At 59.0% G+C, this 57,064-nt stretch carries 65 protein-coding genes and 1 tRNA gene (2 of these 66 cut by a window edge); 35 read left to right on the top strand and 31 right to left on the bottom strand.

Annotated elements, in window-relative coordinates; all coding sequences use genetic code 11:
- Positions 1-1,989: the 3' portion of an AAA family ATPase gene (locus tag IPM54_25335; GenBank protein MBK9263114.1), read on the top strand. Its footprint begins 432 nt before the window's first position; the window shows 1,989 of its 2,421 coding nt (coding positions 433-2,421); its start codon lies beyond the left edge, outside the window; its stop codon occupies positions 1,987-1,989.
- A gap of 65 nt (positions 1,990-2,054) precedes the next feature.
- Positions 2,055-3,221, top strand: coding sequence for a hypothetical protein (locus IPM54_25330; GenBank protein MBK9263113.1), 1,167 nt, complete (start codon positions 2,055-2,057; stop codon positions 3,219-3,221).
- A gap of 2 nt (positions 3,222-3,223) precedes the next feature.
- Here IPM54_25330 and IPM54_25325 read toward each other — a convergent pair whose 3' ends face one another.
- The 3 genes from IPM54_25325 to IPM54_25315 all read right to left on the bottom strand — a co-directional run bounded on the left by IPM54_25325 (position 3,224) and on the right by IPM54_25315 (position 6,253).
- The gene (locus IPM54_25325) at positions 3,224-4,579 is read right to left on the bottom strand and encodes a hypothetical protein (GenBank protein ID MBK9263112.1); all 1,356 of its coding nucleotides are present in this window, start codon (positions 4,577-4,579) and stop codon (positions 3,224-3,226) included.
- 132 nt (positions 4,580-4,711) lie between these two features.
- The gene (locus IPM54_25320) at positions 4,712-5,044 is read right to left on the bottom strand and encodes a helix-turn-helix transcriptional regulator (protein ID MBK9263111.1); all 333 of its coding nucleotides are present in this window, start codon (positions 5,042-5,044) and stop codon (positions 4,712-4,714) included.
- Between the two features lie 171 nt (positions 5,045-5,215).
- A complete protein-coding gene (locus tag IPM54_25315; GenBank protein ID MBK9263110.1) occupies positions 5,216-6,253 on the bottom strand; it encodes a hypothetical protein in 1,038 nt (345 codons plus the stop codon).
- A 190-nt stretch (positions 6,254-6,443) separates the two neighbouring features.
- On the opposite strand from IPM54_25315, the gene IPM54_25310 reads away from it, so the two are divergent.
- Positions 6,444-7,079 (top strand): hypothetical protein, encoded by a 636-nt coding sequence (locus IPM54_25310; GenBank protein MBK9263109.1) that lies wholly within the window; start codon positions 6,444-6,446, stop codon positions 7,077-7,079.
- Positions 7,080-7,113: 34 nt separating this feature from the next.
- Positions 7,114-7,410, top strand: a complete 297-nt coding sequence (locus IPM54_25305) for a hypothetical protein (protein MBK9263108.1) — start codon at positions 7,114-7,116, stop codon at positions 7,408-7,410.
- A 5-nt stretch (positions 7,411-7,415) separates the two neighbouring features.
- Here the strand turns inward: IPM54_25305 and IPM54_25300 are convergent, their stop codons facing one another.
- From IPM54_25300 to IPM54_25285, 4 genes are all read right to left on the bottom strand, one after another.
- Positions 7,416-8,471: a hypothetical protein gene (locus IPM54_25300; GenBank protein ID MBK9263107.1), complete on the bottom strand. Its 1,056-nt coding sequence runs from the start codon at positions 8,469-8,471 to the stop codon at positions 7,416-7,418.
- Between the two features lie 315 nt (positions 8,472-8,786).
- Positions 8,787-9,134, bottom strand: coding sequence for a helix-turn-helix transcriptional regulator (locus tag IPM54_25295; GenBank protein ID MBK9263106.1), 348 nt, complete (start codon positions 9,132-9,134; stop codon positions 8,787-8,789).
- 243 nt (positions 9,135-9,377) lie between these two features.
- Positions 9,378-10,097 carry a hypothetical protein gene (locus IPM54_25290; protein MBK9263105.1) on the bottom strand — a complete coding sequence of 240 codons (720 nt, stop codon included), beginning with the start codon at positions 10,095-10,097 and terminating at the stop codon, positions 9,378-9,380.
- Between the two features lie 179 nt (positions 10,098-10,276).
- The gene (locus tag IPM54_25285; GenBank protein ID MBK9263104.1) at positions 10,277-10,429 is read right to left on the bottom strand and encodes a hypothetical protein; all 153 of its coding nucleotides are present in this window, start codon (positions 10,427-10,429) and stop codon (positions 10,277-10,279) included.
- A 49-nt stretch (positions 10,430-10,478) separates the two neighbouring features.
- On the opposite strand from IPM54_25285, the gene IPM54_25280 reads away from it, so the two are divergent.
- Positions 10,479-10,976 carry a hypothetical protein gene (locus IPM54_25280; protein ID MBK9263103.1) on the top strand — a complete coding sequence of 166 codons (498 nt, stop codon included), beginning with the start codon at positions 10,479-10,481 and terminating at the stop codon, positions 10,974-10,976.
- A gap of 441 nt (positions 10,977-11,417) precedes the next feature.
- Here IPM54_25280 and IPM54_25275 read toward each other — a convergent pair whose 3' ends face one another.
- Positions 11,418-11,969, bottom strand: coding sequence for a hypothetical protein (locus IPM54_25275; GenBank protein MBK9263102.1), 552 nt, complete (start codon positions 11,967-11,969; stop codon positions 11,418-11,420).
- Between the two features lie 349 nt (positions 11,970-12,318).
- Between IPM54_25275 and IPM54_25270 the strand changes: the two genes are divergently transcribed.
- The 3 genes from IPM54_25270 (at position 12,319) to IPM54_25260 (ending at position 14,634) form a co-directional block, all read left to right on the top strand.
- The gene (locus tag IPM54_25270) at positions 12,319-13,101 is read left to right on the top strand and encodes a hypothetical protein (protein ID MBK9263101.1); all 783 of its coding nucleotides are present in this window, start codon (positions 12,319-12,321) and stop codon (positions 13,099-13,101) included.
- 85 nt (positions 13,102-13,186) lie between these two features.
- A complete protein-coding gene (locus tag IPM54_25265) occupies positions 13,187-13,435 on the top strand; it encodes a hypothetical protein (GenBank protein MBK9263100.1) in 249 nt (82 codons plus the stop codon).
- A gap of 14 nt (positions 13,436-13,449) precedes the next feature.
- A complete protein-coding gene (locus IPM54_25260) occupies positions 13,450-14,634 on the top strand; it encodes a site-specific integrase (protein MBK9263099.1) in 1,185 nt (394 codons plus the stop codon).
- On the opposite strand, the gene IPM54_25255 is transcribed toward IPM54_25260, so the two are convergent.
- Positions 14,619-16,334, bottom strand: coding sequence for a PD40 domain-containing protein (locus IPM54_25255; protein ID MBK9263098.1), 1,716 nt, complete (start codon positions 16,332-16,334; stop codon positions 14,619-14,621). The two genes, IPM54_25260 and IPM54_25255, sit on opposite strands and share 16 nt — an antisense overlap.
- A gap of 545 nt (positions 16,335-16,879) precedes the next feature.
- Between IPM54_25255 and IPM54_25250 the strand changes: the two genes are divergently transcribed.
- From IPM54_25250 to IPM54_25210, 9 genes are all read left to right on the top strand, one after another.
- Positions 16,880-18,307 (top strand): sigma 54-interacting transcriptional regulator, encoded by a 1,428-nt coding sequence (locus tag IPM54_25250; GenBank protein MBK9263097.1) that lies wholly within the window; start codon positions 16,880-16,882, stop codon positions 18,305-18,307.
- A gap of 30 nt (positions 18,308-18,337) precedes the next feature.
- On the top strand, positions 18,338-19,957 hold the full coding sequence (locus IPM54_25245; GenBank protein ID MBK9263096.1) for a serine/threonine protein kinase: 1,620 nt from the start codon (positions 18,338-18,340) through the stop codon (positions 19,955-19,957).
- 117 nt (positions 19,958-20,074) lie between these two features.
- Positions 20,075-21,010 (top strand): tetratricopeptide repeat protein, encoded by a 936-nt coding sequence (locus IPM54_25240; GenBank protein MBK9263095.1) that lies wholly within the window; start codon positions 20,075-20,077, stop codon positions 21,008-21,010.
- A gap of 76 nt (positions 21,011-21,086) precedes the next feature.
- Entirely contained in the window at positions 21,087-21,311 is a 225-nt protein-coding gene (locus tag IPM54_25235) for a hypothetical protein (GenBank protein MBK9263094.1), read from the top strand.
- Positions 21,312-22,206: 895 nt separating this feature from the next.
- Entirely contained in the window at positions 22,207-23,115 is a 909-nt protein-coding gene (locus IPM54_25230; GenBank protein MBK9263093.1) for an SUMF1/EgtB/PvdO family nonheme iron enzyme, read from the top strand.
- 343 nt (positions 23,116-23,458) lie between these two features.
- The gene (locus IPM54_25225; protein MBK9263092.1) at positions 23,459-24,808 is read left to right on the top strand and encodes a sigma 54-interacting transcriptional regulator; all 1,350 of its coding nucleotides are present in this window, start codon (positions 23,459-23,461) and stop codon (positions 24,806-24,808) included.
- Positions 24,809-25,130: 322 nt separating this feature from the next.
- Entirely contained in the window at positions 25,131-26,066 is a 936-nt protein-coding gene (locus tag IPM54_25220) for a hypothetical protein (protein ID MBK9263091.1), read from the top strand.
- Positions 26,067-26,085: 19 nt separating this feature from the next.
- Complete coding sequence (locus tag IPM54_25215) at positions 26,086-27,126, top strand: hypothetical protein (GenBank protein ID MBK9263090.1); 1,041 nt, start codon at positions 26,086-26,088, stop codon at positions 27,124-27,126.
- Positions 27,127-27,332: 206 nt separating this feature from the next.
- Complete coding sequence (locus IPM54_25210; protein MBK9263089.1) at positions 27,333-28,487, top strand: site-specific integrase; 1,155 nt, start codon at positions 27,333-27,335, stop codon at positions 28,485-28,487.
- A 277-nt stretch (positions 28,488-28,764) separates the two neighbouring features.
- Here the strand turns inward: IPM54_25210 and IPM54_25205 are convergent.
- Positions 28,765-28,820: transfer RNA gene (locus tag IPM54_25205), tRNA-OTHER, on the bottom strand.
- Positions 28,821-29,016: 196 nt separating this feature from the next.
- Here IPM54_25205 and IPM54_25200 point away from each other — a divergent pair.
- The 11 genes from IPM54_25200 (at position 29,017) to IPM54_25150 (ending at position 35,077) form a co-directional block, all read left to right on the top strand.
- Complete coding sequence (locus IPM54_25200; protein MBK9263088.1) at positions 29,017-29,352, top strand: hypothetical protein; 336 nt, start codon at positions 29,017-29,019, stop codon at positions 29,350-29,352.
- Between the two features lie 500 nt (positions 29,353-29,852).
- Positions 29,853-30,308 (top strand): pentapeptide repeat-containing protein, encoded by a 456-nt coding sequence (locus IPM54_25195; GenBank protein MBK9263087.1) that lies wholly within the window; start codon positions 29,853-29,855, stop codon positions 30,306-30,308.
- On the top strand, positions 30,305-30,874 hold the full coding sequence (locus IPM54_25190) for a helix-turn-helix domain-containing protein (protein ID MBK9263086.1): 570 nt from the start codon (positions 30,305-30,307) through the stop codon (positions 30,872-30,874). The genes IPM54_25195 and IPM54_25190 overlap by 4 nt, the downstream gene beginning before the upstream one ends.
- Positions 30,875-30,981: 107 nt before the next feature.
- The gene (locus IPM54_25185) at positions 30,982-32,514 is read left to right on the top strand and encodes a ParB N-terminal domain-containing protein (protein MBK9263085.1); all 1,533 of its coding nucleotides are present in this window, start codon (positions 30,982-30,984) and stop codon (positions 32,512-32,514) included.
- A 56-nt stretch (positions 32,515-32,570) separates the two neighbouring features.
- Positions 32,571-32,948, top strand: coding sequence for a hypothetical protein (locus tag IPM54_25180; GenBank protein ID MBK9263084.1), 378 nt, complete (start codon positions 32,571-32,573; stop codon positions 32,946-32,948).
- Between the two features lie 46 nt (positions 32,949-32,994).
- Positions 32,995-33,324 (top strand): hypothetical protein, encoded by a 330-nt coding sequence (locus IPM54_25175; protein ID MBK9263083.1) that lies wholly within the window; start codon positions 32,995-32,997, stop codon positions 33,322-33,324.
- A gap of 12 nt (positions 33,325-33,336) precedes the next feature.
- Positions 33,337-33,516, top strand: coding sequence for a hypothetical protein (locus IPM54_25170; GenBank protein MBK9263082.1), 180 nt, complete (start codon positions 33,337-33,339; stop codon positions 33,514-33,516).
- Positions 33,513-33,701 carry a hypothetical protein gene (locus IPM54_25165; GenBank protein ID MBK9263081.1) on the top strand — a complete coding sequence of 63 codons (189 nt, stop codon included), beginning with the start codon at positions 33,513-33,515 and terminating at the stop codon, positions 33,699-33,701. Before IPM54_25170 ends, IPM54_25165 begins: the two co-directional genes overlap by 4 nt.
- Before the next feature lie 3 nt (positions 33,702-33,704).
- Complete coding sequence (locus IPM54_25160; protein ID MBK9263080.1) at positions 33,705-34,082, top strand: hypothetical protein; 378 nt, start codon at positions 33,705-33,707, stop codon at positions 34,080-34,082.
- Positions 34,079-34,819, top strand: coding sequence for a hypothetical protein (locus tag IPM54_25155; GenBank protein ID MBK9263079.1), 741 nt, complete (start codon positions 34,079-34,081; stop codon positions 34,817-34,819). Before IPM54_25160 ends, IPM54_25155 begins: the two co-directional genes overlap by 4 nt.
- Before the next feature lie 3 nt (positions 34,820-34,822).
- Positions 34,823-35,077 carry a hypothetical protein gene (locus IPM54_25150; GenBank protein ID MBK9263078.1) on the top strand — a complete coding sequence of 85 codons (255 nt, stop codon included), beginning with the start codon at positions 34,823-34,825 and terminating at the stop codon, positions 35,075-35,077.
- Positions 35,078-35,332: 255 nt separating this feature from the next.
- Here the strand turns inward: IPM54_25150 and IPM54_25145 are convergent, their stop codons facing one another.
- The 3 genes from IPM54_25145 to IPM54_25135 form a co-directional block, all read right to left on the bottom strand.
- Positions 35,333-36,514 (bottom strand): hypothetical protein, encoded by a 1,182-nt coding sequence (locus tag IPM54_25145; GenBank protein MBK9263077.1) that lies wholly within the window; start codon positions 36,512-36,514, stop codon positions 35,333-35,335.
- A gap of 57 nt (positions 36,515-36,571) precedes the next feature.
- Entirely contained in the window at positions 36,572-36,937 is a 366-nt protein-coding gene (locus tag IPM54_25140) for a hypothetical protein (GenBank protein ID MBK9263076.1), read from the bottom strand.
- A 158-nt stretch (positions 36,938-37,095) separates the two neighbouring features.
- On the bottom strand, positions 37,096-37,434 hold the full coding sequence (locus tag IPM54_25135; protein MBK9263075.1) for a hypothetical protein: 339 nt from the start codon (positions 37,432-37,434) through the stop codon (positions 37,096-37,098).
- 217 nt (positions 37,435-37,651) lie between these two features.
- Here IPM54_25135 and IPM54_25130 point away from each other — a divergent pair, with 217 nt between their 5' ends.
- From IPM54_25130 to IPM54_25100, 7 genes are all read left to right on the top strand, one after another.
- A complete protein-coding gene (locus IPM54_25130; GenBank protein MBK9263074.1) occupies positions 37,652-38,224 on the top strand; it encodes a hypothetical protein in 573 nt (190 codons plus the stop codon).
- Between the two features lie 185 nt (positions 38,225-38,409).
- The gene (locus IPM54_25125) at positions 38,410-39,198 is read left to right on the top strand and encodes a hypothetical protein (GenBank protein ID MBK9263073.1); all 789 of its coding nucleotides are present in this window, start codon (positions 38,410-38,412) and stop codon (positions 39,196-39,198) included.
- Positions 39,199-39,274: 76 nt separating this feature from the next.
- Positions 39,275-39,544 carry a hypothetical protein gene (locus tag IPM54_25120; protein MBK9263072.1) on the top strand — a complete coding sequence of 90 codons (270 nt, stop codon included), beginning with the start codon at positions 39,275-39,277 and terminating at the stop codon, positions 39,542-39,544.
- 120 nt (positions 39,545-39,664) lie between these two features.
- Positions 39,665-39,835: a hypothetical protein gene (locus IPM54_25115; GenBank protein MBK9263071.1), complete on the top strand. Its 171-nt coding sequence runs from the start codon at positions 39,665-39,667 to the stop codon at positions 39,833-39,835.
- Entirely contained in the window at positions 39,832-40,260 is a 429-nt protein-coding gene (locus tag IPM54_25110; protein ID MBK9263070.1) for a hypothetical protein, read from the top strand. The genes IPM54_25115 and IPM54_25110 overlap by 4 nt, the downstream gene beginning before the upstream one ends.
- Complete coding sequence (locus IPM54_25105) at positions 40,236-40,673, top strand: hypothetical protein (protein ID MBK9263069.1); 438 nt, start codon at positions 40,236-40,238, stop codon at positions 40,671-40,673. Before IPM54_25110 ends, IPM54_25105 begins: the two co-directional genes overlap by 25 nt.
- Entirely contained in the window at positions 40,670-40,822 is a 153-nt protein-coding gene (locus tag IPM54_25100; GenBank protein ID MBK9263068.1) for a hypothetical protein, read from the top strand. Before IPM54_25105 ends, IPM54_25100 begins: the two co-directional genes overlap by 4 nt.
- On the opposite strand, the gene IPM54_25095 is transcribed toward IPM54_25100, so the two are convergent.
- The 18 genes from IPM54_25095 to IPM54_25010 form a co-directional block, all read right to left on the bottom strand.
- Positions 40,796-41,035, bottom strand: coding sequence for a hypothetical protein (locus tag IPM54_25095; protein MBK9263067.1), 240 nt, complete (start codon positions 41,033-41,035; stop codon positions 40,796-40,798). The genes IPM54_25100 and IPM54_25095 overlap by 27 nt on opposite strands.
- 19 nt (positions 41,036-41,054) lie before the next feature.
- Positions 41,055-41,969 carry a collagen-like protein gene (locus IPM54_25090; GenBank protein ID MBK9263066.1) on the bottom strand — a complete coding sequence of 305 codons (915 nt, stop codon included), beginning with the start codon at positions 41,967-41,969 and terminating at the stop codon, positions 41,055-41,057.
- Entirely contained in the window at positions 41,966-42,343 is a 378-nt protein-coding gene (locus tag IPM54_25085) for a hypothetical protein (GenBank protein MBK9263065.1), read from the bottom strand. The genes IPM54_25090 and IPM54_25085 overlap by 4 nt, the downstream gene beginning before the upstream one ends.
- Positions 42,344-42,346: 3 nt before the next feature.
- Positions 42,347-43,033: a hypothetical protein gene (locus tag IPM54_25080; GenBank protein ID MBK9263064.1), complete on the bottom strand. Its 687-nt coding sequence runs from the start codon at positions 43,031-43,033 to the stop codon at positions 42,347-42,349.
- A 14-nt stretch (positions 43,034-43,047) separates the two neighbouring features.
- Complete coding sequence (locus IPM54_25075) at positions 43,048-43,752, bottom strand: hypothetical protein (GenBank protein MBK9263063.1); 705 nt, start codon at positions 43,750-43,752, stop codon at positions 43,048-43,050.
- A 474-nt stretch (positions 43,753-44,226) separates the two neighbouring features.
- A complete protein-coding gene (locus tag IPM54_25070; GenBank protein ID MBK9263062.1) occupies positions 44,227-45,396 on the bottom strand; it encodes a baseplate J/gp47 family protein in 1,170 nt (389 codons plus the stop codon).
- 7 nt (positions 45,397-45,403) lie between these two features.
- Entirely contained in the window at positions 45,404-45,817 is a 414-nt protein-coding gene (locus tag IPM54_25065; protein MBK9263061.1) for a hypothetical protein, read from the bottom strand.
- Entirely contained in the window at positions 45,804-47,057 is a 1,254-nt protein-coding gene (locus tag IPM54_25060) for a hypothetical protein (protein ID MBK9263060.1), read from the bottom strand. Before IPM54_25060 ends, IPM54_25065 begins: the two co-directional genes overlap by 14 nt.
- Entirely contained in the window at positions 47,054-47,746 is a 693-nt protein-coding gene (locus IPM54_25055; protein MBK9263059.1) for a hypothetical protein, read from the bottom strand. Before IPM54_25055 ends, IPM54_25060 begins: the two co-directional genes overlap by 4 nt.
- A complete protein-coding gene (locus IPM54_25050; protein ID MBK9263058.1) occupies positions 47,743-50,337 on the bottom strand; it encodes a tape measure protein in 2,595 nt (864 codons plus the stop codon). Before IPM54_25050 ends, IPM54_25055 begins: the two co-directional genes overlap by 4 nt.
- A 109-nt stretch (positions 50,338-50,446) precedes the next feature.
- Positions 50,447-51,232, bottom strand: a complete 786-nt coding sequence (locus IPM54_25045; GenBank protein MBK9263057.1) for a hypothetical protein — start codon at positions 51,230-51,232, stop codon at positions 50,447-50,449.
- A gap of 10 nt (positions 51,233-51,242) precedes the next feature.
- Positions 51,243-51,767 (bottom strand): hypothetical protein, encoded by a 525-nt coding sequence (locus tag IPM54_25040; GenBank protein ID MBK9263056.1) that lies wholly within the window; start codon positions 51,765-51,767, stop codon positions 51,243-51,245.
- A 3-nt stretch (positions 51,768-51,770) separates the two neighbouring features.
- Positions 51,771-53,870 (bottom strand): hypothetical protein, encoded by a 2,100-nt coding sequence (locus IPM54_25035; protein ID MBK9263055.1) that lies wholly within the window; start codon positions 53,868-53,870, stop codon positions 51,771-51,773.
- On the bottom strand, positions 53,867-54,415 hold the full coding sequence (locus tag IPM54_25030; protein ID MBK9263054.1) for a hypothetical protein: 549 nt from the start codon (positions 54,413-54,415) through the stop codon (positions 53,867-53,869). The genes IPM54_25035 and IPM54_25030 overlap by 4 nt, the downstream gene beginning before the upstream one ends.
- Positions 54,412-54,690, bottom strand: a complete 279-nt coding sequence (locus IPM54_25025) for a hypothetical protein (GenBank protein ID MBK9263053.1) — start codon at positions 54,688-54,690, stop codon at positions 54,412-54,414. The genes IPM54_25030 and IPM54_25025 overlap by 4 nt, the downstream gene beginning before the upstream one ends.
- A gap of 59 nt (positions 54,691-54,749) precedes the next feature.
- Complete coding sequence (locus tag IPM54_25020) at positions 54,750-55,346, bottom strand: hypothetical protein (protein MBK9263052.1); 597 nt, start codon at positions 55,344-55,346, stop codon at positions 54,750-54,752.
- Between the two features lie 66 nt (positions 55,347-55,412).
- Positions 55,413-56,495, bottom strand: a complete 1,083-nt coding sequence (locus tag IPM54_25015) for a hypothetical protein (protein MBK9263051.1) — start codon at positions 56,493-56,495, stop codon at positions 55,413-55,415.
- On the bottom strand, positions 56,492-57,064 hold the 3' portion of the coding sequence (locus IPM54_25010; protein MBK9263050.1) for a hypothetical protein. The gene runs 273 nt beyond the window's last position; 573 of the gene's 846 nt are visible here — the last part of the coding sequence; the start codon falls outside the window, past its right edge — the gene reads right to left on this strand; the stop codon is at positions 56,492-56,494. The genes IPM54_25015 and IPM54_25010 overlap by 4 nt, the downstream gene beginning before the upstream one ends.

Below are 57,064 nucleotides of genomic sequence, written 5' to 3'. Positions count from 1 at the left end.
GTCATGACGCGTATTGCGTATCCGCTTCAAGCTGCGGTAGAACGGGCGAAATTGCCTCGAACATCGCCCTGGTATGTCGAAGCATTCTCTGTCCAGTTGCCGAGTGGTAATGTTGAACCATCTGCGGGAGAAGGATTCAAGCGGCTCGTACATCTCGCGCTGCTGAAATTGCCATTCTTCGTTCGAGGTGATCAAGGAGGCGTCGTCGGAAAGCCGCCATTCGATATCGAGAAAGTGGCGATCAAAAACTCGACGACTCAGGGGACGAACGGCTTATCCCATACGCCAGTAAAATCGATTCCGTCGCCCGCAAGCCCGCGCAAGGACGGCATTTGGCCGCTGCCGGGTGGAGTACGTCAATATAAACGCACGCTCGAGGCCTTGCTTGAAGAATTGCAAGCCGGGCCCATTTCGGAGATTGCTCTGCATGCAATTTTCACGAATCGGTACGAGGTCACGGGATCGACAGCGCGCAGCGGATACATCAACCTGCTCCTGTATCTCGGCTTTTTACAATTCCGCGATGAGCAGTTTGCACTCACTGCGGACGGTGAAACGTACCTCGTGTCGCGGCAATCCAAGGAGCTCTTCAACCGGCTTCATTCGGTATATACGGGAGTGCTCGACCTTCTCGTCATCATCAAAGCACTTCGACGCGCAGGAACCGCTGCACTTCGCGACTTGCTTCCGGCACTGATTGGCAAGGATTGGAAAACGGCGAACCAGGTTGCGTTTCGTCGAAATTGGCTGCTGTCGCTGGGCGCAACGGACAGACATGACGACGGTGACGAATTGACTGATTTCGGCCGAGAACTGCTCGCCGACCATGCTGATGAAGTTATGACGATTCAAGCGCGGCTCGATGAAATCCTCGCCGAGCGGGGTTTATCGCCTACGATCCAGGAGTCGGAGGGCAATGAGGACGATGGCGATGTGATTGGTGACGATCCGCTGTTGAATAATGTCGCGACGAAACCGGATCAACATACCGCCATTGCACCCTCTGCGTGGGATGACACGAAACTCGACTTGACGCCCGAAGGATGCGCATCGTTCACACAACATCTCGAACTTCCCGATGGTGTCATGGCGCAAGCGTGCGCGGCGCTATCGGCGGGCAAGCACATTCTTTTCGTTGGACCGCCAGGTACGGGAAAAACAGAAATGGCAAAGGCGCTTGCCAAGGCTGCGGCAAGCGATGGTTATTGCGCGGGCTCATTCATGGCGACGGCTTCCGCCGATTGGACGACATTCGATACCGTGGGTGGATATGCCTTGCAGAAGGACAATACGCTCGCTTTCCGGCCCGGCGTTTTTCTTCGGGCGATTGAACGATATCAATGGCTCGTGATCGACGAATTGAACCGAGCCGATGTCGATCGAGCATTCGGCGAATTGATGACCGTACTCTCCGGACATGCCATCGACACGGCATTGCAGCGCGAGGACGGATCCGTCGTATCGATTGGACCCGACAAGACCCATACGTATCGCGTGCCGCCCACATTCCGTGTCCTTGCGACGATGAATACGTGGGACAAGACGTCGCTATTTCGGCTATCCTACGCAGTGCAGCGACGTTTCGCAATCATTCATATCGACGCTCCGAGTGATGAGATCTACGCGCGCCTGCTCCAAAACCATGCGCGCCGAGAAGGCATGAGTCCGCCGCTGCCCGAGGAGGCGGTCGGGCCCATGACTCGGTTATTCAGCGAAAGCGGACTGTTTGCCCATCGCCCGATTGGCCCAGCCATTGCGCTCGACATGATTCATTACATGCGTCGGCGGCAAGCTTCGGGGGATGGTTGTGCGGAAGCCATGGCAATGTATCTGTTACCGCAGCTCGAGGGGTTGCCACAAGAGCCCGCAATCAAGGCCCTTCGCATCTTGCTCGCGACCTTGTCAGGGTGGACGTCGACAGAGGCCATTCAACGATTACGACGACGTTACGAGGAACTCTTTCCGCATTTCCGTTTTGGTGCATCGTGAGCGACGGCAGTTGGGAAATTTTTGTAAGGACCCATTTTCCGGGGTATCTTTTACCCAACTCACGCGTGGAGCCCATTTCTGCCGAAGAAGCCGCCCGGTTCCTCGAACGGATCACAGGTCGCCAGCATGCACTCGAATTGTTGCGGGCAGTGGCTACGCTGGCGCCACGAATCAAGGAATTGCGCGTCTTTGCGACAGAGCTTCTTCCGGATCTCGCGCGCCACTTACCATCCCGAACTGAGATCATCGCACGAGATTGGCGCGGAGCATTTCACGGGCGGCTCGACGTTCAACGCACGCTGGCGCATCGCGCTTCTGGCGATCCTGCACGATTTTCGACCACAACTCGGCAGCGTAGCTTCGCTTTGCCGGAAAATGTGCTCGTGCGAGCCATTGCCGAGCGACTCCTTGGTGTTCTCGTAGATCTTCGGCAAGCGAACGTGCTCGAAGAAGACGGGTGGAGCATTGATGCCCGAGGTTGCGAGGGCGAGCTTCGACGTCTGCTGGCAACGACGGAACTGCGCAATGTACCACTGGAACCAGTGATGGCGGCGCATGAACAAGCCGCTCGAGCAGCGGGGCACCCTGCCTATCATGCGGCGCTCGAATGGCATACGGCACTTCGTACCGGGCTCGACGCGGACGATCCGGACAACATTGCCGCGGTTCTCGCGGCCGGAGCGCTGATGCCATTGAAGAATCACAAGCGATTCGAGGTGGCTGTATTGATCCGTTTGATCCAAGCATTATGGGCGAAGCTGCAGCAAGTCGGCGATGGAGGTTGGGCGTTTTTCCGGTGCATCGTTCGCAAAGATCGCGACGAAGTGGCCTCATTCGAGCACTCCAGCGGAGCGCGCGTTCGTGTGTATTATGATCAGGCGTTGCTCGACGCGGGAGCTTGTGAAGATTCCGCTCGGCATTACCTCGCACAGCATGGCCGAATGCGACCCGATGTGACCGTAGTCGTAGAGAAGGGTGACATGAAGCGCGCGGCGGTCATCGAGATCAAGCACTCCGAACGACCCGATTACATTCTCAGCGGTCTGCACGAGGCAATGCTCTATCGCTGGGAATATGCTGCACAACTGCACGGGTGGCCCAAGGCGATCTTGGTGGCATCGTCGAATGTACCGGGCGCGCCAAGGAAAACTGACGATGTGATTGCAGTCGGGTGGAAAGACTGGGTGCCTGATATTGCGGTAGACGGGCTTTTGGAAGGGGTCTTGGGATAGCTTCAAGCGCCCGCAATCCATTCGTCGATTGGCCGCAAGAGTTTTTCCTTTATGGCATGCTCGTTGGCGAGCTCAACGAGCTCGATGGCAAAATAGCGGTACGCGTATTCGTCATTCGCAACCTTGACCCGATGAATTCCCCCGCTTTTCCTTGCGGAATTCACGGACACCTGTTTCCACGCAGCGCTCCAATCAGGCTCACTGGCACGCGTTCGATGAAGTCCCACTCGAAGCTCGGACCGACACGCTTCCTCAGGCTCGAACTTGGCAGGGTTGGGTTCTCCTTCACCCGAGGCGCCATAGCCAGTATCCGCGATAGCGTGTATGTGTATCTTGTGGTGCATGCCACTTCGCGATCTACGCCAAACACACTCCACCTGATAGGCCGGCGTCAAATCCCATGCCCACGTCTCTGGCCTGAAAAATGGTTTGGTCTTCTGGGGCAGCATCCAAACATTGATGGGGCCCCATGACTCGAATTCCGCCTGCTGCTTCGCAAGAAATTCATGAGCCACGTAGAGCAGATCGTTTACTCGCCGATGGTACGCATGCAGCAATCGATACGCGCGCCGCACGTCCACGAGCGCCGCCGCCAATTCATTTTTCTTGTCATTCATCGCACCCTCCACGCTTGCAGTACGGCCATGGCTCGTTCTGCCTGAAACGACGGACCACTCCGTCGCAGCGTCGCGAACCACGTTTTCCTGCGATATCCCCATGCATTGAGCGCTGCGGCAATGTCGTTCAAAACGGCCGATTGTTCGAGGGTGTGACGACGTGCGAAGCTCGTCGACTGCGTGATGTAGGTCCTCCCATCGCAGCGCGAGCAATCCCGGTGATGCATTCGAGAGTTCACGACGAACATACGCCGCTTGCGCCTTTTGCTCGTGCGTAACGATCCCTCCAACGGCAATGAGCCAGATACGCTTGCCCGAATGCTCGGGCATTGCGCGAACGGCTCGAATTTGCTCGACCCATTGATGTGCGTGTTGCTGCCCGTAATGCTTCGCTTCGAGGACCAGCACAGTATCGCGCCAGGAGACGAGCACATCCGGCTCGACACGTTGCCGGTTCACTCCGTCGGCGCCGGGTCGAAGGCTGGGCCAAAAGGACCATGTCGGAGCGCCCGAAGGGGCATCGACGGGCAACGCTGACCCATCCGCAAGCGCTTTGGTCGCCCGACGAAAAATGTCCCAGGTTAGATTGGGCGGGAGGTACGCAAGCCGCTCGAAGACTGTCGCTGTGAGCGGATCCTCGCGTCGCGTAGGCTCAACATGGGCACTGTTCTCGGCGTCAGCAGCGTCGTCACTCTCGACGATGCCGCGCGGAAGCTTTCGATGCAGCAGAGCTTTGAGCACAGGCGCACGCTACACGATTTTGGCACTTGGCATCCAAAGTTTCCGATGGAGGTTCGTTCCGGGTGTGCGCTCGTGGTGCTCAGCGACATGTGGTTCGAAACGACAAGGCCACCATCCCCAAAGGTCCGCCTCTCAATTCTCCACGAGCGGCCTGACCTTGCGCATGATTTTCCGGACGCAATCGGGCTGCTTGCGCATCATCTCGACGAGGCATCCGATATCGTCGTTTTCGGTGTCGTGGTTCAATAGGTCGAGCGGCGCGACCCCGAGCGCCTTTGCGATGGCCCGAAGCGTATTGGTATTCGTTGCCACTTGCCCCAGCTCGATAGCCATGACGTGAAACGGGTGCACACCCGCCTGCTTTCCAAAATCGCGCAGCGATAATCCTTGCTCCATGCGCAATTTGCGGATTCTCGCGCCCACCCGAACGACCAGCGAATCTTCTTCATATTGTTGACGCAACATACTCCTCCCGTGCTGCGGACACACCGCTCCCGACGCGATCTTTGTAGAGACCGTCAATGCAATCCGAAATGCCGCCTCGAGCGGCCGACATGCCTAATCGAATGAAATTGTCAATTGCGCAAGTGAAATTAACATCGACCGCACGAGCTTTCGATTGCTGGGCCAAATCCATTAGTGTCTTGCCGCTATCGCCTGCTGCGCTTGCGCGCGGAGCGTTTGCACTGACCGTGCATTCGCCGCCTTCCCATTCGTTGCCACGTACCGGTCGAGCAACTCGAGCGCCCGTTCAGGTTTGCCATATCGCAGCGCCGACATGGTCATGGATATCAAATAGTCGGGTGGACCAGCATTCATTGTGAACTTTTTCGGCGCTGTCTGTCGCGGAACCACCAATGGCACCGGCGGCGACGGCAATTTGGTAACCCTCGGCGCCTCCTTTGGACGCGTTCTTCTCGGGCGCAACCGCGACGGATGCTGCTTCCGGCCGCGATACGGTGCCCGCCACAGTCGCAAAATTCGCTCCTCATCTGCTGACGCACGCGAATTCGGCGGCACCAACATGACGGCGGCTGCCATTGCTAAACCTGCGACCATGCGAAGTTGTGCGTGACCCGTAGGCCGAAGAAACTTTCTGAGCCCCCCAATCATTGCGCTTGCATTCTTGGCCAGCGCGAGGACACTCGAAATGGCAAAGAAAACGAGAACTCCACGCACACCGCGATGCTCGAGGCTTTCCAATTTCTCTTGAAGCGTTTCCAACGCTCGCCGCCAATACCCTTTGGTCGTATTCGCCTTCATCCCGAGCCGCGCGGCAACCTCGGGAACTGTCAAGCCATCGAGCACCCTATCGGTAAAAACCTGGCACTGCTCCGATGGTATCTGCGGAAGTACGATTTCGAGCTGCTCGCGTGCCTCGAGCACCCCCGAGATGTCACGCTCCTGCGTCATGCCCAGGAACACTGCATATTCATGCGCACGAGCTGCTCGATCGAACGCGCGACTCTGCTCAGTGAAATAGGCCCGCATCCCAAAATTGACCGCGCTGAAGAAAATTGCATTCCGTTGTTCCGCACATTCCGGAAGCGTATCTCGACGCTTGAATACCGCAATGAATGCTTCCTGCACCACGTCCCATGCATCCATTGCGGGAACGCCGCGTGATACGAGGTACGCATGGAGAGGTTTTACCTGCCGAGCCAATTCCTCCATTTCTTTGCCTTCTGCTCGCTCACGGTTATCCTCTCCGCGTCGCCTCGTCTTGATCGCATCGCGCTGGGGCCTCACCAGTAAAGAGCGAACCCCCCCAAAAACGATCTTCGAAATCGACATGCTCCCTCAAAAAAGTCGCAAACCAGTGTCCAATCGCACACCTGGACGGTCGGTATTGGGCCTCCTGGCTATGGTTACGTGGTTTTTGTTACCAAATCCAGCGCGTGCCGAGGCGCCGCATTACCGAGTCGAACTGTCGGTGCCGCCAAGTTTGCCGGACTGCAAACGCGAGATGGACTTGAATGGGATGCTTCTACCAATGCTCGATGGCCCGTTGCTCGAGCCGCCGGCCGAGCGAGTCATCATGGTGCGCATTGCAAAAACACCAGCGATTTACCGCTTGGACGTGGTCGTCAAGGACCTCGATGGCCAGATGCTCGAGGAGGAGCGGATCGATCTTCCAGCGAATATGAGCTGTTTCGAAGTGCTTTATCGAGGCGCACTCCGCGCGGCAGTCCAGATGAACAAGGGCGTGACGCCCGCGAAAGCGGAGCAAACACAGTGTCCTGCAGCTCCGCCCCCTCCCCCACCGCCACCGCCTCCTCCACCTCCTCCTCCGCAGTGTTCGCCTTGCGAGCTACCTCTCACCCCAGCGGCGAAGCCCCTACTCCATTGGTTTGTTGGAGCCGGCGCACGCGTCGACTTTCGCGTTGCCCCTGCAACCGTCGTCGGCTGCATCTCCTGGCGGCTGGCGATGGTCTCCATCGTGGTCAATCGAGGCCACATGCGGGTACCTTTGCCGGCGGACGCGCGGCCCTGGGCGTGACCGTCGTTCGAGTACACTCGCTTGGTCCTTTGCCGTGGTGCCGTGTTACCGCATCAAAGTGTTCGGGCTGTGCGGCGAGCTCATCTGGGGAAACGCATGGTTCACTCCCCTCAAACCTACCAGACCGCAGGTCGATACGGCGCGGTTCCTAGGTGCTGGAGCCCGCGGATTCTTCGAGCAGAGTCTGTCGGATCGCTGGTCGGTGCGCATGGATGTCGATCTCTTCGCGCCCATCATGCGCGCGCAAATCGAAGACGACAACCTGGCAGAGCGCTGGGACACGTCGGCGGTTTCGGGCAGCGCGAGCGCGTCGGTGCTCGTGTGGTTTTGACCGCGTCAGATCGTCGGTGTGCGACAGCAGAAGGTGCGAGCATCCGCAAGCACCACATCGCCAAGCAACTCGCCACCACTCGGTTCACACGCGCCAGGCTTGTATTCGAGCACGTCGGAACGCTTTCCGGCAAGCGCGACGCCAGGCATGAGGAGGTGACAGTCCGACGCCATGTCGACAGACACGTTGACCTCCAACTCCGTCGTCGAGCAAGCCGCATCGCCGAACAGTTGCACCTTCATCGAGCACGTTGCGCCAGTCGAAGGCAAGCACGAGCACTCGGAGCACGTTCGTTGATCATCGATCATGCCGTACAAGACTTGCTTTGAGTCCCAACCATTGGGGCACAAAACATCTCCTTCGTGCATCACGCACGCGGCAAACGGATCATTCACCGACGGTACGCACCGCTCGCCCGCTGTCGCGCATGCAGGCCATGGATCACCCGAACATGCGAGACCTTCTGTGGTGTACGGTCCGTCCGCCTTCGCCTTCGGAATGTCGATGGGAGGAACAGTGGCGTGTGCCACGCAGGGAGCTTCTTCGATGACCGGCGGCGAGATGTTGATCGACGCGACGCAAGGTTTGCCGCCGCAAAGGATACCTTCTGCAATCGCGGTGTTCGATGCGCACGATCCGTCCCATCCTGCGGGCGGATCGAAGTTTGTCCAGACATCGTTACCGATGCACGCGGACGAACCCACGGTCCATGTCGTCGGAGGTTTGCATGCTCCAACGGGCGCGTCGCACGAACATGCGGGACACGTTGGATCCACGCCAGGCACCGAGCTTCCTTCGAACATCACGTTGGGTGCGAACGTTGGACATTCGGGCAGAACGACCATCGCTCCTGACGCGAGCACGACTGGTTCCCAGCCATCGGGGAGCATGGCGCATGTGCCGTTCGAACACGCCGAAGACGCGCCATCCGCAGCATCTCCAGCGTCTGCGCCATCAAGAAACTCCGCACACCACCAGGGCAGGCCATAATAACGCTGCACGCTCAAGCGGCATTCATCGAGCCTCGTGCCGCCGGGAGTCTCATCGCACCATGCAGGCACGTCGACCCCTCTTTTCCCTTCGACGCAGTCTTCGGGCCACACACAGCGACAGCATTCGCGTATGAGCCCATCCGGACAATCATGCCCAAGGTTGGCGCTACTTACACAGCCATTGACCGCAAACAAGGCAGCACTGAGCGCACTCGCAACAACGGCCCCAAGAATGATTCGACGAACCATAGCGCGGACGAACCTACACGATCACGTCCGCCGAACGCAAGCATCCGCGCCAAACGAAATCCAGTACGCGGGCGAACTCGCGCACTGTCGACAAACCCCTTTTGCGAGAAGGACAAACGATTCGTGGGTAAACGCTCATGCTGTGCCTTTCGAAGCGCGAAGGCCTTTCGAAATCATTTCGGCTGCGAGCTTTTGGAATTCCGCTTTCGGCAGATCACGTTGCTTCTCCAGCAAGCTTGCAAGCGGATGTTCGTCGGGGAACATGCAAAGCACGGCCGGATGGACGCCAAAAACGTCCGCAATGCGATCGAGCATGTCTCTCGTGATGTCTTCGCTTCCTTCGTCGAGCAACGTCATTTCGAGTGGAGAAAGTCCTGCGGCTTTCGCAAGCGCCTCGTCCGAAAGGCCTCGCGCTGCGCTGAGCTCGCGAATCCGCGCCGACACCTTGGCTCCAATCCCTGCCCCGTTCGATTGCTGTTTCATGTTCCGTAGGGTATCAGTGTTTGGCAAGGACATGGAGAATCTTTTCACGAAACGTCGACAAATTCGCTTGAACCGGCGTGTTAGTCGGACGAACCTTCGTGATGGTTTGACGAACCAGCGCATAACAGAAGGACGAACCTCTGCTACGAAACTGATCCACCGATTGGCCATTCGTCCCCGTGCATGCCTCATCAATGGAACCTACGAGGGGCGGCAGCATTCCGATATTCTGAACCTCGCATCCTAAATGGCCGCGCCATTCTCTCGGAGCAGGCCACAATAGTCGCTCTTGCCCTGCCGCGACGCTCTGTAGCCAGCCAAGCCGCTCGCCAGTGCTGCCCTTTGCGTCGCGTTCGCATGTTGCACGGATTTGGCCAATATTCGCGCTTCATGTGGGCACTCGAATTCATGTAGAACCTGCATCGTTTCTCCAGCGAACTCGTCCGGTGAAGCCGTCTCGGCAAGGCAATGCACGTACGCCGGCAGAATCCTCTGCCAATCGAGGCCATATTCCCAAAGGCCGCCCCCATCCACAAAGAATACGAGCTCCTCCTCGCATGCACTTACACGACGAATGAGCGCGAAAAGTTCTTCGTACGCTCCACGTGCCGCCACATACGCCCCGCTTTCAGTTTCGCGCACGCATCGAAAGAAAAGGCGATCCATTTCCGCTAGATAGGCTTCGGTTTTTCCCGATACTTCATCGCAATTTTTCGAGGTGACGAGGAAATCCTCCCAATATTCGCGACGAACGACAGCCGCTTGGAAACGCTGGACCTCTTCCAGGAGCGACGGAGGTTCGTGGGCCGACGACACCGTCAATTTGGACCAATCGACGCAATCACCCACGAGCGCGTGAAGTGCCGACGGCGGAAGTATTTCGATGGCCCGCTCGGCAATCGTCAAGAGCGTACCGCGACGCATTCGACGCAGCTCGGCGCGTAGTTTTTCAAGGTCAACCATGAGACTCGTTCCGTGTCGTGGGTTTGATGCACGCTGCGGGGGGATGATTTCCCTTCCACTACGGTTTGTCAAGGTCTTTGTTTGTCCGCGACGCTCGAGCCATCCTTCCGGCATCGAATTGCAGTTCGTGCTCGCGTCGATGGACAGCGTAACAAACGCTGTCGCCAACAAGTATGCCGCTACACGCGAAGCGGCTTCGCGGCAACAATCCCCAAGTGGCTTTTGAGTTTCGCGCGAAGTTGACCGACCACCGCGCGTAGCTCGATGCCCTTGTCCATGAGCGCATCATCGGACAAAGGAACCTGACCCGGCGAATTATCTTCTGCGCCCAAACGTTGACATGTTATCTTGCCCGACGAACCAGGAAGTAAGCCTGCAAATATGTGGTCCACTGACACGAAGCAATTGGACTCCCGCACGCGCAAGAGCATCATTCATTGGAATGGTGTGCCGCTCTCCACGCGCAGGGCGTATGAGCTGTGCTTATCGAGCGCGCCATTTCGTCAAGCATTCATCGACGATCTTTGCGCCGTGCCATTTGCCGCCTTTTTCTGGGAGACGCCGCCGCTCACTGCCGATACGGCGGAACGCGGGTTCGAGTACGTCGTCACCGACGCGCCAACGCTTGCAATGGCTCTGCCGGAAGTCCAAGCGTTCAGCGAACACTTCGGAAAAGATGCCTCCGGGAGCGAGATTGTTACCTTCGAGAATTTGGGGCGCGACGCAATGCTGGTCGTTCCTTGCCCAATTGCGGAACAGATACGGTATACTCACCTCGGAGCATTCGTTCGCGGCGCTCCGCAAGCGCAAGTGCACACGCTGCTGAGCGCCCTGGGTCGAGCGGTCTGGCCCGTATCAGCGATCGACCCCTTTGGGTGAGCACGGCTGGAATGGGCGTGTATTGGCTACACGTTCGGCTGGATTCCAGACCGAAGTATTATCGGTATGGTCCCTATACATGTTTGCAGTAACGCTCGGGAATCAATGTTTCGTGTATCCGTCATTTGTGTCAATTCGACGAACCTTCTGAGCAGAGTATCCACACGACCATTATCGTGGAAGCTGCACATGTGGTCGACGAAGGCGTCGAGCTGGTGCTCGTGACGCAGCTCGAGCACAGTAACGTCACGCTGCGTCGATCGAGGGTCGATCACGGGCGACGACGTGTCAGAACCGTGCATCACCGCCTCTTGACACATACACGCGATTGTGCAGGGTCCACACAACGCGACGTGCGCGCGAGTTGCACGATTCGCCCAACGGCAGTTGAATTCGTCGAGACGCACGTTTGCCCGAGCAACACACGTTGTTGATGCACGATCATTCCGGTTTTCGCCGCACCGTTTTGAGCACGGCTTCCCCACAATGCTTCTTCAGAACCTGCTCCAGTTGGCCCTTCTCGAAGTTTGCTTGACGGTAACCTTTCAATAACAGCTCGAGTCTGATGTAGATCTCTTCGGGCGATTCAACCTGAATACCGAGCTTCCGAATCGCACGCAAAACGTATTCAGGCACGAACATTCCCCCGGTTTCTTGAACGTAGGCGTCCCTGAGCATCCGCACCGATTTGAGCGGAAGTTTCGTTTGACGTACCACGTCGACTAGGTTCTTACCACGCGCAAAGAGGTCGAAGACCTTCGCTTCCGTCACGTTGCGTGGACCCTCGAGGCTTGGCGGCGATGCTTGCACGAGTTTTTCGATCTCGGCTTCGTCGTAGACCCACTGCACGGCAGGTCCAGCTTTGTTCGTTTTGTGGTCGACACGGTACGCGTCAATGCGGCGTAGCGAGCCCTTTGCCTCCCATCTGCGGAGTTTCGCGATTGAAACTTTGTACTTCTGAGCGGCTTCGCGACGAGTGAGATACGTCTTCATCTAGCCCCCTTTCGTTTGGTTATGACGAACGAACCGGCGAGAGAACCTCACCGAAATCTGCTTCGAAGCGAGAGAATTTGCGGGTTTGCCCATTTCAACGCTGCAAGTGACAACTGCAACGTCGTGTCAAGCCAATCGAGAGGCTAACACTTTCTTCGTTGTGCCGACAGTGCGAGCCTGGCGGCAACACCAACTATGCGAAATCATTCACATCTATAGTGCCACCATTGTGCCGGCGCCATGGGGTCGATGCTGCCGCTGGTGCCTCCGGGCGGCAGCATGGGGATCATTTTGCGCTTGCACGCCACATCGAACGTCGTATGCGTTCTCTACTCACAGCGAGGTGCGCATGGGTTCGTCGCTGGATTCAAAAAAGGTCGATGAGCTGCTCGACAAGTACCGGGCCCTTGCGGAGAAGGAGCAGCGGCGCGTCAACGAGCTCGAGGCGCGCGACGCTCATTTCGTGTCGGAGGTCCGTACGAGCTTGACGGTGACGAGCTCGGCCTTCGGAATGGGCTACCTGCGGGGATACTTGGGGGAGAAAGCGAACATTTGGGGCATTCCGATCGATGCAGGCGTCGCCTGCCTCTTTCACGGAGTCGCGGCGTGCTTGGGCTTTTCTCTCAACAAAACGGCGCAAAAGGTTGGGAAGTTTTTTCACGACCTTGCGAATGGGGCGCTTGCGTCGCGGATGGCAGTGATTGGTGCGGACCTCGGCGAGCAGAAACGAAAAGCAAAGCCCGCTCCCGCGCCACAACCGAATACGGGTGCGGTCGCGTCAGCACAAAGGGCTCCAGAACGCGGCTCCGGACCTATGACGACGGAGGAGCTCGCTGCGATGGCAATGGCGGCCGCGCTGAAGACGCCGCCGACCGTGCCGGGAAGATCACCGGAACCCGCACAGCCGAGTGCGACGCCGACGACGGAGCCATCCGCTTCCGCGACGTCGTCGAGTCGTCCCAAGCCTTATCGGTTCACGCAAAGGGATTCCAATGCCGCGGTTCGGGACAATCTGCAATCGATTGCAACGCCTTCGTTGCCCGACGTGAGCGAATCGATGCAAAAGCTTTCGGAGCAATACTCGCTGGAGAATTTGGCCCCAATCTTGAGATGGGCTGGCATACCGACTTAATCGAATATCGCCGCAATGGCGAGTGATGGCACAGATGAATGCAAGTATTCGTCGTTCGCATGATCGACGAGGAAAGGGGTTTTGCGTGTCGAAAAAGAACACTGACGCAAACCATGAACATGGCCCATGGTTGCCCCTCGAACGTGCCGCCGCGCATCTGAGCATGACCGTCGCCGCATTGCGCAAGGCGCTCGAGCGACGTGCGACACGGGGCTCGGATGGCGCCACGGAAGCGCGCCTCGACGGCGTACGAGCGCGCAAGTTTGGGCGGATCTGGCGCGTGCGTTTTTCCGATGCGTGGGGTTTGCCCGAAGACGAATCTGGAGTAAATTGAAGGGAGACTTTGTCATGGCCATTCGTCGATCGCGCCGGCGCGGAGAACCGTGTTTGTTCATTGATATTCGGTATACGGCCAAAGACGGGCGCTCAATTCGCTTTCGCAAGGATGCACAAGTCCAAACCATGGCGGCAGCCAAAGCGGAAGAAAAGCGCTACCTGAGCAATATTGCGCAATATGGTTCGCCGTACGAGCCCATTGCAGCGAGCGCATCGTCGAATTCGATTGAGGCCGATGATGCCAAATCCTTTGCGGATGTCGTCGACGAATTCCGACAAACGTTCATGGTCGCGAGATTGAAGATTTCGAGCCGAAAGGGATACGATGCGGTTCTCACGGGCAGGCTCGTTCCAAGGTTTGGCGCATTGCCCATCACGCGTGTCGAAGCTCGAGCTGCCGAAGAATTGGACCTCGAATTGGTCAAACGAAAGCTCAAATTGAGCACGCGAAACAATGTGCAAATCGTTTTACGGTCCGTACTGCGGTTTGCCGCGAAAAGGGGTTACATTCCGACGGTGCCCGTGAATATGCCATCGCTCAAGCAAACAGGACAATGCGTGCTCGAGATACCGTCCGACGAGCAAGTGGCTGTGTTACTCGCGCATGCGCGCGAATCGCATCGGTGCGCATTCACGCTGATATCGGACGCCGGCCTTCGCCCGAACGAGGTCCGAGCGCTCCGTCGTCGAGACGTGCAGCTCCGATACGAAAATGGCGAGCCCGTCGGCGGGTTCGTCACCATTCGCCAAGGCTGGTCTCATGGCGAAACGCACACACCGAAGACGGGCCAGCGCGAAGTACCGATTTCGCCGGAACTTGCACGGGTGCTCGCGCGCGAGATGCACGGCGATCGCGATGGCCACGTCGCGGTCACTCATCGCGGCACGCCGTGGGGACAACATGGTTTGGCACAAGCGTTCGAGCGTGTCATGAAGCAGGCGGGCCTGGGAGGGTGGTCCGTGTACTGCCTGCGCCATTACGCGATTACGTCGTGGCTCCGTGCGGGCATCCCCGTGCACGTCGTGCAGCGCATGGCGGGGCATGTGCACCTGTCGACGACGCAGCGGTATGTGCATTCCCTCAAGGCCGACCTCGAGGATGCGGCGCGGAAGATCGCGGCGAGGGGGCGGGGACAGGTGGCTGGGCCACCGAGCAGCTTGCAAGGCACTGCGAGCCAACGCTACTTCGGTGGTTGAATCTGAAAAACATCCCACGCGGGCGTGTGATTGGCTTCGCCTGCCGGTTGTGACGTCACATAAACAGCCGGATACGTTTTCACGATCGACTCCACGCCACTTGCAATCGAAGTGACCACCGCAGAAATGAAAAGCTGCGGCAAGGGACCGCGGCGCGTCGACGAAAACACCAGCCAATAGTAACGGCGATCGCCCACGTCGATCGATTCCGGCGCCCAGCGCGCCCACGAGTTCGTAATGCCGGGACTCGTCACGCCGCTGCAAGACGATGGATCGTTCCCAGCGAGTCGCGTGGGTTCACCACCGTTCGAGGGAACCACGTAAATCTCCGCGAGCGGCTGATTATACGCATTCAGTCCATCAGGCGCTCGATTGAACGCGACGAAAGTATCGTTTGGCGAGAACACCGGGTAGTATTCATGCATTGACGGATCGCTCGCTCCAGCGAGCGGCTTCGCTTGACCTCCCTGCTTGTTGTTGTACGGAACGATATAAACGTCCGTCGGAGCGCTCTTTGGTCGCCCATCCTTGAGGTCATCCGACGACGTGTACGCCACTATCGTTCCGTCATGCGAAAACGCAGGAGTTCCCGCCTGCCGCGAATCGCCTACGCGCGCAAGAAAACCTGTTCCACCCGATTGCGAATGCAGATCGGTCCACGCAATTTCGAATCGGTCGCCCGTCGAAGCATCGGCCAACGAAGTGAGCACAATGGCGTCGTTGGCCGAGTAGTGTGCCTTCGAGAATGTTGGAAGCGTTTGGTTGGTCCTCGCCAAGAGCGCTGCCGCATGCGCCGAAACGACCATAGATGACGGTACACCGCTCGTCCCATCCACGCGCCGACCGCCAACCCAGAATGGCAGTTCCGACGCGCGCAGGGAGAAAAACGCGAGCTGGCCATCCGGCGACGACGTGTGACAACCGACGCACGTCGTTCCATCGTTCATTGCGCCGGGCGTAATGACGGTGGTTACGTCGCTCGCTCCAATGGTAAACCCCTTGAGTGCGCTGCCTCCTGACGTCGTCCAATACACGACGCTCCCCGGCGCAGGCACGAGCGCAATATGCAAGGTGCCGATCGTCCCCACGAAAGGACCATTCACGAGGGTGGCTCCTGAGAATTCTGCGCTCCGAACCGTAACTTCAATGTCGTGACCTGCGCTGCTCAATGCGAGCGCCGTCCACATCTCGGGCGGCATCATATAGCTCGATTGATCCGTATACACGACCAAATCATTGACTTGGTTATCGACACGAAGCCTCAATTCGAAGACATTGTGCCCTGGGCTCGCCTTCCATTCGAATAACGGTGGCGTCCAATTGCTTGGAAACATGGCGTCGATTGGGGGTTCCACCAGGCAAGGTCCAGCGCCTCCCGAAATGTCGGGCCCAAACAGACTCGGCACATCAGGCGGCAACGATGGGGCAACAATCGGCGTGTCGGGAAAATCCTTCCGAGGGCCCATGGTAGCGTCCAGGTACAGCTCGAGATCGCGCTCATCCGACGCGTCTTTGCCAAACCCAGCCGATCCGCCGTTGCTCGTTTCGCCGCCTTGACCACCCTCACCGCACGCACGCGTGCCGCTACATGACGTGCCCTCTTCGATGCCGAGCACCAAATGGCACGCGCCAATGCTTGCCGTGGAGAGGAAAAAGACGGTCCCGATGAAAGCATGAAGAGCTCGATTCGTGCGTCGCATGAAAATCACCAGGGCTGGGTAAGGTGCGTTCTGCGCGTGAAGGCAGTCGTGGCCACTTGAACCGACGACCTACTCGTCCCCATGAGCACGCACCGTGCCACGCGGCTTGCGTGGAAAACCTTGATTTTTCTCGATACCCTCGACCTTCGCGCTGCACGTCGAGTGTATGCACGCACCCGTGGTGCGGCGCCTTTGCACTTTGCGTGCAACCAGGTCGCGAGCGACGCAGACGAACCATGTAGAGCTTTGATGGTGCGTCCGGGAACGCAAACTTAGTTATAAATCGTACACGATCGGGTACGCAATTGTGCTTATTTTTACCGTAGTTTGTCCCAGGGTACGCTGGTCGCACATGATGCGGTTTGTCGAAGTGGTCGACTTGGCGCTTGCACTCGTGGTGCAAGGGTGTTGCACTATGCGTGCAAGGGTGCACTTCGAGTGCACCTGCCAAACTTGCGAACATGCCGGGAAAAACGCTGGAAAGGACGAGAGTTGGTCATGGCACGGCCTGTGCTCTACGGAGGCACACACTTGGACAGGTGAACATGGCAACTCCCTTTGCACCATCAGGGCGACTCGAACTGGTCATTTTTTCATGCGGTGGCGAGCCGCAGCGACATCGTTTGCCCGTGGTGGGTCAGGTTCGAATCGGCCGCAGTCGCGCAACGAACGACATCGTCATTTCCGATGCCTCGGTATCCGCCAACCACGCCGTGTTGACGGTCGATTCGCGCATTTACATCCAGGACCTCGGTAGTTTGAACGGGACGATCCTACGCAAAGGGGACAAGGACATGGATATCACGCATACGGAACAGGCGCAGCGTTTGACGGGGGAGATGTTTGTCGTGGAACCCGGGGATCGTTGCATGATTGGTTCGGTCATGGCCATGTTGCGCACGATATGTTTGCCATCGAATTCGAATGCCGGTGATGCGGATTGGCCGTATCCGCCGGTCGTGCAGCATCCGGTGATGCAATCGCTTTATGCCGAGGCGCGGAAGGTGGGTGCGTCGGCTTCGCGGGCGTGTGTGCTCGTGCTTGGGGAAACGGGCGTAGGCAAAGACATGCTTGCGAAAACGATTCATGCAGCATCGTCGCGCGCCAAAGGTCCGTTCAAGGAGATGAATTGTGGAGCGATTGCGGCACCGGTGTTCGAGAGCGCGCTCTTTGGGCACAAAAAGGGTACATTCACGGGAGCTACCAGCGACGCCAAAGGGTATTTCGATGCCGCGCATGGGGGAACGTTGTTTATGGACGAGGTTGGCGAATTGCCGCTCGATATGCAAGTCAAGCTCTTGAAGGTACTCGACAATCAGCGGATTACGCCGATGGGGACGACGGAGTCGCATCAAGTGAACGTGCGGGTCATTGCGGCGACGAATAAGAATTTGCACGATTGCGTGATGGCAGGGACATTTCGACGGGACTTGTTGTATCGTTTGCAGGGATTCGAATTGGAAATCCCGCCGTTGCGCTCTCGCCCCACGGATATCATACCGCTTGCCGAAGCGTTCATCGAGCACGAATGTCGCGTGACTGCTCAGCCGCACGTGCCGCGTCTGTCTACAGAAGTGATTTCGCTGCTGGAGGGGTATGATTTCCCAGGAAACGTGCGGCAATTGCGCCATGCAATGATGAGAGCCGTCGCGTATTGCTGCTCGGGCGGCGTGATTTTGCCGGAGCATTTGCCGAAAGAGATGCGGGAATACGACAAGACGGACAGGATGGAGGTGCTGCCGTTCGAGGTACCCGAACAGATGGCGGAGATGACGGTTGTGATGCCCGATCAGGTGCCGGAGAATGCGTCGGAAGAGGAACGGATCAGGTGGGCGCTCCATCAATGCGGGGGCAACGTCACGCGTGCGGCAGAGCTTTACGGCGTCTGCAGACGCACGTTCCATAATTTAATGGACAAGTACCCAATCCCGCGATCGCGAAAGGGCGCAGGTGGACTACGCGCGAAGCATTGAGCTTAGATTGCACGATGAATGGGACAAACGATGAAAACTCAACGATTCAATGGTCCGCAGGTACCGTGTCATGACGTGCCTGCCAACAAGGGCGAAGCGCTGGTCCCAGGTATAGAGATTCTTGGCAGATACGTTGTTGTGCGGACTCTCGGCAACGGTGGCATGGGATATGTTGTTGCTGCTCGGCACAAGGTGCTGGGGAATCTTCATGCGATAAAGTTTCTTTTGCCGCAAGTAGCCACCAATCCTGAAGTCTTGGCGCGTTTTGAGCGGGAGGCACAAGCGGCAGCGAAGCTGACGAGTCCGCATGTGGCGCGCGTGACCGACTTTGGCTGGACCGACGCCGGCGAACCATACATCGTGATGGAATATCTCGAGGGGCGGGATTTGAAATCGGCTCTGCGGGGTGGACCGCTGACGATCGAGGATGCAATCGACTATTTGCGGCAAGTTTGCCATGCATTAATGGACGCGCACGAGAATGGGATCGTGCATCGGGACTTGAAGCCGGCGAATCTGTTTTTGACGGTTCCGAAGAATACGCCGCCGCTCGTGAAGGTGCTCGACTTCGGCATTGCAAAGGTGTTGGGTGGGGAAGAAATCTCGGACATCACAGTCGAAGACGGCAAAGGTGGTTTTTTGGGGACGATTCCGTACATGTCGCCGGAGCATTTGAAGGGCGCGAAAGGGGTTGACGGGCGCACGGACATTTGGGCGATGGGGGTAATCGCATATGAGCTCTTGACCTGCAAGAGGCCGTTTCATGGTTTGACGAAGTTGGACCTCGTGTCGAACATCCTCGACAAGGACGTGCAACCGGAACGGCCGACGCTGTATCGTCCGGAATTGCCATTGGCAATTGAGCGGGTGATTGGGCGATGTTTGGCGAAGAATCGCGAGGCGCGCTACCAGACGGTGCAACAACTGGAGACGGCGTTGCGAGAGGCCGCGGGGATTCCGTTGATGCCGCCGACGCGGCCAAGAATGGCGTCGACAACCGATATGTTCATCGCTGCGGCACAACTCGACGAGGGAAAAACGCACGAGAGGACGCACGGTAAGACACAGGAGGGATTGACGGTAACGAACCCAATCCCATCGGGTAGGTCCACGCGTGTGAAGATGGCGCTCGCCGGTGGAGGTGTATTGGCGACATCCGCCACCGTCGTTGGGTTGGTCGTGGCATTGCGAGGCTCAGTCGCGGAATCCGCGCCGATGAGTGAAGGTGCGTCGCTAGCGACATCGACGTCGGGCAATGCAATGCCACGGATCGTGCCCGAGCCGTCCGCACGGGCGGATCGCGCAAGCGAACCTGCAACGAAGGAGGTTGTTAATGCTGGGCAGGAGGAACCTCAGTCTATTGGTACGGCAACCGCGGTAACGGCGCCGTCGATTGCGACCCACAGGGCACCCATCGCGAAGTTGATCACGGCGCCCCCGGAACATGAACCGATGACGACTACGATCCCTGAAACACCGACGACACACAACCCAACACCCAAAGCAATACCGCGGAAGGCGACAACGACGGCGACGGCGGTTGCAGAAGAAAAACCAACCGGAGGTTTGAACGATGCGCAATCGCCATCGCAAGAACAGCCCCCCCCACCAAAGGAAACCACATTCGTGCCTTCGCCCGATCCCAATTGATTCATAACATCCCATTAGGGAGATTGCAAAATGTTCAAACAACGCTGGATTGCTATTGCGCTCTTGCTCGCACCGGCCTCGACGAGCTCCGAGACAGCATTTGCACAAGACACGTCGATGAATCAGGTAACGCCACAGCAACTCTACAAGGAAGCTCTCGATTTGTTGGCAGCTAAAAAATTCGCTGATGCTGCCTCCAAATTGGAGCAGGTGACACAGCTCATGCCAAACGGCATTGGTGCGCATGAAACGCTCGGGCATTGTTATGAGCAGCTTGGTCGGTTGGGTAGTGCGTCCAAGGAGTATGCACGTGCCGAAGCATTGGCCCATGCAGCAGGTAACTCTCAGCGTGCTGCGAGGATTACGACGAGGCTGCAAGAGCTCCCACGCGTCGCGACATTGAAGCTTGTCGTGTCAAACGAGCTGCTCGCCTTGGATGCGTTGAACATTTTCGTCGATGGCCAATCACTAGAGAAATCGGACTTGAACACCGACGTACCAATTGATAGAGGCAAACACGTATTGGAGGCTCGAGCTCCAAATCGAGAAACATGGACGAAAGAGGTGGAGTTTGCGGCCGATGGAATGCATTTGGAGATACCGGTACTGCTCATGGTGCAAGAACATCGCATGGGCGCTCCTTCACTCGAAATCGTCCCGCCATATCCGGTAAGCTTCGGGCCACAAGTAACCCCAACACGATGGTGGCAGCGGCCTCTGGGATGGGCATCATTGAGCATTGGTACGGCATCATTCGCAACATGCGGCATTTTGTCATGGGTTGCGCTCAATAAGAAGGACTTAAGCGGCACCAACGGATGCAATCAAAACGGCATATGCGACGACGTTGGGCTATCGTTGCGAAATGAAGCATTGAATTTGGGCAATGCTGCGACCGCCACGGCAATCGTTGGAGGAGTGCTGACTGCCGCAGGCATTACTTTCTTTCTGCTACCGAGAAGTGTCGAACAATCTTTACCGCGGAAACCGTCAGCTCGGCAGCTCGCAGTGAACGTTACACCAATGGGGGTCTCTGTCAGTGGTAATTTTTGAGGAGCGAACGACATGAGAACGCAATGGATTCCAGAGCTGGTCGGGCAGGCATTTACGCAAGAAATCGGCATAATATATGAATAACAAACACATCAATGAATACTATTGCGACAACGCGTGCCAATTGCCGCGCATGGCTTGCAATGTGCAGGCCAGTTCGGGGTTTGAATCACCTTGGGTGAAAGTGGACGAGGCGCAAGCAGCGTACCTGCCTGCATGGGCCCCTGTCAAGCGTGCAATGGCAAGGACCAATGTAGAAAAGAAATTGGACAACCTTACGGAGATGGAAGTGACTGTTTGACGGGTTATTGCGTGAAGGGGTTTGTTATCTGGATTAATCTCGCCATGAGCGACATGTGCTCCGCCGACAGAGTAATTCTAATCCGTCGAAGAGGGACGGGACAAATTGCAACCACGGAGACTCCTGCACGATTAACGATCGATGCTTTTCGCGACCTAGCGTTGGAACAGTGAGGCAATGCCCCGATGCTGACATGTGCTGCCAGAGGGAATTGCGTATGGTGTCATTAAGCGCAGTAGAACTTCGACAAGGAGACTTAAACATGCACAAGCGATGGTTCTTCGTCACACTCATATTAATGGTCGTGGGATGCAATACCGTCCTCGGTATCACAACGGGGGGAAATCGATTGCGAAACGGCGAATCCTGCACCTTGCCGTCGGATTGTCTTAGCGGCCATTGCGTGAGCAGCGTTTGCGCCGAAAGCGCTTGCGGCAGTAACTGTTCCGGCGGAACCTGTAATGAAGCCGGAGAGTGTATCCTCAATGAGGTTCCAGTTCAGCCTTGCATGGTCGATACCGAGTGCCCGTCGGGCTTCTGCGTCGATAACGTTTGTTGTAACCAATCATGCGATTACGAGTGCCGGACTTGCGCGACGGGAACGTGCACCTATGTACCGCCGGGACACCCAGATTCCTCATCATGTACAGTAGCCTTTGCGTGTGATGGAAACGGCCTATGCAAAAAAGCGGATGCGCAGATCTGCACCAATGACGATGATTGTGTGTCGGGGGTTTGTGCAGGCACGCATTGCTCCAGCAGGAGTTGCATAGGTTTGGCGCAGACATGTGGCCCTGATTCACATGAAAATTGCTGCGATGCGCCAATCGTCACCGGTGGCACTTACAATCGGAGCAACGACTCGAAATATCCAGCCAAAATCGAAGATTACCGATTGGATCGGTTCGAGGTTACCGTCGGACGATTTCGAGCGTTCGTTGCGACATATCCCGGCAGCAAACCCGAAGCAGGAGCGGGGGCGCATCCGGAGATTCCGGGCAGTGGTTGGGATCCCGAATGGGACTCGCGATTGCCTGCGACAAAAGACTCATTGATGTCGCACTTGCGCATATGTAGTGAGTCCTCCCCAGAGCCACCCTGGTTATCAGATCCAGTCATTCTATTGCCGGGTCCTCATCCGCCCATACGTCCAACCATTTCGTCTTCATCTTCATCTTCATCTTCTGGCGTGCCCCTCATCCTGCCAGATGGAGGCCCTTCTGGGCCTCATGCCCCCTTGCCACCAAATTCACCATGGCCTGACGGGAACTGGCCCATTATGCACCCGCTCGATCGCTTTCCTACATGGCCTTTTCAGCCTGGAGTGGACTCGGAATCAGAAGGAGAAAATCTGCCAGTCAACTGCGTCACCTGGTTCGAGGCGTTTGCCTTCTGCGCTTGGGACGGTGGACGATTGGTCACCGAAGCAGAATGGAATTATGCCGTAGCGGCAGGAAGCGAGCAGCGCGAATATCCGTGGGGAACGTCGTTACCCGACAAAACCTTAACGGACATGCCACCATGTAGTAGCTTATTCCAGAAATCCTGCAACAACGCAGCGGTGTCCGTAGGGTCGAGATCGCCCAAGAGCGATGGCAAATGGTCGCATGCGGACCTGGGGGGAAGTATGGACGAATGGAATCTCGATGGATACCAAGACCCCTATACGACCCCGTGCAATGATTGCGCCGCCATGACAGGCGCAACCACCCGGGTCGTTCGTAGTGGGTTGCCCTCGTCATTGCGTAGCTCCGCAAGTCCCGACACGCGCAGCACGTACATTGGATTTCGATGCGCGCGGTAGGCTAGGTATTCGTCGCTGACTTGCATGGTGCCAGAAATGTCGCTTACTTGCCATGGTTCTCGCCCACAAGCGACTGACTCGATTGAAGCGCACGTTGGCCACACCGCGACCGACCTCGTGCCTCCGAATAAGGTTTGCCCCTACCGTTTCCACCAAAAATGAAGCATGGCAATCGATTCCACCTTCAAAGACAACTTGCGGCAGGCCCATCACATCGAATGGTAGCGCGATATTCTCCATAAAGCTCGCTTCATCGACCATCATGTTCGTTCGATGCCCAGCGACAAACGGTAACTTCCAATCCAGAACTCGGCTGTTCTGACCAACAAGGAACCCCAAAACGATGCATGCACCGTGCACAGCCCAGGGAGAGCCGTTCGATGCGAGCGCAACTCAGCTCACGGTTACGCAGACCATTCGCGGAACCATGGTCGTCCCGCTCATTCGGCTCGATGTCGCATTGAATCACGGTCGAACCACGGCTTCCTACCATGTCGACCTCGCCCCAGTCGTCATTGGCACGCGCCCGAGTTGCGATATCGTCTTGAACGATCCCCACGTATCGAGCGAGCATTGCGAAATTCGCGTGACCGAGCAAGGCGTCTTGCTCCGCGATTTAGGTAGCAAGAACGGTTCGTGGATTGGAACCACACGCGTCATCGAATGCGTACTTACCGAACACGCGGTGGTGCGTATTGGAACGACCACATTGAAGATTCAGCACCTCGGACCTCGAGAACTCCCACTTTCACCGACGGCGAGCTTCGGAAATGCGGTGGGGCAGAGCCTCATGATGCGCGCGATGTTCGCGCAACTCGCCACCGCATCGAACGCAGAATTGCCGATCCTTTTGGTGGGTGAGGCGGGCAGTGGGCGGTCACTTCTAGCCCAAGCAATCGCTGACCGTGCCGCCAAACCTCCGACACTCATGGTGGATTGCCGCAAGCTGCGACGAGATCAGCAGGCACGGACCCTCTTCGGAAGCGCCAGCGTTTCGGGAGGCAAGGCAACCGTGGGGCCGCGCGGCATTCTCGACAAGGCGCGAGGGGGCTTAATTTTTCTGGGCAATGTCGATGCATTGCCGGAAGACGTGGTAAAGACGCTCGTCAGCGCATTGCGAACGCAACGCTTCGTGCCGGTTGGAGCCACGGAACCGCGAGTGTTCGCCGCGCGAGTCGTCATCTCGGTGCAGCCGGGGTACCTCGAGGCCCATGGGCTCGGTGACTATGCACGCGCGCACGGGGCGGCGATCATTGCCGTGCCACCGTTACGTCATCGCAAGGACGACATTCGATTGCTGGTCGAGACATTTCTGGCCCACAAGGATCCTCCGCGACGGCTCGTCGATTTGCCGCAGGTGGCGATGACTTTTTTTCGTGCACACATGTGGCCGCACAACGTTGCCGAATTGAAGAAGTTCGTCGAGCTTTTCCTCGCCGTCGAAAATGTCAAGCATTATTTGGCCAACTACGATGGAAACAATGCGAAGCGACCCAATATCGATAACCTCTTGACGCTTCCCTTGGCCGACGCACGCCAAGCCGTGCTCGATCACTTCGACCGCGCATTCTTGAAGGCCAAGCTTGAACAATGTGGAGGCAACGTGTCCAAATCGGCGCGCGAGGTTGGTATTACCCGGCAATACTTGCACGAGCTCATCGCCGAACATGGCTTGGATGCCGACGACCTTTGACCGCGCATCGACCGCTCGGTGCGTTCGTCGTTGTCGACGTCGAATCATTGAACGTTGACCCATTCGCAGCACCAACCATCGCCACTGTCGCCCCCGACCTGACACGTTCGGTATTTTCCTTGCGTTGACGACGAGAGGGAAAAACCGGCCTCATTCGTTTCGAATGGGGAAATCAATCCGAGCTGAATGAGGGTGTCGCCTTCGACCTGACACCTTCTTGCCCGTCATCGAGGTTTGTCGCATCGTGCTTCATGCGTGACGGCACATGACCGGGCGCGGAAAGGCACGTATGTTTCGAGTGAGACTGGGACTCCTTGTGGGAATGGCTATGCTTTGTTTGTCCGGCATGACCGAGGCCCAAGAACCTACCGCGAAAAAACACAACTGGGATGAATGCGAAGGACCGCTACAATCCGGTGACGGCCCCAAAGCATTGGTCGTCGTGCGTGTCGCTCGCTGTTTCATGGATCTGGGCATCTACACTCGAGCTGCCCAAGTGCTGACGAAACATGTCGACGAGATGGACGAACAAGGTGCGCAGGGAGGCCGAGCGGTCATCGAGGGGTTGTTGCAAACGGCATTGAGCCGTGTGGCAGTCATTGACGTGAAGACAGAAAAAGGAGCGCGGCTGCGCATCGATGGAGCGTTCGTGGGATCCTTTCCCGCCATCAATCCGATTTTTCTCGAAGCCGGTGAGCATTTAATCGAAGCGCAAATCGATGATCAGCAAATACAAAAACGTATCGAGGTCGTGGCGGGCCATGTGGGCAACATCGAGCTGATCTTCGGGCCGAGAAAAGCCGTTGGCCGAAAGGACAAACCGGAATCGGCACGCGTCGTTCAACGCCAACCGAAGAAGTCGCCTTGGCCTGCATGGCGAATTGCGACGACGGTGGCTGGAGGGCTCGTTGGTGTAACAGGCACAGGAATTGGCGTGGCATACGCTGTATCTGGGCAAAACGCCGAGCAGCAGCGTTCGGCAACGGTGGCGGCATTTCCTCTGCGCACGTCGCAATGTGCGCATGACGCGGGCAGTGATGATTGCTCACGCGTTGCCGAGCTGGTTGAAAAGCGCGACGGTGCATATCGGACTGCATGGGGTGGGTTCGTCGCGAGTGGCGTAGGGCTTGCTGTCTTGGTCACGGCAATCGTACTGCCCAAACATCGGGACTCATCCACGAAACGTGCCCCGAACGTGGCAGCCGTGGTCGTTCCTGTTCCTGGTGGCGCGACGGTTTGGATGGGTGGAACGTTTTGATCGAATGAGGAGGGATGTCATGAAATCGATGCTGAAATGGCCTGCGTTGACGATCGCACTGGTGCTCACGGGGTGTATTGGCGATCCAACGTGTGAAGACTTGGCGACGTGTCCTCTGGAGGCATCATTTTCGCAGCCTACCGATGATGGTGAAAGCAGTGAATCAGACGGTGGCGCGGGAATGGCTGCGGAGGATTGCATGAACGACGAAGACGACGACGGCGATGGGAAAACGGATTGTGCCGATTCCGACTGCAAAGCGAATTCCATTTGCGTGGATCAACTTCCGCTCGACTTCGATGGGTTTGCGGTCATTTCGATTTCATCCATCGACGCGCCCTCCCCAACCTGTGCAGACGGTTCGGCAGCGGTGACTTTGTACCAGAATCCGAATGAGCAAATATGCGACGCCTGCACGTGCGATGCGTCGAGCGTATCGTGCTCTGGGCCCGATGTTGCTTTGGACTTCCAGACCGCAATGTGTACGTCCCCGGACTTCGTTTTCAATCCGGGTGTCGACGAATGCGTCTCGATTGACTTGTTCAATCTCGGGATATTTGAAGTGCTCCAATCGGTGGCGACCATTGGAGATGGGCAGGTGGCGGCGGGTAATTGTACGGCAGCGGGCGGAGCGCCGATTGCAAGCCCCGCAATGAAGACGAAAGTTTCCGCCTGTGCGGTGAAGCATCCGAGCAAGGTAGTCGTCGGCAATGATGAGCATTTATGTATGTATGCCAATAGCCACCTACCGGTTTGTCCTGCCGGTTGGAGCGCCATTTCGACCAACGCATTTACCGGGTACGTTGACGAGCGCCAGGGATGCACGCCTTGCGGTTGTATCGCAGGTTGTTCGGGAGGCGAGTACGAAGTGTTCGAGCAGTCTGGTTGTTCCGGCGAGGGAGTGATCGTCGGTGCAGGGGGTGCATGTGCTGCAATCAATCCAACCGTGGACTTTTCGATCATGGGAAAAGCTCCAGCTGGAACGTGCACATTAAAGGGGGGCGAGCCAATCGGTAAAGTCATCCCGACGGGAGAGAAGACGTTTTGCTGTAAATCGTGAGTGAACAACGCCGGCAAAGCCAGGGGCTTTGCTGTGAGCCCCAGTGGGTTTTGGGGAACTCGTGACCCAAACGCATGAGTGCCTCGACCGCCGACCACGCGCGGCCGCATCTGCGTTTGTCCACACGTGGGATTGACCCGACGCACCTCCCCATGCTACACCCTGCCCCATCGCAGCCGTGGCTGAGCCGAGCCGAAAGGACCATCATGGCCGTTCGCAAGTCTCAGCGGCGCGGGAAACCGTGCCTGGTCATTGACATCCGATACACCACGAAAAACGGTCGCCAAGAACGCTTCCGCAAAGATGCCCAAACGCAAAGCATGACGGCAGCCAAAGCGGAAGAAAAACGCTACATGCTCAATATCGCGCGGTACGGCTCGCCGTATGAACCAGGCGCCGAAAGCGAAACGCCCCAATCAATTCCGCCTGAATCGGTGAAGACGTTCGCCGAAGTCGTCGACGAGTTCCGCCAAACCTTCATGGTCACCGACCTCAAAATCACGACCAGGAAGGGATACGACGCGGTATTCGCAAGCGAGCTGCTCCCCAAATTCGGCGCATTGCCCATCACGCAAGTCGATGGTCGAGCTGCCGAAGAGCTGGACCTCGAGCTGACCAAGCGAACGCTCGCATTGAGCACGCGCAACAATATCCAAATTGTGCTCCGCTCATTGCTGCGTTTCGCAGCGTCACGGCAATACATCCCGGCCATACCGGCGAATATGCCGACGCTCAAGAAAATTGGGCAAAGCGTGCTCGAAATTCCGACCGACGAGCAAGTCGCGCTCTTGCTCGACCACGCGCGCAAGTCGCACCGCTTGAGCTTCACGCTCATGTCGGACGCCGGCCTTCGCCCCAACGAAGTCCGCGCGCTCCGCCGTCGAGACGTGCAGCTCCGGTACGAAAACGGCGAACCCGTCGGCGGGTTCATCACCATCCGCCGCGGCTGGTCCCACGGCGAAATCCACACGCCCAAGACCGGACAGCGCGAGGTGCCCATCTCGCCCGAGCTCGCTCGCGTGCTCGCGCCCGAGATGCACGGCGACCGCGAAGGCCACATCGCGACCAACTACCTTGGCCTCCCGTGGGGCCAGTTCGGGCTCGATCAAGCCTTCGAACGCGTCATCCACCGCGCGGGCCTCGAAGGTTGGTCGATCTACAGCCTGCGGCACTATGCCATCACGTCATGGCTGCGCGCCGGCATCCCCGTGCACGTCGTGCAGCGCATGGCGGGGCACGTGCACCTGTCCACCACGCAGCGCTACGTGCACTTCCTCAAGGCCGATCTCGAGGATGCCGCACGGAAGATCGCTGCTCGCGGACGCTCGCCGTCCAGCCCGCCCGCGAACGCGCCCGCGTAGCGGACGGGCGAGCGCTCATCGCGCATTGGATCAATTTCGCCTTGATCCATAGGCGATTTTTCACGGCGTGGGCAACAGTTGGGCAACGGATCCGCCCCCGCTGGACACCCCGCAACATCACCAAAACCCTACGTTTCAGGCACTTTCTTACAGGCTCAGCAGTGTCCTGACGAGCATGGTCGCTCGTGAAGGCTTGGGCAACAGTTGGGCAACAGGGTTCCGGACGGTTTTTCCTAACCGAACCACCGGCACGCTAAGTGCTTGAAATGATAGGCGCCCCAGGCAAGAATCGAACTTGCGACCAACGGTTTAGGAATGCATTACCGCTGTGCCGTGGTGTGTCTGGATATTCGTTTGGCGCGGCTGATACCCGCGCATATGGACTCACGAACAGCGGTGTAGCGCCGAACAGCGGTTCGGAATTCGAGCCAGCTGTGCCGAATGCTGTGCGCGAGTCGGCGGATGGCCTTCGATGGTTGCTGCTCCCGTGGGAGGGCGCTGAGGCGATGCTCGCCGGATTGGAGGCGTCGTGACACGCAACAAGAATTACGAGCGTCAATTGCGCCATAACGGTCCGCAAGCGAAAGCCGTGCGCGAGACGCTGCGGAAACTGCTTGATCTGCGTATCAGCGAGTATCTGGCGTATTACGAGGAAGCGAACAGCCCTTCACGGACTCGCCTTGAAGTCTCGGTGGAATGCGATGTAGCCATTGACGCTCTTGTGCGTGCACATGCTGGACATGTGGTTTTCACAAGCGATTTGCTCGAAGAAGTCAAGCGCTTGGCGAACCACATGAAAAGCACGGCGACCAAAGGGATCATGCACCGATTGCTGAAGACAATCGAGAAAAGAGGCGCATCGTGAGACACGAGCAACGCCTCACCCTCCTGGCTCCATCTGGCGGCGGCAAGTGGTTTGCTCGTTGCCAGTGCGGCAATCGTGTTCGTGTTGTCGCGAACGACGTAAGGCGCGGAAACACACGTTCGTGCGGTTGTCTGCGCGGAGAAGTGAATCGAGCTGGCACGAAGCCCAAGATCTCGGCATGGCCCAATCTCCGAATCGGGAGCCGTGTGGTGGTTGGCCTTGGGTATGCGGACAAGCGCGGAAATCGATGATTGCGGTCCGCTGTGATTGCGAATTCGTCTCACACGTCTACGAATCACAGTTCATGCGGGGCTCTGCCACAGCATGCATATCGTGTGCAGCGGGGAAGTGGCGAGCAGCTAAGAAATCAACGGATGGTGTGCAATGCCGCCAAAGACGTGCGGCATAGGAGTCTTTGACGATGTTGATTTTCCGATTGGACCGAAACACGCTCCGACGCAAAAGGCGCGTGCGAAAGCGGGATCAAGCTCTTCGATAGCATGAAAGCTATGCAGGACGACGTTCGAGCGGCCAGGGGTCGCCAACCGAGACATGCGTTCCAGATGCGGCTGGAATTGGTGCACCAGTTGTGGATGGCCACTGCATATCCGCAATTCATGGCGTGGTTGATCGAGGTCGGCTTGATGCCTTGCGTGAATGGCCGAGGGGCCAACCTCTATGGGGCCAACCTCTATGGGGCCAACCTCTATGGGGCCAACCTCTATGGGGCCAACCTCTATGGGGCCAACCTCGTTCGGGCCAACCTCTATGGGGCCAACCTCTATGGGGCCAACCTCTATGGGGCCAACCTCTATGGGGCCAACCTCGTTCGGGCCAACCTCGTTCGGGCCAACCTCGATGGGGCCCGACGAAACAAGGACGATGTCATGCCAGCCGGCTGGCAGCTCGCCGCATGTGGTTGCTGCTTGGAACGCACGAAAGAGGCCGTACCGTGAAAAACGAGGCACGGAAAACACCGCTCGCGCGCAAGCTGCAAGAATTGCGCGAATGCAGTGGCTTTTCCGTGCCCGAAACCGCGGCAATGCTCAAATGCAGCTCGGCAACGCTGCTCGATTACGAGACGGGACGATTGCCACCGCCGCCAGCAATGCGCAAAAAACTGGCGGATGTCCTCGATATTGACGAAGATGAACTGGAAAGACTTGCCGCACTGAATGAGCGGCCTGCATCGTGCGATAATGGCTGTCTGCACGATGGCGAGATGCTCCCGGGCGGCCTGCCGGCGGACGTGTACGACGACTGTGTGCACTACGCAGATTGTCTCAGACAGCTAACGCGAGCCTATCCACGCGCAAAATCGGCACACTGTCCGCAACAATGCGCAAAGCGCGATGCAATGCCATTTTTGCTGTGCGGTTCGTGCGGAAGCCGGCAACACTGGGGACCGACGCTGGAACGCTGCCGATGCGCCTGGAGATATGCGGCTTCCACGGCACCGCCATTGCCGTACGTGTCTGAACACTGGACCACCCACGCGAGCGCCTTGCGCTTGCTCTTGTGAGGTGTGCAAGAGCAATGAGCCGCCTGATACTCGTGATTCGATGCAGATAAATCACTTTCAATGCAATTGCAAACAGTGCTTTGCGCAACGTGAAAGGAAGGTTTTGAATGGGAAGGAAGAAAGAGGCAGCAAAGGCTCAAAAGCCCAACATCGAGGTGGCAAATGATGCCTCCCCGCCTGAATCTGGAGAGCGACAAGTGAATGAGCGCCCGCTCGAAAGCATTCGCGCGGACCCATTCCAGCCCCGCCAGCACTTCGACGTCGAAGGCATTCGCGCAACGCTCAAGGATGACAAGCGTATTCGCGAACCTATTCGCATCCGGCCAACGAGGGCGGATGAAAAAAACAAGGATGGCTCCATTGCGACGGAGCCGTGGACCATCATCAACGGCGAAACCCGATGGCGTGCGGCGAAGCTCGAAGGCATGCCCACCATCCCGTGCCTTCCTCCAGAGAACCTCGATGAGGTGACCATCCGCTGCGAGCAGCTCTTGTCGTCGTCGACAAACACTCCGCTGCGACCGCTCGAGCAAGCCGATACGATGGCGGAACTATCTACCAAACATAAGTTGTCCGCCGAAGAAATCGCCACGCGCACGGGCATTGGCTCGACACGCGCCGTATATCGTGCAATCGCCCTTTCGCGGCTTTGCCCGGAGGTGCGTGCGGAGCTCGAAGCAGGCACCATCCTGCATACCGTAGGAATCGCCATTGCGAGTCTGAGCGATGCGAAAGCACAAGCTAAATGCTGCAAAGAGATCCTGGAATCGGAATCTGGACATGATCTTCGCTTTGCGAAGGCGCACATTACGTCGAGATACCACTTGCAACTCGTTCCAGCGCAATGCGGATTCGATCCGAGCGACAAGACGCTTCCAGGCGGCCCGTGCTCGAAGTGCCCGAAATCAACGGCTGCGCAGCGAAGCCTCGGCATCATCGAGGATACCAGCACCGAGGCGCGCTGTACGGACAAGACGTGTTTCGAGGGCAAGCGCGCCGCATCGTGGGAGCGGCGCAAGCAGGCCGCATTGCGTGCCGGCATCAAGGTCGTCGAAGGGGATGAGGCACTGAAGTTGTTTCCGACCTCGTATTCTATCGTCCCGAAACCGCCGACGCTCGCCAACATCGACGAACCGATTTTCTTCAAAGACGAGCACACGACGTACCGCAAGCTGCTCGGTGACGCGGCGAAACCTTCGCTGATTGCATACGCGCACGGCAAAGTGCACGAATGCATGACGCGTAAGGAAATCGCGGCGGCGCTGCGGAAGGCCGGGCACGAAGACGCTGCGAAGGGTGAAGAGGAATGGATTGCGGATTCGGATTCGGATGATGCGTCGGACGATGATGCTTCGAAAGGGTCGCGCTCCAAATTGCCGACACGCCCGGACAACTCCGCATGGGCGCGAGCTCGTGAGGAAGAACGGCGCAAGCGTGGGGAGCTGCTTGTGCGCATGCTCGAGCGGGTCAATCCCGTGGATGAGAATGGCGCGCCATCGATGCCGTTCTGGCGGTTCCTCGCGAGCCTCACGGTTCGCATGCAGGACGATTATGTGGCGTCGCTTGAAGATGTGCTCGAGCGGCGCGGCCTCGCGAAAAGCGACGGCACCACAGACGCGACCGATCTCGATACGATTTAGCGTGGGTCCTCGACGAATCGCGTACACCCGGCGAGCTCGCGAGGCTCGTCGTCGAAGTGATCATCGACGAAAATGACACGTTCCTCGAAATGGGTGCGAGGTACGCGGGCTTGAGAGTCGAGGAAACCACCCCCGAGTCGACGCCATCACCGGACGAAACGCAGGACGAAACCGAGGACGATGCTGGCGAAGTCGCCGAAACGGATGCGGAAGACAGCGACGATCTGGCGAAGTGCATCGTGTGCGAATCCGTCGAAGATGACGGGCCGGGCACGCTCGCGTGGGCCACCGATGATCGGACGCTTTGCGTGAGCTGCTCGAAAACGATGGATGACGTCCTCGTCTTCATCGAGTCGCACCGATACACGGCAATCCTCGCGACGAGTTGCGCGACGAAGAGCTCGCAGAAGAGACCATTCTCGAACGGTGTCTGAAGCAGCTCGAGAGCGAAGGCCGAATCGAGGACCTTGGCGATAACACGTGGAAGCTCAGCTCGAGCGAATTGCTCGCACGCAAAAAGGCCAAGAGCCGCAAGGGGAAGGCGAAGTGACGCTGCCTTCGACGGCGCACATCGAAGCGCACCAAGCGGTGCATGGCGGTCTGTGGAAGGTCGTGCCAGCGCTCGCGGGCAAGAAGCAGCCGCGCCCATTCTTCGTGCTCTTGTGCGTGCACGGGAAGCTCGTGACGTACGAGCAAGGGGATTTCGTGGCCACGGTGGACGAATCGCCGTGGTTGCGTGCGGCCGAATGGATTCCCGTGGACAGCCGCGGGAACGAGGTTGGCACGGTCGAACCGTGTCGCTTGAACTGAAAGCGAGGACGAATGAAGTTGCTTGCGATTGTGATTGCAATGGCGCTCCCGGGGTGTGTGGCGACCGTGGAGATGCCTGAGTGTATCGACGCAGTCGATTGCGATGACGGCGATGTGTGCACCGCGGATCGCTGTTCGAAGTTCGGGCAGTGCATTCACACGCAATACGGCGGGGAGGAATGCTCGCAATGACGTACGCGCAAGAGCTCGAGGACCTCTTCACGTCTGCGAATGGCGATCGCGAACGGAGCAAGAAGCAAGTCGCGCTCATTGCGGCGGGACAGCTCCGGTTGCCGCCGTGCTTCACGCTCAAGGGCGCCACCGCGGAGCAAACGGCTCGGTGTCACGAGCTCGCTCGGATGCTTCAAGCAAACTGACCAATGCGCTGCCAAGTCCACACCGCACAGATCCGCTACGTGAAGGCGAATAAGCCCGACGCGGTGGATGTGTCGCGGGTGGGCAATTGGCTGCTCGAGAAGGCGCGCAAAGAAGCACCTGGGGAGATATTCGCGCCGTCATGGGACCTGCTTCGCGCTGCGCAGGCGGGGCTCGTGACGGCGGACGAATACGACATGCACTTCATGGCCGAGATGCGTGCGTCGTATCGGTACCGGCGTCGAGAATGGGATGCTTTTCTTGCGCGGCCGCGTGCCGTGCTCTGTTGTTACGAGCCATATCCCGAGCATTGTCATCGGCATATTTGCGCGAGCGCACGGCCCACATTGGGCGCGATTGATTGCGGAGAGATTGAATCGTGAAGCCCTATTACGTCAGTCACGACAAGGCCGTCCGCGTCTATTGCGCACGCTGGGAAGACGTCGTCGAGGCCGGCGAAGTCAAGCTGCGCGACGTTGGGCTCGTTCACTCCAACCCGCCGTATGGCAAGAAGCTGCGTTTCAATGGTCGCGGGGGCGGACGTCGAGTAAATGGCGCGCCGCCATTGAAGGAACGCAAATGGGACCCTGTCGAGGGAGATGACGGGCCGTTCGATCCGGCGCCCCTCTTGGCGCTCGATCGGCCGCTCATCACGTGGGGAGCGAATTACTACGCATCGCGATTGCCCGACGTCGATTCGTGGATCCTATGGGACAAGCGCGACGGGAGCACGCCCGACAAGGGCGCCGATGGCGAGCTCGCGTGGAGCAACCTCGGCGGCCCGCTCCGAATCTTTCGGCATCTATGGAAGGGCACGCTGCGCGCCTCGGAATGCTCGACGCTGCATCTTCACCCAACACAGAAACCCGAAGCCCTGTGCGCGTTCGATTTCGCCCTCGCAATGGAGCGCCGAAAGCTTCGTCGAGGCCAGATCATTCTCGTGACGCATGGCGGGTCGATGCCAGAAATCAGGCCTGCGCTCGCCATTGGATGCAAGGTCATCGTGTGCGAGGTGTCGGGCGCCTATTGCCATACGGCAGTTAGGGCACGGCTGCTGTCGATGCGGCAAGTGCCACTCGAAGCGCAGACTCTTGGGCCATTGTTTGATGGAAGGATGTGACACATGGCATCGAATTGGAAGGACCATCCAGCCGCTCAGCTCGTCGACAAATGGGACGGCGACAAGGTTGTGGCCCAAAAGGTGCGTAAAGAGGGTGATGACGTTTCGGAGGCAGAACGCGATCGTCGCGTTGCCGAATATCTGTCGAAGGCGCCGACGCCGGACGAATTGGATGTGCTCGAGGGCCGTGCGAGGTGCGGGGAAATCCGGGCACTGCGACACCACGGCAAGGGCGTTTACACGTGGATTGAACCTTGACCCACCGCAAGCTCACGAAATCAGAAGCCTTGCGCTTCACGCACGAGGTTGCGGTTGGCCGCGCAAAACGAGCAAAATGCTTTTCAGATTGAGTGGCCTACCCGCATTGTGCCATGGTCAGTGTCCCGCAATCTCAGCGGAGCATGCACCATTGCGGCATGTATCCTTGCGCGTGTGCTGCGCTGGCATGGCTATGCCGCCGGCGTCGCCGCGGGGCACGCCCATTATTGGGTCGAAACGGCATGCGGCTGGAAACTAGACCCTACGTATGCGCAATTTCGAGGAAATTCCGGGCCGCTCGTCGCGCGAATGCGCTCCAACAAAACAGGGGCACGAGTCGGCTTGGTTCCGCAGGTGATGCTTCGTGAGTTTTCGGGAGTCTCGGAAGGTGACAACCACCCGTGTTGGCCTGTGTATCACATGGCCGTGATGACGCGCATCTTGCGGCGTATGGGCGTGAAGGGGCTGTAATGGGCCTATTCGTCGCGCTCGATGAACCAGCGTGCGACGTCTTTGCGGCTCGGAATGCATACGAGCCGACGCCCGCCGAACGTCTTGCCGTGGAGGTTGCGCAGCACGAGTCCAAGCTTGTGCGGCGTGTCGCCGAATCGCTCGAGGGCTGGGTTCGCGGCCATCGCCTCCCGCACCGTGATGTCCCCGCGAGGCGTCGACGCGAGCACCTTCCATCTCGTCGATGACCTGCTCGCCGTCGATGCCGGGCCGATAGACGCGTTGCTGCGTGCCGTTCACGCGCACGCGATGCGTTGGCACCCACCCGGCCCGCGCGAGCAGAATGCCGAGTCTCTTGCTCAAGCCGTCGTCGAGCTCGAACTCGAGTGCCCGCGCGATGTCCGGGATGGTGATCCCCGCGTCGTGGCCCGTCTGATCGAGCAACGCCTTGAGCGATGCTTCGAGCGATGCACCATCGATGGCGCCGGTGGACAGCGTCGTGCGAGGCTTGCGCTCGCGTCGCTGCTCGAGCTGCCTCACGCGCTTATCGAGCTCGAGCTGGCGGGCGATGTCTTGGTGGAGAGCGAGAGCTTCGTCCAGCATCTGCTGAGACTTGGCGAGCATCGCTTTGCTGTCGTTGCCAGGTGCCGGTTTGACGAGCTTCGCCATCTGCTCCCGTCGCCACTCATCCGCTTCGGGAGTGCCCGCGGCGATGGCAAGTTCGATCGCTGCAGTTGGAGAGAGCCAAATCACGTTCTCGGGTCTGCCGCCAACCGGGGAGGTTTTGCCGAGCTCTCGGCGAAACTCATTTGCCCTGATTTTGCCGATTTCGACCAGCCTTTTGAACGCCGCAACGGCGCCGCGCTTATGGTTGTATCCCAACCTTGGGGCAAGCAGCTCGATAGAGACGAAGTGCTCGGGAACCGCCTCGATGGCCTCGACCGTTGCGAGCGCTTCGCTGTTGCCATCATCGTCATACCGGTGCATCGTTCGTCATAACCAAACTCGTTTGACCTCCAACGGTGATGACGTTGTCCTTGCGCATCATGCGGCACCTCCATCGAGGTCGAGTCGCTCTGCAAGCCCGCGACAAACTTCGAGGCGAGCGACGATGTGGTTCGCGAGCGTGCCCCAGTGCCGATCCGACGCGAGATGGTCCGCGAGCAGCTCCATCAAGATGTGCGTCTCATTTAGCGCACCGGTGAGCGTGTCGTCGGCGTACGCGCCGAGTACGTGGTGCAGCATCTCTGCGGGCGCTGCGTTGCCGTTCCTCGTCCGAATCGGGAGGGCGTGGCGGCGCCCAGGTGGGACGAAGGGCGAGCCTGGATCTCGGCTCGTTGGTGGCGCGGGATCGGGCGCATCTTCACGATCGTTGACGAGATCCGCGTTTTGCGTAGAAGACGTAATCACGTTCAAACCTCGCTCGTACGGGGTTGGGCTTAGGTGGCAAAATCGGGCCACCGGCGGCGTGACGTCGCGACAAGGCTCGTCCTGGTCGTGGCAGTCGAGCGCCGTTGGACTCTGGGGAGTCGGTAGCTCTCCAGAGTCCGCCGTATTTTCATCGTCCCTCACGCCGTTCGGTAGCCGTCGTAAGGGTCGCTCTTCAGGCTGTCCGTTTTCGCCATGGACGTCAACGGCAAACAGTCATCGCCACCATCGTTCGTTTTGCCGAACTCTAGTTCGTTGATGTAACTCGGCAGATGGCCGACTTTGCCGTCGCCGATCCAAACGCTGACAGCGTAGTCGTCATGGGGGTTGTCGAACTCTGGGATGAGCCACGCGCCCGTAAGAATTGGCGCATCTTTTGTGCACGCTTTGCCACCAGTCACACGGTGCAACTGTGGTTGATAGTGGGACTCGCCCACAACCTCTTGCACGTGCTTTTCTGGGCCTTCGAGCCAGATCATGCACCGTGTGTCGGTCGTGAGATGTTTGGCGGGTACGAGCAGGACAAGGTCCCAGATGCTGGCCATGTTGGAGGCTCTACACGAGACGTTCGTCCGGTAAAAGCTGTCCACGTGATCAGGGTCACGTCATTCCGTCCGTGCTGGGCGGGGCAAAATCGACAGCCGAACGTCACGACGAACTTCCATCGGGCTTACACCGGTGCGTACGATGTTGCGCATGAACTACCAGCAATACCCGCAACCTGTGGGCACCTGCCTCAAGTGCCACCAGCTCGTCTACCCGCCAAACTTTGTCGCATACCCGACCGGCCCCGTGCATTCACAGTGCGCTCAAAACAGTCAAATCGCCTCTGCCCAAAGGTCGAGCAGCATACCCATTTGGGCGATTGCGATGGGCGCGATGTTCATGCTCGGCGGGGGATGCCTTGTGCTGCTGAGTGCAGCCGGCAATTCAGCAGCAAACGCGCCGCCCGACATTCAGGTCGAGGCCAAAGATCTTTACGAGGTATACCGGACGAACGAAGTGCGCGCGGACTCGCTCTACAAGGGCAAACGAGTGGCCGTTCGTGGTATTGCGGGCGATGTCCAGAAGACTGTATTCGACGATGTTTACATCGAGGTTCGTTCGGGCGTCGGACTCGACCTCAACTCATTGTGGTGTTACGCGAAAAGTGGACAGGAAAAGGCATTCGGGGAGGTGCGTGCTGGTTATCCAGTCCGATTGAGTGCTCGAATAGATGGCCTCACCCTTGGTCATATTATGGGCCGCGACTGTGTTGTAATGAAGTAGCCCAATCGCTCGCCCGCCCCCCGCCGCCATTCTCGCGCGGCTGCATTCCAAGAAAAACCAAGCTTCGCGTTCGGGGTGGTCATCACCGTGGATGCCGTGTGCCATTCGATATGATGGGCGTATTGGATGGTATTGTCTCGTGAATCGGTAGAGGGAAATAGAATATGGCAGACGAAACCAAACTCGTGAAAATCGACATCGATGGGTGGACGCTGGGAAAGGTGAGCGGCGAGGATGAGCCGAGAGTCGAGGACGTCGAGTTGGCACGGCGGCTCGGCATTGGACGCGAACGCAAGATTCGCGACCTCATAGCGAGGCACGTAAGCGCCGGAAACCTGAATGATTACGAGGTTCTCACCACCGTGGTGCAAACCTCGGAGAAGGGTGGCCGACCGGGTCGTGCATACTGGCTCACGGAAGCGGCAGCCCTGTTTATCGTGACGAAGAGCGAGACACAGAACGCTATCGCACTCACGAAGGAGATGATCCAGGTCTTCATGCTCGCTCGACGTGGGATCCTTTCACATAGCGCCTCGCTCATGCCAGCGGTTCGCGAGGTCGTGCGCGAAGAATTAGCGGCCGTTTTCGCCAACATGAAACCTCGCAAAACGAAGCCGCGGCCGCCCGAGCAAGAAGACTTCCTTCAAGCCCCTTTACACGCGCCGTTGCTCATTCCGTTGGAAAAACTCGCATGGGAAATAAATCCCCACGAAGGAACCATAGCCGTGCGCCAGTTGCTTGCGGAAATCAGCAGCCAACGGCGGGCTGGGTGCCCTATGCGCATCGCGATCGCCCAACACATTGACGAGTTTGTTGCGCATAAGGGAGCTCAAAGCATCGACATTCGTGTCGGTCGGTATCTTCGCACGTTGATCAACCTGCCCCCGCATGATGGTCGCGTTGTGTTCAAGGAGGCAGGTATGACCACGCGATGGGGCGTGCGTCGCGTTTCCAGGTCAATTGTGGCGGCGTAGCGTCTGTTCGATCCCGCCACCCGACATGATACGCATATCGGGTGGCATTGTCTCGAAACGGTAGAGGAAGGTTATTATGTCAAACGCGAACGCAGAAATACGAATCTTCGTGGACGGTAAAGAAGTCGATGCAAACAAATTCCTGCAAGCATTCGAGGTTAGTGTTTCCTCCAAAATCTTGCAGGAGATCTTTTCGGAACACGAAGATATGGAGCTTCTCGAAGCGCAGTTGGAACAACGTCTTCAAGAGGTTTCCGAAATGGGGCCAGTGAATGGCCGTCAACTCTACCGTGTCGACGACGAAAACGGTGGGCCGCCTCGGTGGGGAATTCGTTACATTGGCTAGTTGACTTGGGCGTTGTAGCCAACGCGAGACGTTCGCCAAGGCCGAGCGATCACCAACCCGAAAAATCGTCGCTCAGCCTTGGCGGATTTCTGGTACCGTAACCTCGAAAGGAGCTTCCCCATGAAGTCCAGAAAGCGTTTCGCCGGCGTCGCGATGACGCTCGTGCTGCTTGGCGCCACCGCGGCCGCGTGTGTGCCCGCGTTCGAGCCTACGAGGACGGCGCTCACCATCGTGAAACCACCGCCCCCTCCACCACCGCCTCCACCGGAGGCTCAGGAGTTCGGGGAGTGAACGCTTTCCTCCTGCGTACTGCTGTCGCGCTTCTCCTGCCAGCGGCAATCCTCGCGGCGCGCCACTCGAAGATTGTTGCGCTCGCTATTGGGTGGCCGCTGGCAGCGAACCTCTACGTATCGCTTTCGGGCGTCGAACTGGCCATTGAGCATCCGGCCCGAGTGCTCGTGCCCGCGATATCGTCCGCCCTTGGCTTCGCGGAGCTTTACGCAGAGGCTCGTGACGGCCACCGGTTTTCTCAACCAGCCATTCTCGGTTTGCTTGTGTTCGCGTCCGGAGCTGCCGACATTGCCGCACTGCCAGCTTTCGCGGTGCTCAATGAATGGGCGGTGCCGTACATACAAATCGTCGTCTGCACGGCGCTGATCATCGTCTCGCTTTGGCCAAGAAGGAGGCTTCCGTGGATATCCTCATTGGTTGTTTGATTTGGGTCAGCTTGATGCTTGCTTTCGCCTTGATTGCCCTTTGGGTCGTGAAGGTGCGGCCGATGGACGCACGCCTCTCCGCGGCCGAGCAGCACGCCCGCGAGCTCAAGGCCCGGCTCGACGAGCAGCTCGCCATCGATGGCGTCATCCCGGTTCGGGTCGGGCGCCTCGAGGCCTTCATGCGGCCTGAGAGCGGCGAGCTCGCCCCGAGGCTTGCGCAGCTCGAGCAGCAGCAGGCCGTGGATTCACGATGCTTCGCTGAGCAGCACCGAAGACATGCACGCGAAGTCAAGGACCTTGACGTGCGCCTGCAGGTGATGGCGCGCGAGATGGTTACGCGCTCGAGCCTTGAGCAGACGATGCCGGCGCCGGTCAACCGCGAGCGCACCACGGTGCGGCCACCGAGCCGATGACCACCGTGCTCGCGTGCGCGCTCAGCTTCGCCGCCGGCGTCATCGTCGGCGGCGCTGGGATGTGGGCCGTGTGGAGCGGTCCCATGTCGCGCATCACTGCGCTCGAAACTCGACTCGACGAGCTACTTCGGAATCGAAATCCGAATTGACGAATCGTCGGGCGCCGACTTCGCCTCGATTACTTTGTCGAGTTTCTTTTCGATTGCGCCGAGACGATCGGCCACTCGGCCAACCTCTTGCGCCCCACGCCATGCCGTATCCAAAATGCCGTGGACCTTGAGCCGCTCGTTTCCAAGAAAAACGAGGTAAAGCAGGATCAATATCCATGTCCACGGGGATGCAATCGCTTCAAGTAGGCGCATTGCGGCGGCTTCCACGGCGTCACGCTGCTGACCACACAAGGGTGGCGGTCGGATTGCTGTCTGCTCCGGCCCATGATCCACTCAGGATCTTGGTCACAACCGAAACGACGTCGCCCTTTGCAACCGCGACCGGCGCAATGGGCGCACTCGTGGTGTCGCCGTCCGCCGCGGTCATCGCGACATCAAGGTATGCGCCCGTGTCGACGCCATTGATCCGGACCTCGAACCTGTACACCGCCGTGCCCGTGCCCGGCGTGTGACCGAAGTGGATCTCAGTTATCGTACGCGCGCGTGTGGAACGAATGCCACGCAGCGAGCCCTGTGTGATCGAGCCGTGGTCGCCACCAAAATCAAAATAGGTGTATGAGGTGGAATTCGGCAGCGCTGAGCAACCAAAGTGCCATTCGCCAACCAGCGGCCCGGCCGGTCCCTGCTCACCTTGGGCACCGTCGTTACCAGGTGGGCCCTGTTCTCCCTGCGGGCCTTGAATGCCATTTACGATGGCCACAAGGAGATCTCTGCCAGCAGCGAATTGTGCATCACCATCGACGAGTGACACGGGGATCGACCAGTGTTCAGTCGACAGCCCCTGATCGACCAACGTCGGCGTCGCGGTAACCGACCATTTTTGGCGCACCGTCGACTCGGTGGACTGTTGAATTAAAAACGATTCGGTCGTTTCGAGAAACCCGAGTAGCGCGCCGATGTCGCGACCAAGCGCTTCGCGACTCGAAATCAAAATCGTCGTCGCGTTGATCTGTGTCGCGTTATTCCAGATGATCTGACCATCGCCGGGATAGCCGCTCGTCGCGCCCGTGTTGGCCTCGTAATCGAAGACGGTGGCGGAGAGCCCTTGAGGGCCCTGGGGGCCTGCTTCGCCCGCGCTTCCCGGTCTGCCCTTCGGGCCTCGGTTTCCGAATGCCGCCCCGCTCATACGTCCTCTGCGCCGATGAGCGTAATGGTCACGTTGGCCCCGTCCGACTTGGCGAACCACCCGGCCAAGGTCGCCGACGGGATCGTGTCATCGCTTCCCGCGTCGACTTTGAGGACCTGCGTCGAAGCATTGCCCCAGAGCGCGTTTGCGCCGCCGTTTGGTACGACGAGCCGCCAAGCCGCGTGGGAATGCTCTGCGCCATCGGGCAGCGCCTCGGTGAGCTGCTTGGCGGTGCTTGTGAGCTCGAGCGTCGCGACGAGCGGGGTTCGCGCCGGCGTTGCCGCAACGATGAGCTCGCCTCGATCGTTGCAATCGAGCGGGATAATCTCGCCGTCAGAACGGCGCCGCCCTTGCACAACAGCAAATTCTCGCATTGCTCAGCTCCCCAACGCCGTTGCGTCACCGCCCCAAAGCCATGCCGACCATTCCATACCGCTCGCGCCATCGTCTTGCGCGGCAAACAGGATCCACCCGATTCCGCTGTTGGGCAGCGTGCCGATGTTCGTCGTGTCCACGCGTTGAATGACGACGTTATTGCCGCCTCCCACAACATTACGTCGGAGGATGAACCATTGCCCTTTATACGATGGGGCTGGAACCGTGTACGTCCTCGGGGCTGCGGCGTCGGGGACGATGCCAAACTCGAAGTTGAGCGTGAGCGTGCCCGAGCTCGACGAAAGCGTCACGGGCTCTCGAAACACGAGCGGTCCCGTCATCACGCCGCCAGCGAGCGGCAATTTGAGCGCATCGAGGGCAAAGATTGCGCCAAACGATGCTTCAAGGAAAGCGAACAGCGTGCCAACTCCCTCGGAACCGGGGTTCCACCCACCGATTGAGGAGGGTGGCATGCCAATGAGATTGGCCCCAGAGCCAGCCGTGATCCCCTGCAGCGTCACGCCCGCAATGGGAATCGTTGCATCGGTGCGCAGATATCTGGCAATCGCGCACAAGCGGCCCCAAAGCGGCAAAAACGAATTCGTCCAAAACGTGGACGTGCCATCGCCATTGAACGAGCGATACGTCCCGTTCCAGGTCGGTGATTCGACAAGCAATGTTTCCGCCATGCTACCCTACCTCCTCAAATCTCGCCCGTGATCCACCGACCATTCCCCCATTTGAATGCACCCCACGCGCACCAATCCGCCCCCCACAAGTTCGAGAGCGGCCATTGAATCGTTTCGCCGCCCCAAACTTCATCGCCCCAATTGTGCACGCCCCAAATCATTCCGCCGCCAAGGCCCACGATGACCGACACGGGGAGCGATTGCGGCGACTTCCAAAACACGACCTGCCCGAGCACTGCGCGCTTCTCCGCAAGCGTCGCCGTGCTGCCCCATGTAGCATCGCCCCAATTGAATTCGCCCCAATTAAGGGACCCGAACAGGCCCGAAATGAACACCCAAAACTTTGAGTACCAATCATCGTCCGGCTCGTGCCACTGCTGCCAATGAAAAACCTCGACGGTTGGCACACCATATCCACCAAGCGACCGCTCGATGGCCTCAGGAAGGCCGGCGTCCTCCCACGTCGGGAAGGCTTCCTGCATTCGGCCACGTAGCCGTTCGGCAAGCTCACCCGCGAAAATCGGAAGCCGGAAAGTGGGAGCGAGTTTGCCGAGCGCGTCATCGGGGCAATGGTCCGGGACGCGCATTTTGACGCCCGCTTTGAGCAGGTCGATTTCGCGGTCCTGTACGGTACCCAAGGCGCGCGCAATCCCTTCCGCAAGCTCGCCGAGCCAGCGAATGGGACGCATATCGGCGACGCGCGCCTCGAGAAAACTCATTGCCCCGCGTCCTCCACGCACCCCCCCCCCCCCCCCCCCCCCCCCCCCCCCCCCCCCCCCCCCCCCCCCCCCCCCCCGCCCCCCCAAAAAACCCCCCCCCCCCCCCCCCCCCCCCCCCCCCCCCCCCCCCACCCCCCCCCCCCCCCCCCAGCCCTTTCATTTTGCCGCAGATCTCCGCGTGCAAATAATAGCTCACGTCGATGTCGAATTGCGAATCATTCACGAGCGCTTTGACGCGCCATGAACGCTCGTTCGTGCTGGCGAGTCGGCGATGCGCGAACGCATTGGCTGCGCGTTCCGCTGCTTGTTCCAGCGACGATGCGCGCACCACTTCGATCACGGGTTCACCCGCGTTTGTGATCGCGACGCGGTATTCGGTTTCTTCACGATCCTCTTGCGGTTTGTCGTGCTGCAGCTCTTTCGCCGCCCATGCACACAGTCCCGCCAAGATTAATTTCGCTTTTTCGCGAAGCATTACGCCTCCGTCAGATTGATGTTGAAGACGAGGACTTCTCCCACGTCTAAAACGACGTCGTCAAGCGGAGCGACCGTGTCCGCGTCGCCGACGCCGCGGAAACCTGGAATCACGTACTGTTCGAACGCGCCGCCGCGAATGATTGCCTTCACCAAGGTCTCGTCTAGCTTCACGCCTGCGCGCATTGGCCACTGGGCCGCAAGCAGGGACAAGGCTGCGCTCGCGTTCGCAATAGCATTCGGGTTCGTGCCGTCGAGCTCGAGCGTCGCTTCGACGTCGACGACCCGGGCAACGGCTGGCAGATAGAGCCATCGGCCGCGGGAGCCCAAAGGTTCATACCGGCCAAACAAGGTGGCGGCCGCAGTGCATTCGTCGTTCGTCGCGGGCCCGGCCGCATTCGCGAGGTACACTTCAACGGAGCTTTGTCCATTGGGGTTGTCGTCACGGACGCCGAGTTTGGTGAGGCTTTCAATGCCCGTCAAAATCCGATAGGTGACGGCGTCGACGTGCCCTCCGGCGGCGAGCGTTCCCCATCGCGATACGGCACGGTCAACGTATTCGCGATTGGTCTCTCGGCGCCGAGCGGCCGCCACAATCGAGTCGACGCTGTTCGATATGTCGACACCCGGGAGAGCACCACCGAGCAGCTTGAATATCTGTCCTGGGGCGATGTTCCCTTCGAGGCCCGCTGTGAGCGCCTCGAATTCGAGATGGAGTGTCTGGCCAATGCCCGCCTGCAGCACGCCGCCCGTGGTATTGCGGAACCGTTGCCCATTGATGGCCTGTGCCTCGAGAGAGATTCCGGGCCCGCTCGCCCCCGCGGCCTTGATGGTGTGCGGGCCGCCCGTTGCGCTTTGATTCGTCAACGTGAAGAGGTGACGGGCGCGTGTCTCGAGTAGCCGCGCGACCCGGAAAAACCCGTATACTTGCAGATCGATCCATGCTTCGTCGCGGTTTTCGACGTCGAGCAAGAAGCCCGACTTGACCACTTCGGCGCGAATACCTTGCTCGACCGAACGAGCTCGAGCGTCGAGCGCAATCAGCCCACGTTCGGCGCTCGTTGGGGAGAATCCCGTGAGTGTCACGCCATTCGCGGCGAGCTCCGCGGTCATCTCCGACTGCAGCGTCGTGGCATCGGTAACGGCAATGGTTTCTTCGTAGGTCGGCATCGTCGCCTCACAGGATTGGGAATTGCGCGAGAATGTCGCCCGCCTTGTCGATGGTTACGAGCAAAGGGAAGGTGCCCGTTCTTCCGAGCGTCACATTGGGTGCATATCGGAGCCGCTCGTCTTCACCGAGGGTCAACGTTGACGACACACGTGTGACGTATTCGGTGCGCGAGCCCTCTGCATCGAATGCCGCACGCCATTGCGCGAGCTGCGCGAATGTGGGCGTAGCGTTCACGAACGCGGGCAAGTCGATGCAATGTCCGAGCGCCCACGGCAGACCATCACGAGGCGCGAGGAAACGGCGCACGAACCATTCGAGCGGTACGCGTGCGCCATAAATGCGCCGGTACGTGAGCCCCGGCCGCCCTTCCGCGTCGAACGTCGACGTGTCGACGAGCCTGCTGATATCAATTGCCGGCACGGAGAAACACCTTTGGGGACCCGGTCGAAATGACGCCGGTCAAGTTTATGGTGGTGGTGGTACTCGGCGCGACAATGGCAATTTGGTTCGGCCCCGTTGGTGGCGTGTATGTGATCGTGATCGATCCGATTCCGCCTTGGGGGTCGGGCGTCGCCACGAATGTCAACGTGCCAACTGATACCGTGTCGTTTACGCGAGCGACGGCGTAATCGTTTTCGATTGCGGCGGGATTCTGCTCGAATCGCGTAAATCCAACGATCGCCGGCTTCGATTCGTCGCCACCAATGAAACACAGAAGCGCCCGCGTTCCTTCAGAGACGGCTAGCCGACACTCGACGAGCCCCGGATAATACGGCACGCTCGTCAGTCCGCCGATGTTCGCGTCGTCGGCTTCCACGTCGAGCTCGCCCGTGTTGTGCTGTCGGCGAATGGTGACCTCGTGAGTCCCGAGATACGCACGCGGCGGCATCGCGCGCCGAGTCGCTGCCTCGAGGTCGCCGCGCAGGCCTCCCGCTCCCGTGCCGTCTCCCCAGCGAAAAACAGCGCGCAGACCATGCTCGTCGAGCACGTACACGGCCTCTTCAATGCGCCTGCCCCGAATCGTCGTGCCAGGCCGAATCGATGCTCGAGCGACCGACCCGGCGATCGTCCGATCGATAGCGTCCTCTGGGCCCTCGAGGAAAAGTCCGGCGTCTTCGACGTCCGCCTCGAGCCATTCGTCAACGGCGAGCTTCACAAGGCCATCGTCGCCCATGCGCCAATTGAACCCGTATCGATCGGCGAGACGATCGAGCAGTTGCGCCCCTGTGACGCCGCCAATCCGATGCCATCGAGGCACGAAGAGCGTCGCGACCGCCACGTCATCGTCGAGCAGCTCGCCAACCTCCTCAATCGCGTCCGCAACGATTGACGCAATGGGCACCTCTTGCGGGGCTTGCTGATACGTGCGCGGCGTGAGGAGTGCCTTTGCGAGCAATCCTTTGCCACCGACGATGAGAGCGGTGGCGCGCCCTTCGAACGTCGTCGCATCCACCTCGAGGATGGTGCCTCCGAGCTCGACGGGTTCGCCATCGTTGTCGGCTGCGAGAACGACCGTCACGGGCCCGACTGGTAGCGGATCGTCTTCGTCTGCGTCGATGGTCGCGCGGACGGTCCAAATCCCGCGGAGCACGAACACGATGGTGCCGTCGAGCATCGTCCACTCGCGGTCGTCTTCGGTGCGCAACGTTCCCGTGCTCATGGTTTCACCGTTGGTTTTTCGGGGCCATCGAATCCACGGGCGGCGACGGATTTCACACGTGTTAGCGTGACGGATTTTTGGGCTGCACGAGCGGCCGCCGAAAGTGCGGGATCAATTGTTAGGCCGCCTCGAGCGATGGTTTTCGTCCCCTCTTGAGGCACTGCCGCGTTTTCGTCACCTGGCGTGTGTTCGGTGCTCTTCGTTGGGGTCGCCGTGCCTTGCTCGGCTTCTTTCGGCGGCTCCGGCACCCACTCTTTGGCCGTAATGGTGCATGTCCCCTTGTGCCCTTGCCAAACCACTTCGCCCACTTCGTCGACGTCAATCGATTTGCCCAAACGACGATTGAAGTCCGCACTCATGAAGTCGAACGGGCCGCCATTGCCGTTTGGGTTGTTCGGATCGAGCGCGTTTAAAATCGCGCATGCGCCGAGGGGTTCGGAGAAGCGCGCCCGCGTGAACGTCATTTCGATCGTCACCTCGAGCGGTTGCGGGCCCGATTTCTTCGTCTTCGCCTTGCCCCTGCCAGCAGCCTTTTGATTGTCCTTTGCGGACTTCGATTTGACCTTCACGAGCGCGGCGCCCCACCCATAGGGCTCCGGAGGCCATTCGAAGGTGCCGTCGGGCGTGGCCACGATGAACTGCACCCACGGGCCGGACGGTGCAATGGAGGGCGCGTCGATGACGATCATCCGTACGCGAGCCTCCGAAGTCCGGTACCGAGCTGCGCTTCGAATTGCTCACGAGCTCCGCGCACCGCCGCGCCACCAATGGCCTGCGCTTGCGCCGGCGAGCTCGCGCCCGACACGATGATTTGCGGGGAGAAGTGAATGACGACGCTCGGGCCACTGCCGCCGCTCATTGCCAGCGCGCTGGCGTTGCCATTCATGTTGGCCGGCGCCGTAGCTGATGCGGACAATGCGGCCATCGCCATGTATTCGGCCGCTGAGACGGCGTGCCGCGTGCCGCGCCTGAAACCGCGCGCCATGCCGGGGCCCGCCCAAACGCTGAGATCTGCGAATGCTTGCGCCGGACTTCCAACCCGCCATGTGCTCCCCACGGCGCCTAGCGCTGCATTGGCTAGGTTTGTCGCAGATTGAACGACGACACCGATGCCACTTTGAATGCCTTGCACAAGCCCTTGCCAGAGATTTCGCCCATATGCCATGCCGCTCTCGAACATGTTCGCTGCACCGGTTCTGATGCTCGAGACAAGAGATTCGATCGCTCCCGATGTCGAATTCACGAAGCTCTCCAGGAATGCGCCGCCAGGAAGCATATTCTTGAAGCGCTCCATAGCACCCTTCGTGTCGCCGTCGAGAAGCGCTCCGATTCCGCGGATACCCTGGTAGAGCTCGGGAAGCATCGACAATCCGCCCGTCAGCGGAGCCATCAATACGCGCGCTGGCAAGGTCAGGCCCCGCCATGCGGAGCCGATGTTGCCTATCCCGCCCGTCCATTCCGAGAACGTGCCCACCGCGCCAGCGATGCCACCTGCGATCCCCATTAACTCGCGGGCGCCACCAGCAAGTTCACGCACCACTGGCACGGCCTCTTTCGCTCCCGCGAGCATTGCATCAAGCGTTCCTGTAATGCCTTTCTTCGTGTCGACCTTTTCCCCCGTAAGGCCCTCGATCATGGCATTGAATAGGTCTCCTGCAACCTTTCGGACCTCTTTGCCTTTGCCGTTGTTGACGTCGAACCAATCGATAATGGAGTTGAGCGTGTTTTTAACGCCATCCATTCCCGTGCCAGCCTTGACGTCAAAAAAGATGTTGTCGGGAATGTCGTGCAGTTGCTCGATTAGCCCATTAATGTTGTTTCTGGCCTTCTTTTGCGCCAGTTCTCCGAACACGCCTTTTTCGGGCTTCAGCGTACCGAAAAAGGCCTTCTCAAATACGTCGTAGGACACCTTTCCGGCCGAAATGAGCTTGTCCATTTCCGCCGCCGTTTTGCCAGCTTGCTGACCCAAAACGCTCATGAACTTCCCCCGATCGAGGCCCGCTTCATTCAGTTGCATGAGCTCCTCCCCTTGCAGCTTGCCCTTCGATCGTATTTGCCCGATGGCAAAAAGCATTTCATCCGTCTTTGCTTGGGGGGCTTTCACTTTCATGTCGGCCATTGCCCGGATGAGTTTGTCCGAGGTGTCTACATCGAACCCCTTACTCATAAGAGACGTAAACTGCCCTACGGTTTCGCCGCGTTTCTTTCGCAGAAAGTCGGCCGTTGATGCTGCACGATCGATGACGGCGTTTGCCTTTGCTTCCGTCCCGGTGATGGCTTCCAAAGCCGTCACCATATCTTCGCGAAAACCTTGCACACGGACAACCGCTTTGCCGAACTTCACGCCTGCCATGGTTGCAAGGCCAGCGCCCGCAACGGTAAGCGCTCCGATGCCAATGGCGGCACTTGCCAAGGGCGGCCCAATTTTCCCCGCAATGGGGCCAATCTTCTCGAGCGCTTCCACGCTTGATACGAGCCCCTGCGTTGCCCGTGGCCCGAACGTCCTGGAAAACGTCTGGAAAGCTTTCTGCCCGCCCGTTAGCGCTTTCGGATTTGCACCCGCCATCAAATGCGTCGGTATCCTGTTCGCTGCTCGCATCCGATCTGCGAGCCAATCCGCATCCGCTTTCGCGGCGGCCTTTGCTCGCCTCTCGATGACGTCGTACACGCTCGAAAGCTTCGAGGCGTTCTTCGCTGCTTCGCCGATCGCAACGGCTTCCTCCATCGCCGAATGCGCCGCCGCTTCGATGGCGCTCCCGGCCTTCCGACTTTGGGCCTCGAGCGCCGCGGCGAAGTCGATGGCCTTGGGATTCGATGCGGCCTGCAGCTCTGTTGGAATTCGATTCGACGCGCGCATTTGGTCCGCGAAATCGTGTGCCTCTTTCCGGGCTGCTTCGAGCGCTTGGTTTCGCGTGTGCTTTTTCTCCATTCGCGCCGCAAAGCGCTCATACTCTTGCAACGCTCGTTCGAACGCCGCCGCCGTGCCGTCGGCCTGCGTTTCGACATCTGCAAGGCCGTCAGTGCTGCTTCTTGGAAAGGATTGGGTTCCGCGTGGCAAGAATCGCCCACGCTCATCACGTAAAGGTCCGACTTGGTCGGTGGCCGCTTTTGCTCGCGCCGCTGCTGCGGCGACATCGTCGAACGATTTTGCGAGCGATTCTGGACCTTTTTGTTTTGTTAGTTTCCCAAGCGCGTCGTTCGTCCGCGAATGGACAATGTAGGCGCTGTTCGCACCCTGCGTTTCGAGCTCGACAATAATTTTCTCAATTTCGTCGCTCATGCCCATGGTCAAATCACCTCGCGTTTTTGGGGCAGTTCGAATTCGGGCAGATGTGCGAGCAGCAAACCAGCAATGAGCAAGCCTCCCGCGCGGCGCGTTTCTTCGCGCTTTACTCCGAGGTCGCCGAGGATTTCTCCAACGACGTCGGCGGCGTGGTCGATGCTCCGGAGGCGACCGACTTCGGCCGCCAGATCGTAGGGCGCTGCTTCGCTGCCTCGAGCGACCAAGCCCAAAGCACGGGCCAAAGACACGAAGCAATGCGGTATTGCCCGCGGATGAACTTCGCCGCTTCATCACGGCCTGGCCATGCCATGCAATTGACGGCGAACGTCACGGTGGTTTCGTGGCCGCGCTCTTTCAGGTTCGTCATCATCAGATCCGTCGCCGAGGAACTCGGCAAGCGGAGCACGCATGACCAGCGAATGTCGAGCTCGTCGTCGACGTAGGAGGCGATCTTGAGCTGTCCCTCGTGAGGGAATTGGCGTCGCAAAGCACGTATGCAAGGCAAATCGATACCGAGGGCCGCAATGGCGGATTCGTCGAGCGAGGGCCGCACGTCGACGACTTTGAGCTGGCGTAGATCGCCACCGCCGAGTCGATCCACCTCGTTCATGAGCGCCTTGTCGAGGCCTGGAACAACCTCGATCGCCGCCGTCATGGTCTCTTGATTCGGCCACACCCGCGCGGCCGCGAGTGCCACACTTCGCGCCGTTGCGCGTTCGCCCTCGTCGCCTGTCGTCATGCCATTGATGAGGGCGCGGTGGTCATCATCGTTCAGTCGGCAAACGACAATGCTCGTGCCCGCTTGCGGTACCGGATACTCGATGATGTCCGGCCGGCCGGAGCGCCGTTGCGCTTCGGCATAAAGTGCGTCGAAATTCTCGGGACGTTTCACGACGATGACCTCACGGAATCAGGTTGTTGATCTCGGCAACGATATCGACCATTTCGGCCGGATCGGCGAGCAAGTCTTTGCCATTCAGGAAGGCGCGAGTGATCAAGAATTCGCCCGCGGTTTTGGGGACGCTGCCCGAATTGCGTTCTTCACCCCAATCGCCGGTGAAGATGCAACCCTCGAAGAAGTACTCATCAATGGGCAAGCCGGGGCGATTGATGATCCATCGCGAATCGAATCCACGGAGCATCGAGCCCATGTGACCGACGAGCCGTCTCCATTCGCGCGGATTGAGGCCACCGATGCCGCCCTGGGGCTTCGCTTCGGTGTGGCACACGGCCACGGGCCCGACATTGTTGGCGGCCATGATATGGTCGCCGGCGAGCGCGAGTTTGAAGTTTCGTTCGGACGCGCTTCGCAGTTTGCACGCCACTCCCATTTTGGGTCCGGGCCCCGTTGGAATGATGATGACCGACGCGTCATGCGGCGCTTCGGCAATACGATTGACGTCGAAACTGAAGGTTACCGGCGCCATGGTTCACGCAATCCCTTCCACGATCGTGACATCTTTCGTCACGAATACGGTAATGTCGATGTCTTTGGCCCACGCGAGGCGTTGAAACACGCCCTTGACAAAAACTTTTTCGGACCCACCCGTGCTTTCCGTTCCGGTGATGATGGCCTTGGCGCTCGATGCATAGCCAGGTTTCAATATCTGCGCCTTCAATGCATTGTTGAAGGTGCCCTCCACGTCGGATTTGTCAACCGGTTGCAGCGCGCCATTCGCCGTCAGATCCGGTGTACTGTTGGACAGCGTGAATGCCACGTCTCGCATTACGCGTGCACACTCGAGAGCTGCTCGCGCGGTATGCTCGCCCGTGAACTGCGAAGTCTTGGGCGCACGCGTCCGGCCCGCGCGAAAGTAGGGCAATTTCTTGTCATCGCGCAGAACGGAGAAGCCATGATCTTCGAGCTTGATCAACGCCTCTGCCTCGGTTCGCGCACGATTGCCTTCGAGGTCCCAAAGATACGCGTTGCGGAGAGCGCCCTTCAGCCCCAACCCTGGGTTGATGTTGAGCGCATTGCGAGCGCATTCCTCCACATAGCAATGCGCGAGTTGCGTGCGATGGCGGCCCGAGTATTCCTCCCAATCGACGAAGATGTCGCCGTGCACAATCGTGTTGAATTTGTTCGCCTCTTGGGTTCCGGCGAGCGTGAGCTTGACGTTGGTGTCAACGTCGTCCCAATCCTCCACCGGTGCGAGCGGCCCGCCCAAAATCCACTTGAAGAAAATGGGGTTGTCTTCCGCGGTTGCGCATTCGACACGAAACGATTCGAGCGCAGTTTGCCAATTGAGCAAGTCGATGGCATCGACCGGCTCGTGAACCACGTGGAGAATTGCGAACGCTTCGCCGCTCGCTCGCAATGCAGCGGCCGCCGTCTCGAAATCGGGCACGCTCATTTTCGGCGCGACTGTCGCCACTGCATACGTCGTGTCGAGCTCGTAGTCGCCGGCCGGGAACGTAAACCGAACGCCGACACCAGGCGGGTCGTAGGTGCTATTGACGCCTGTTGTGTCGTCGCCATTCGTGAAGCCGAGGTCCGCGTTTGCGGTGCCGTTGCCAATCTCGATCGTGCCAGTGTCGCCCTTGGTTTTTCCAGACACTTTGAGGTATCGCCCCGCCACTAGTGCGGCCGTACCATACTCTTCACCGTCGTCCGACTGCCCATTCGTGAAGCCGAGGTCCGCGTTTGCGGTGCCGTTGCCAATGGTCAACGTTACATCAGCGCCTTTGTCGTCCGTGGTGACGCTAATGAAGTCACCTGATTCGAGCGCGGATGTGATCCCAGTGGCGGCCGCAATCTGCGTGGCGATGTCAGCAAGCGATCCGACAGACGCAAACGTGACCGAAATGCTAGTTTCCGTTTCACCCACCGTGAGTGTCGCGAGAAACGTTTTCCCATCGATATTGCCGGGCGTGTACGCGGTGAGGTCCGCGGTACCAAGAAGCGTCGCCGCCTCCCGCATCGATTCCTGCACCTGATCGACAATATCGTTGACGTCGGACACGCCGGAAAACGTCGTGGTAAACGGACCTTCGCTGTCAGGGTCAACAATAAAGGTTTTCGTGTTGAGACCACTCGGCGTGATCTTGGTGAGATCGACCGTGCCAATCAACGACGCGGCCAATTGTGGCGACAAATCGATCGTCTCGTGCTCGGTGATGCCGTCATAGCTGAACGACATGCGAGCTTCGCCAAGGTTGCCAATTCGTTCGACCGTGAGGAGCAGTTTGGAAAACGAGAACCACGGTCCTGCGATTTGCTCGCCGCTTGCAGAAATCGCAGCGCACGTAACGGTGGGACCCCCGCCCGTCTTGGTTACCGCCGAAATGGTGCCCGCCACATCGACGTCCGCGAGCACAGCAAAGCTCTTTTGCTCCCCGTGTCGAAGACCGCGACGCGTGGAAGCTGCGAGGGGTCCGTAGCCAATCGAGTCGACGAGCCCGACTTGGCCCGCCTCGAACTCGACGACGCTGTTTGCCGCACCGATTGACGCAATGCCAACACGAGCGACCACTTGACCCGGCGACGGCGAGCGCCCCGGGGCTTCATCGAAAGAAACGCGTTCCGTCACGAGACAACCTCCGAATTTTCGCCCTGTGCCGGGCCTTCGACAAACATCCCGCTTTCGGCCGTACCGCCCATTCCGGTGACCTCGTTGGTGGTCACAACGGCGAGCGGCTGGCCTTGCTTGAAGAACTCTCGAATGACGTCGTAGCGGATGAGCACTCGCATCGCTTCAACCCATACGCCCTCATCTGGGTTCGACCCACCTCCGGACGAATTGCCCTGAATGCGCCACCCATGCGGCTGTGCACCAAGCACGGCGTCCATCGCTCGAAGGAAAGCGTCGCTCAGCTCGAGCAAGGCGCGCTCGCTTCCTGGGGCGCGGATGATCACGTCGACGACGACATATCGATCCAGAAACGAATCGTCGCGTGCCGGCTGATAACGAGGCTCTTCGTACCGGTACCGGCCCTCTTTCGGCTGCGTCCACAGCACGCCCGGTTCGGTCGAGAATTGCCACGTATCGGGCTCGCCGAGCGTGATCGAGCGACCCATTGAACGAGCAATAACTTGTGCAGTCGCCTCGAGCGCGCCGTTCGCGTACGTGGTCATTTCGCTCTCCGCATTTCAGCGCGCACATTGCCCGCCAAGCGTTTCTTCAGACGAATTACCCAGTCCTTGGGGAATCGGCGTCCGAAGATGTAACCCTTGATAAACTTGCCGTAGCGCGTATTCGTGAGCGTAATCGTCGATCCGCTCGCTATTGCCGTCGCAGTCGCCTCGGCCTTTCCCATATCCCTATGCGGCTTCAGGCTTCGGTGCATTGCCTTCTCGATCAGCGGCGCCATTTCGGCCGCCGTCTCCGAAAGCATGGCATTGGTGGCCACACGTCCGAGCGCCTTCGCAACACTGTCGAGTGTTTTGGACTTTCGACGGACGCGCGTTTTCATAACCCTTTTCCCCAGTTGAAACCGCCAGGGCGGCAACGCGGCCCGCCAGTAATCGCTCCGGATTCAGCGACTTGCGGCGTCGCGTCGGTCACGCCAGCAATGGGCTTCCCTTTTTCCCAGCTCCGCAAAGTGATCCACGCGTCGTCATATCGTTGCCGGGTTTTCTCCATGAAATCGGCATTGAGCTTGAGCTGCAAGCGGTTCGTGAAAACAATCGAATGCGCTGCTAGAATGCACACGATTTCGATGATTTGCGGCGTCGGATTGGTGATGGTGCTGTGAGCCGTTGCGTGATCCTGCACCGTCGCTGAGGCTGCGGCAAGCGCTTGGTCGATTGCAGGGTATGGGCTCGCGCGCCAAGCGAATGGCTTCGTCCCGCTCGAGGTGAGCACCACGGGCGTTCCCCCAAGACTCACCGTGAATAGGTCTAGATCGACGGGGAGCGCCTTGTATATGGACGTCGTGGACAGGGGAGCGGGCAAAACCCCCTGTCCCTCGAACCGTACTTCGTCTCCCAAAAGCAACCCGTGCCCCTTCGTGAGGATGCGACCCGTGCCGACGTCAACCGCCTCGATTTCGCGCGGCGGTGGCACGAGTGCCGTGGCCGGGATACCGAGGCGGATGAAGTCGTTGATGGTCGCGAGGTTGCCATTGAACGCTCACTCGATCGTCAGGTCGATTTCGTGCACGGACCAGGGGGCGAAGAGAATGGCGTCGACGTCGAGATCGCCGCCAATGAGCACTTCCTTGTTGATGATCGCATACTCGGTATTCGGCCCGAGCTCCCAAATACGAGGCATCATCCACGTGCCCGTTTCGGCACGCCAATCGACACTCGCCATGAAGTCCCCGCCCGGCAGCGATTCGATGCCCATCAACGAATGAACGAGGAGCCCGGCTTCGGCCCCTGGTCCTCTCGTGAATGCATACGCCTTGTTGCTTGCGAGGTGGCGCGCTTCGATTGGAGTGAACTTCCCTTTCCACTTGTTGACTTCGACGACGGTATTCGTTGCCGAGCCCGACGTGACTGTGACGCGCAGCTCGTCCTTGACAGCCACATCTTCCAAAATGTCGAACGCATCTTCTGGACACAGAATCGCGGCGAGCTGCTGGTCCATCCAATGCGGCGCGTGTGTCGAGTGCGCAGGGTGAGGCACGGCCTTGCACTTCTTGTTCACCTCACGCACGAAATCGATGGGGTTCGCCTTCTTGAGCGTAAGCGAATGCTTGTTCCCATACGTCGGCGAATTCGGCATGTCCGGATGAATCTTCTTGCTCGCTTTGAAAAAGAAGTCGTCGTCATAGCCGTGTTTCGTCGACGAGCCTGCCATGAGCCGCTTGCAAAGCAGGTTGTCGAGCAACGCTTGCGCGCTCTGCCCGAGTTGCGTCGCCTTGTTTGGCGAATTGAAGAGCGTCGCCACCGGCCCAGGGCGAGTGAGCTTCTTGAGCTCTTCGGCAAAGCCCGCCTCGAATGGCAGCGTGCCGCCCGTGATGCTTCGTTCCGACCATCGGTCGAATTGCCGCGGCTTCTTTGCCTCTCGGAATCCACCTGTCGGAATGGGCACGGGATAGGTTTGCTGGAGTGTCGTGAGACCTTCCTCCATCACGAGGCCCGTCGCCGCCGCAAGCTTCGCAAGCAACCCACCGCTCACGCTACCCGCGAATGCATTCAGCAGACGCGCGCGGAACGTGATGAAATTGTATGCCGCATGCTTGTATCGCGGATCATTGAATCGGTTCATGGAAGCACCACGAAGAACAGGCGTACCGAGATTTGTCCCGCGTCCAAGGCGGCGACGTTGCCATCGGTCGTCTGCATGGTGAGGGTGGGGGTTTGTCCGCCAAACTGGACCACGTAAGGCGTGCCTTCCGTGCCAGCAGCGCCGCTGTGCGCCTTGGGGAAGCCGGTGGCGCCGGTGAACACGTTCAGATTCGTGACGATCCCGTCGAGGTCCGTGCCACCGATATCGATGACCGCAGCCGACACGGTACCGCCTGAGAAGGCCGTGAACGTCTCGCCGAGCGATGCACCAAGGAAACGCGCATAAGGCGGAAGTGGTTCGTCTTGCAAGTCGATCGATTCTTCGACGGCGGCGGCGGTGAAGTCTGCGTGTGTGACCAGGCGAGCCACTTCGATGTGCATCCCGATTGCACTCTGCTGCTCGGGGATGATGGCGACTTCGATTGCGTCCGCCGACTGTCGCCGAATCAATTTGCCAAGATATGCGGCCGTTCCATTGAGGTCGCTATCCGTGGCCTTGTTGGTTGCAGGGTCCCAAAAGACCGGGTGGTCGAATGGAGCGCCTGCCCC

The organism is Polyangiaceae bacterium, from assembly GCA_016715885.1.
Lineage (GTDB): Bacteria > Myxococcota_A > Polyangia > Polyangiales > Polyangiaceae > Polyangium.
Note: the sequence above shows the minus strand (reverse complement) of the source record. Positions and strands in the feature narration are given on the sequence as shown.

Coding starts and splice junctions, on each gene's coding strand:
- IPM54_25115 (MBK9263071.1), top strand. CDS start 39,665: ATGAAGTCCAGAAAGCGTTTCGCCGGCGTCGCGATGACGCTCGTGCTG.
- IPM54_25235 (MBK9263094.1), top strand. CDS start 21,087: ATGAATAACAAACACATCAATGAATACTATTGCGACAACGCGTGCCAA.
- IPM54_25315 (MBK9263110.1), bottom strand. CDS start 6,253: ATGGAGGAATTGGCTCGGCAGGTAAAACCTCTCCATGCGTACCTCGTA.
- IPM54_25310 (MBK9263109.1), top strand. CDS start 6,444: ATGGTTACGTGGTTTTTGTTACCAAATCCAGCGCGTGCCGAGGCGCCG.
- IPM54_25040 (MBK9263056.1), bottom strand. CDS start 51,767: ATGGCGCCGGTAACCTTCAGTTTCGACGTCAATCGTATTGCCGAAGCG.
- IPM54_25320 (MBK9263111.1), bottom strand. CDS start 5,044: ATGTTGCGTCAACAATATGAAGAAGATTCGCTGGTCGTTCGGGTGGGC.
- IPM54_25255 (MBK9263098.1), bottom strand. CDS start 16,334: ATGCGACGCACGAATCGAGCTCTTCATGCTTTCATCGGGACCGTCTTT.
- IPM54_25055 (MBK9263059.1), bottom strand. CDS start 47,746: ATGATCGTCATCGACGCGCCCTCCATTGCACCGTCCGGCCCGTGGGTG.
- IPM54_25130 (MBK9263074.1), top strand. CDS start 37,652: ATGAACTACCAGCAATACCCGCAACCTGTGGGCACCTGCCTCAAGTGC.
- IPM54_25225 (MBK9263092.1), top strand. CDS start 23,459: ATGCATGCACCGTGCACAGCCCAGGGAGAGCCGTTCGATGCGAGCGCA.
- IPM54_25060 (MBK9263060.1), bottom strand. CDS start 47,057: ATGAGCACGGGAACGTTGCGCACCGAAGACGACCGCGAGTGGACGATG.
- IPM54_25210 (MBK9263089.1), top strand. CDS start 27,333: ATGGCCGTTCGCAAGTCTCAGCGGCGCGGGAAACCGTGCCTGGTCATT.
- IPM54_25050 (MBK9263058.1), bottom strand. CDS start 50,337: ATGAGCGACGAAATTGAGAAAATTATTGTCGAGCTCGAAACGCAGGGT.
- IPM54_25165 (MBK9263081.1), top strand. CDS start 33,513: ATGACGTACGCGCAAGAGCTCGAGGACCTCTTCACGTCTGCGAATGGC.
- IPM54_25280 (MBK9263103.1), top strand. CDS start 10,479: ATGTGGTCCACTGACACGAAGCAATTGGACTCCCGCACGCGCAAGAGC.
- IPM54_25160 (MBK9263080.1), top strand. CDS start 33,705: ATGCGCTGCCAAGTCCACACCGCACAGATCCGCTACGTGAAGGCGAAT.
- IPM54_25250 (MBK9263097.1), top strand. CDS start 16,880: ATGGCAACTCCCTTTGCACCATCAGGGCGACTCGAACTGGTCATTTTT.
- IPM54_25220 (MBK9263091.1), top strand. CDS start 25,131: ATGGCTATGCTTTGTTTGTCCGGCATGACCGAGGCCCAAGAACCTACC.
- IPM54_25090 (MBK9263066.1), bottom strand. CDS start 41,969: ATGAGCGGGGCGGCATTCGGAAACCGAGGCCCGAAGGGCAGACCGGGA.
- IPM54_25270 (MBK9263101.1), top strand. CDS start 12,319: ATGGGTTCGTCGCTGGATTCAAAAAAGGTCGATGAGCTGCTCGACAAG.
- IPM54_25295 (MBK9263106.1), bottom strand. CDS start 9,134: ATGAAACAGCAATCGAACGGGGCAGGGATTGGAGCCAAGGTGTCGGCG.
- IPM54_25120 (MBK9263072.1), top strand. CDS start 39,275: ATGTCAAACGCGAACGCAGAAATACGAATCTTCGTGGACGGTAAAGAA.
- IPM54_25030 (MBK9263054.1), bottom strand. CDS start 54,415: ATGACCACGTACGCGAACGGCGCGCTCGAGGCGACTGCACAAGTTATT.
- IPM54_25240 (MBK9263095.1), top strand. CDS start 20,075: ATGAATCAGGTAACGCCACAGCAACTCTACAAGGAAGCTCTCGATTTG.
- IPM54_25195 (MBK9263087.1), top strand. CDS start 29,853: ATGAAAGCTATGCAGGACGACGTTCGAGCGGCCAGGGGTCGCCAACCG.
- IPM54_25135 (MBK9263075.1), bottom strand. CDS start 37,434: ATGATCTGGCTCGAAGGCCCAGAAAAGCACGTGCAAGAGGTTGTGGGC.
- IPM54_25150 (MBK9263078.1), top strand. CDS start 34,823: ATGGCATCGAATTGGAAGGACCATCCAGCCGCTCAGCTCGTCGACAAA.
- IPM54_25100 (MBK9263068.1), top strand. CDS start 40,670: ATGACCACCGTGCTCGCGTGCGCGCTCAGCTTCGCCGCCGGCGTCATC.
- IPM54_25080 (MBK9263064.1), bottom strand. CDS start 43,033: ATGGCGGAAACATTGCTTGTCGAATCACCGACCTGGAACGGGACGTAT.
- IPM54_25075 (MBK9263063.1), bottom strand. CDS start 43,752: ATGAGTTTTCTCGAGGCGCGCGTCGCCGATATGCGTCCCATTCGCTGG.
- IPM54_25215 (MBK9263090.1), top strand. CDS start 26,086: ATGAAATCGATGCTGAAATGGCCTGCGTTGACGATCGCACTGGTGCTC.
- IPM54_25275 (MBK9263102.1), bottom strand. CDS start 11,969: ATGAAGACGTATCTCACTCGTCGCGAAGCCGCTCAGAAGTACAAAGTT.
- IPM54_25290 (MBK9263105.1), bottom strand. CDS start 10,097: ATGGTTGACCTTGAAAAACTACGCGCCGAGCTGCGTCGAATGCGTCGC.
- IPM54_25170 (MBK9263082.1), top strand. CDS start 33,337: ATGAAGTTGCTTGCGATTGTGATTGCAATGGCGCTCCCGGGGTGTGTG.
- IPM54_25095 (MBK9263067.1), bottom strand. CDS start 41,035: ATGCGCCTACTTGAAGCGATTGCATCCCCGTGGACATGGATATTGATC.
- IPM54_25145 (MBK9263077.1), bottom strand. CDS start 36,514: ATGCACCGGTATGACGATGATGGCAACAGCGAAGCGCTCGCAACGGTC.
- IPM54_25085 (MBK9263065.1), bottom strand. CDS start 42,343: ATGCGAGAATTTGCTGTTGTGCAAGGGCGGCGCCGTTCTGACGGCGAG.
- IPM54_25015 (MBK9263051.1), bottom strand. CDS start 56,495: ATGAACCGATTCAATGATCCGCGATACAAGCATGCGGCATACAATTTC.
- IPM54_25260 (MBK9263099.1), top strand. CDS start 13,450: ATGGCCATTCGTCGATCGCGCCGGCGCGGAGAACCGTGTTTGTTCATT.
- IPM54_25185 (MBK9263085.1), top strand. CDS start 30,982: ATGGGAAGGAAGAAAGAGGCAGCAAAGGCTCAAAAGCCCAACATCGAG.
- IPM54_25245 (MBK9263096.1), top strand. CDS start 18,338: ATGAAAACTCAACGATTCAATGGTCCGCAGGTACCGTGTCATGACGTG.
- IPM54_25070 (MBK9263062.1), bottom strand. CDS start 45,396: ATGCCGACCTACGAAGAAACCATTGCCGTTACCGATGCCACGACGCTG.